The sequence below is a fragment of the Bradyrhizobium hipponense genome, from assembly GCF_008123965.1.
Lineage (GTDB): Bacteria > Pseudomonadota > Alphaproteobacteria > Rhizobiales > Xanthobacteraceae > Bradyrhizobium > Bradyrhizobium hipponense.
On record NZ_VSTH01000049.1, the window covers coordinates 1 to 57,671 of the forward strand.

50 protein-coding genes and 1 pseudogene (1 of these 51 running past the window's edge) are annotated in these 57,671 nt (G+C 64.4%); 29 read left to right on the forward strand and 22 right to left on the reverse strand.

The window, feature by feature from the left end:
- Positions 1 to 49 precede the first annotated feature (49 nt).
- Positions 50 to 1,426 (forward strand): annotated as a pseudogene (locus tag FXV83_RS14830) (ComEC/Rec2 family competence protein); the annotation flags it as partial.
- A 9-nt stretch (positions 1,427 to 1,435) separates the two neighbouring features.
- Here FXV83_RS14830 and FXV83_RS14835 read toward each other — a convergent pair.
- The 6 genes from FXV83_RS14835 to FXV83_RS14870 all read right to left on the reverse strand — a co-directional run bounded on the left by FXV83_RS14835 (position 1,436) and on the right by FXV83_RS14870 (position 8,026).
- The gene (locus tag FXV83_RS14835; protein ID WP_148740131.1) at positions 1,436 to 2,377 is read right to left on the reverse strand and encodes a GAF domain-containing protein; all 942 of its coding nucleotides are present in this window, start codon (positions 2,375 to 2,377) and stop codon (positions 1,436 to 1,438) included.
- Positions 2,378 to 2,597: 220 nt separating this feature from the next.
- Positions 2,598 to 3,032, reverse strand: a complete 435-nt coding sequence (locus tag FXV83_RS42680; RefSeq protein ID WP_187435911.1) for a hypothetical protein — start codon at positions 3,030 to 3,032, stop codon at positions 2,598 to 2,600.
- 576 nt (positions 3,033 to 3,608) lie between these two features.
- Positions 3,609 to 4,310, reverse strand: coding sequence for a transcriptional repressor LexA (gene lexA / locus FXV83_RS14850; protein WP_148740133.1), 702 nt, complete (start codon positions 4,308 to 4,310; stop codon positions 3,609 to 3,611).
- Between the two features lie 175 nt (positions 4,311 to 4,485).
- On the reverse strand, positions 4,486 to 5,697 hold the full coding sequence (locus tag FXV83_RS14855; RefSeq protein WP_148740135.1) for a molybdopterin molybdotransferase MoeA: 1,212 nt from the start codon (positions 5,695 to 5,697) through the stop codon (positions 4,486 to 4,488).
- A 563-nt stretch (positions 5,698 to 6,260) separates the two neighbouring features.
- Positions 6,261 to 6,884, reverse strand: a complete 624-nt coding sequence (locus tag FXV83_RS14865) for an HAD family hydrolase (RefSeq protein ID WP_148740139.1) — start codon at positions 6,882 to 6,884, stop codon at positions 6,261 to 6,263.
- Between the two features lie 14 nt (positions 6,885 to 6,898).
- Positions 6,899 to 8,026 (reverse strand): alpha-hydroxy acid oxidase, encoded by a 1,128-nt coding sequence (locus FXV83_RS14870; protein ID WP_148740141.1) that lies wholly within the window; start codon positions 8,024 to 8,026, stop codon positions 6,899 to 6,901.
- Between the two features lie 298 nt (positions 8,027 to 8,324).
- Between FXV83_RS14870 and FXV83_RS14875 the strand changes: the two genes are divergently transcribed.
- Positions 8,325 to 9,659, forward strand: coding sequence for a S41 family peptidase (locus FXV83_RS14875; protein WP_148740143.1), 1,335 nt, complete (start codon positions 8,325 to 8,327; stop codon positions 9,657 to 9,659).
- Positions 9,660 to 9,719: 60 nt separating this feature from the next.
- Here the strand turns inward: FXV83_RS14875 and FXV83_RS14880 are convergent, their stop codons facing one another.
- From FXV83_RS14880 to FXV83_RS14890, 3 genes are all read right to left on the reverse strand, one after another.
- Positions 9,720 to 12,437, reverse strand: a complete 2,718-nt coding sequence (locus FXV83_RS14880) for a bifunctional diguanylate cyclase/phosphodiesterase (protein ID WP_148740144.1) — start codon at positions 12,435 to 12,437, stop codon at positions 9,720 to 9,722.
- A 241-nt stretch (positions 12,438 to 12,678) separates the two neighbouring features.
- A complete protein-coding gene (locus FXV83_RS14885) occupies positions 12,679 to 13,932 on the reverse strand; it encodes an MFS transporter (RefSeq protein WP_235939581.1) in 1,254 nt (417 codons plus the stop codon).
- A gap of 2 nt (positions 13,933 to 13,934) precedes the next feature.
- Complete coding sequence (locus FXV83_RS14890; RefSeq protein WP_148740148.1) at positions 13,935 to 15,344, reverse strand: amidase; 1,410 nt, start codon at positions 15,342 to 15,344, stop codon at positions 13,935 to 13,937.
- A gap of 134 nt (positions 15,345 to 15,478) precedes the next feature.
- Between FXV83_RS14890 and FXV83_RS14895 the strand changes: the two genes are divergently transcribed.
- Complete coding sequence (locus FXV83_RS14895) at positions 15,479 to 16,072, forward strand: CGNR zinc finger domain-containing protein (protein WP_148740150.1); 594 nt, start codon at positions 15,479 to 15,481, stop codon at positions 16,070 to 16,072.
- Between the two features lie 14 nt (positions 16,073 to 16,086).
- On the opposite strand, the gene moaC is transcribed toward FXV83_RS14895, so the two are convergent.
- Genes moaC through FXV83_RS14915 form a run of 4 tightly spaced genes read right to left on the reverse strand, consistent with a single transcriptional unit; the run spans position 16,087 to position 20,381 of the window.
- Positions 16,087 to 16,620, reverse strand: coding sequence for a cyclic pyranopterin monophosphate synthase MoaC (gene moaC / locus FXV83_RS14900; RefSeq protein WP_148740225.1), 534 nt, complete (start codon positions 16,618 to 16,620; stop codon positions 16,087 to 16,089).
- A 1-nt stretch (position 16,621) separates the two neighbouring features.
- Positions 16,622 to 17,443: an indole-3-glycerol phosphate synthase TrpC gene (trpC, locus tag FXV83_RS14905; RefSeq protein ID WP_148740152.1), complete on the reverse strand. Its 822-nt coding sequence runs from the start codon at positions 17,441 to 17,443 to the stop codon at positions 16,622 to 16,624.
- Positions 17,444 to 17,450: 7 nt separating this feature from the next.
- Complete coding sequence (trpD, locus tag FXV83_RS14910; protein ID WP_148740154.1) at positions 17,451 to 18,464, reverse strand: anthranilate phosphoribosyltransferase; 1,014 nt, start codon at positions 18,462 to 18,464, stop codon at positions 17,451 to 17,453.
- 18 nt (positions 18,465 to 18,482) lie between these two features.
- A complete protein-coding gene (locus FXV83_RS14915; RefSeq protein WP_148740156.1) occupies positions 18,483 to 20,381 on the reverse strand; it encodes a peptidylprolyl isomerase in 1,899 nt (632 codons plus the stop codon).
- A gap of 222 nt (positions 20,382 to 20,603) precedes the next feature.
- Between FXV83_RS14915 and tpiA the strand changes: the two genes are divergently transcribed.
- The 3 genes from tpiA (at position 20,604) to pyrG (ending at position 23,698) form a co-directional block, all read left to right on the forward strand.
- On the forward strand, positions 20,604 to 21,359 hold the full coding sequence (gene tpiA / locus FXV83_RS14920) for a triose-phosphate isomerase (protein WP_148740158.1): 756 nt from the start codon (positions 20,604 to 20,606) through the stop codon (positions 21,357 to 21,359).
- A gap of 154 nt (positions 21,360 to 21,513) precedes the next feature.
- Positions 21,514 to 21,900 (forward strand): preprotein translocase subunit SecG, encoded by a 387-nt coding sequence (secG, locus tag FXV83_RS14925; protein WP_148740160.1) that lies wholly within the window; start codon positions 21,514 to 21,516, stop codon positions 21,898 to 21,900.
- Between the two features lie 166 nt (positions 21,901 to 22,066).
- On the forward strand, positions 22,067 to 23,698 hold the full coding sequence (gene pyrG, locus FXV83_RS14930) for a CTP synthase (protein ID WP_148740162.1): 1,632 nt from the start codon (positions 22,067 to 22,069) through the stop codon (positions 23,696 to 23,698).
- Between the two features lie 4 nt (positions 23,699 to 23,702).
- Here the strand turns inward: pyrG and FXV83_RS14935 are convergent, their stop codons facing one another.
- The 3 genes from FXV83_RS14935 to FXV83_RS14945 all read right to left on the reverse strand — a co-directional run bounded on the left by FXV83_RS14935 (position 23,703) and on the right by FXV83_RS14945 (position 26,513).
- A complete protein-coding gene (locus tag FXV83_RS14935) occupies positions 23,703 to 24,365 on the reverse strand; it encodes a class I SAM-dependent methyltransferase (RefSeq protein ID WP_187435912.1) in 663 nt (220 codons plus the stop codon).
- Positions 24,366 to 24,465: 100 nt separating this feature from the next.
- On the reverse strand, positions 24,466 to 25,842 hold the full coding sequence (locus FXV83_RS14940) for a sensor histidine kinase (protein WP_148740166.1): 1,377 nt from the start codon (positions 25,840 to 25,842) through the stop codon (positions 24,466 to 24,468).
- Positions 25,839 to 26,513, reverse strand: coding sequence for a response regulator transcription factor (locus FXV83_RS14945; RefSeq protein WP_148740168.1), 675 nt, complete (start codon positions 26,511 to 26,513; stop codon positions 25,839 to 25,841). The genes FXV83_RS14940 and FXV83_RS14945 overlap by 4 nt, the downstream gene beginning before the upstream one ends.
- Positions 26,514 to 26,737: 224 nt before the next feature.
- On the opposite strand from FXV83_RS14945, the gene FXV83_RS14950 reads away from it, so the two are divergent.
- The 6 genes from FXV83_RS14950 (at position 26,738) to FXV83_RS14975 (ending at position 33,031) form a co-directional block, all read left to right on the forward strand.
- Positions 26,738 to 27,064, forward strand: a complete 327-nt coding sequence (locus tag FXV83_RS14950; RefSeq protein ID WP_148740169.1) for an NIPSNAP family protein — start codon at positions 26,738 to 26,740, stop codon at positions 27,062 to 27,064.
- Between the two features lie 122 nt (positions 27,065 to 27,186).
- On the forward strand, positions 27,187 to 28,050 hold the full coding sequence (kdsA, locus tag FXV83_RS14955) for a 3-deoxy-8-phosphooctulonate synthase (RefSeq protein WP_148740171.1): 864 nt from the start codon (positions 27,187 to 27,189) through the stop codon (positions 28,048 to 28,050).
- Entirely contained in the window at positions 28,050 to 29,258 is a 1,209-nt protein-coding gene (locus tag FXV83_RS14960; protein ID WP_148740173.1) for an MFS transporter, read from the forward strand. The genes kdsA and FXV83_RS14960 overlap by 1 nt, the downstream gene beginning before the upstream one ends.
- 104 nt (positions 29,259 to 29,362) lie before the next feature.
- Entirely contained in the window at positions 29,363 to 31,237 is a 1,875-nt protein-coding gene (glsA, locus tag FXV83_RS14965; RefSeq protein ID WP_148740175.1) for a glutaminase A, read from the forward strand.
- A 116-nt stretch (positions 31,238 to 31,353) separates the two neighbouring features.
- The gene (locus FXV83_RS14970) at positions 31,354 to 31,806 is read left to right on the forward strand and encodes a hypothetical protein (protein ID WP_148740177.1); all 453 of its coding nucleotides are present in this window, start codon (positions 31,354 to 31,356) and stop codon (positions 31,804 to 31,806) included.
- The gene (locus FXV83_RS14975; protein ID WP_148740178.1) at positions 31,799 to 33,031 is read left to right on the forward strand and encodes an HlyD family secretion protein; all 1,233 of its coding nucleotides are present in this window, start codon (positions 31,799 to 31,801) and stop codon (positions 33,029 to 33,031) included. Before FXV83_RS14970 ends, FXV83_RS14975 begins: the two co-directional genes overlap by 8 nt.
- Positions 33,032 to 33,054: 23 nt before the next feature.
- Here FXV83_RS14975 and queF read toward each other — a convergent pair whose 3' ends face one another.
- Together queF and FXV83_RS14985 are read right to left on the reverse strand one after the other, a co-directional pair.
- Positions 33,055 to 33,516: a preQ(1) synthase gene (gene queF, locus FXV83_RS14980; RefSeq protein WP_148740180.1), complete on the reverse strand. Its 462-nt coding sequence runs from the start codon at positions 33,514 to 33,516 to the stop codon at positions 33,055 to 33,057.
- 124 nt (positions 33,517 to 33,640) lie between these two features.
- On the reverse strand, positions 33,641 to 34,618 hold the full coding sequence (locus tag FXV83_RS14985; RefSeq protein WP_148740182.1) for a Vgb family protein: 978 nt from the start codon (positions 34,616 to 34,618) through the stop codon (positions 33,641 to 33,643).
- A 177-nt stretch (positions 34,619 to 34,795) separates the two neighbouring features.
- On the opposite strand from FXV83_RS14985, the gene eno reads away from it, so the two are divergent.
- The 15 genes from eno to FXV83_RS15060 all read left to right on the forward strand — a co-directional run bounded on the left by eno (position 34,796) and on the right by FXV83_RS15060 (position 50,428).
- Entirely contained in the window at positions 34,796 to 36,079 is a 1,284-nt protein-coding gene (gene eno, locus FXV83_RS14990) for a phosphopyruvate hydratase (protein ID WP_148740184.1), read from the forward strand.
- 33 nt (positions 36,080 to 36,112) lie between these two features.
- The gene (locus FXV83_RS14995; protein WP_148740186.1) at positions 36,113 to 37,246 is read left to right on the forward strand and encodes a zinc-binding dehydrogenase; all 1,134 of its coding nucleotides are present in this window, start codon (positions 36,113 to 36,115) and stop codon (positions 37,244 to 37,246) included.
- A gap of 210 nt (positions 37,247 to 37,456) precedes the next feature.
- Complete coding sequence (locus tag FXV83_RS15000) at positions 37,457 to 38,008, forward strand: NADPH-dependent FMN reductase (RefSeq protein WP_148740187.1); 552 nt, start codon at positions 37,457 to 37,459, stop codon at positions 38,006 to 38,008.
- A gap of 230 nt (positions 38,009 to 38,238) precedes the next feature.
- Positions 38,239 to 38,556: an FtsB family cell division protein gene (locus tag FXV83_RS15005; RefSeq protein ID WP_148740188.1), complete on the forward strand. Its 318-nt coding sequence runs from the start codon at positions 38,239 to 38,241 to the stop codon at positions 38,554 to 38,556.
- A 215-nt stretch (positions 38,557 to 38,771) separates the two neighbouring features.
- A complete protein-coding gene (locus FXV83_RS15010) occupies positions 38,772 to 39,731 on the forward strand; it encodes a helix-turn-helix domain-containing protein (protein WP_187435913.1) in 960 nt (319 codons plus the stop codon).
- Positions 39,732 to 39,916: 185 nt separating this feature from the next.
- Positions 39,917 to 41,434, forward strand: a complete 1,518-nt coding sequence (adh, locus tag FXV83_RS15015; RefSeq protein ID WP_148740190.1) for an aldehyde dehydrogenase — start codon at positions 39,917 to 39,919, stop codon at positions 41,432 to 41,434.
- A 255-nt stretch (positions 41,435 to 41,689) separates the two neighbouring features.
- Positions 41,690 to 42,712, forward strand: coding sequence for a pyruvate dehydrogenase (acetyl-transferring) E1 component subunit alpha (gene pdhA / locus FXV83_RS15020; RefSeq protein WP_148740191.1), 1,023 nt, complete (start codon positions 41,690 to 41,692; stop codon positions 42,710 to 42,712).
- Between the two features lie 29 nt (positions 42,713 to 42,741).
- Positions 42,742 to 44,133, forward strand: coding sequence for a pyruvate dehydrogenase complex E1 component subunit beta (locus FXV83_RS15025; protein ID WP_148740192.1), 1,392 nt, complete (start codon positions 42,742 to 42,744; stop codon positions 44,131 to 44,133).
- A gap of 3 nt (positions 44,134 to 44,136) precedes the next feature.
- Positions 44,137 to 44,439, forward strand: coding sequence for a DUF5076 domain-containing protein (locus tag FXV83_RS15030; protein ID WP_092181243.1), 303 nt, complete (start codon positions 44,137 to 44,139; stop codon positions 44,437 to 44,439).
- 2 nt (positions 44,440 to 44,441) lie between these two features.
- Positions 44,442 to 44,894, forward strand: coding sequence for a nucleoside deaminase (locus FXV83_RS15035; protein WP_148740193.1), 453 nt, complete (start codon positions 44,442 to 44,444; stop codon positions 44,892 to 44,894).
- Positions 44,895 to 44,956: 62 nt separating this feature from the next.
- Positions 44,957 to 46,300 carry a pyruvate dehydrogenase complex dihydrolipoamide acetyltransferase gene (locus FXV83_RS15040; RefSeq protein WP_148740194.1) on the forward strand — a complete coding sequence of 448 codons (1,344 nt, stop codon included), beginning with the start codon at positions 44,957 to 44,959 and terminating at the stop codon, positions 46,298 to 46,300.
- A gap of 21 nt (positions 46,301 to 46,321) precedes the next feature.
- Positions 46,322 to 46,555 (forward strand): hypothetical protein, encoded by a 234-nt coding sequence (locus tag FXV83_RS15045; RefSeq protein ID WP_148740195.1) that lies wholly within the window; start codon positions 46,322 to 46,324, stop codon positions 46,553 to 46,555.
- A 17-nt stretch (positions 46,556 to 46,572) separates the two neighbouring features.
- The gene (gene lpdA, locus FXV83_RS15050) at positions 46,573 to 47,994 is read left to right on the forward strand and encodes a dihydrolipoyl dehydrogenase (RefSeq protein WP_148740196.1); all 1,422 of its coding nucleotides are present in this window, start codon (positions 46,573 to 46,575) and stop codon (positions 47,992 to 47,994) included.
- Positions 47,995 to 48,122: 128 nt separating this feature from the next.
- Positions 48,123 to 49,364, forward strand: coding sequence for a threonine synthase (locus tag FXV83_RS15055; RefSeq protein WP_148740197.1), 1,242 nt, complete (start codon positions 48,123 to 48,125; stop codon positions 49,362 to 49,364).
- Positions 49,365 to 49,456: 92 nt separating this feature from the next.
- Entirely contained in the window at positions 49,457 to 50,428 is a 972-nt protein-coding gene (locus tag FXV83_RS15060; RefSeq protein WP_148740198.1) for a tripartite tricarboxylate transporter substrate binding protein BugD, read from the forward strand.
- Between the two features lie 57 nt (positions 50,429 to 50,485).
- Here FXV83_RS15060 and FXV83_RS15065 read toward each other — a convergent pair whose 3' ends face one another.
- The 3 genes from FXV83_RS15065 to FXV83_RS15075 form a co-directional block, all read right to left on the reverse strand.
- A complete protein-coding gene (locus FXV83_RS15065) occupies positions 50,486 to 50,872 on the reverse strand; it encodes a response regulator transcription factor (RefSeq protein WP_187435914.1) in 387 nt (128 codons plus the stop codon).
- 86 nt (positions 50,873 to 50,958) lie between these two features.
- On the reverse strand, positions 50,959 to 51,624 hold the full coding sequence (locus FXV83_RS15070) for a response regulator transcription factor (protein WP_148740199.1): 666 nt from the start codon (positions 51,622 to 51,624) through the stop codon (positions 50,959 to 50,961).
- Positions 51,621 to 54,101, reverse strand: a complete 2,481-nt coding sequence (locus FXV83_RS15075; protein ID WP_148740200.1) for a PAS domain S-box protein — start codon at positions 54,099 to 54,101, stop codon at positions 51,621 to 51,623. The genes FXV83_RS15070 and FXV83_RS15075 overlap by 4 nt, the downstream gene beginning before the upstream one ends.
- 629 nt (positions 54,102 to 54,730) lie before the next feature.
- Between FXV83_RS15075 and FXV83_RS15085 the strand changes: the two genes are divergently transcribed.
- Positions 54,731 to 55,129 (forward strand): hypothetical protein, encoded by a 399-nt coding sequence (locus FXV83_RS15085; RefSeq protein WP_235939585.1) that lies wholly within the window; start codon positions 54,731 to 54,733, stop codon positions 55,127 to 55,129.
- 236 nt (positions 55,130 to 55,365) lie between these two features.
- Positions 55,366 to 55,689 carry a hypothetical protein gene (locus FXV83_RS15095; protein WP_235939588.1) on the forward strand — a complete coding sequence of 108 codons (324 nt, stop codon included), beginning with the start codon at positions 55,366 to 55,368 and terminating at the stop codon, positions 55,687 to 55,689.
- Positions 55,690 to 55,771: 82 nt separating this feature from the next.
- Here FXV83_RS15095 and FXV83_RS15100 read toward each other — a convergent pair whose 3' ends face one another.
- A protein-coding gene (locus FXV83_RS15100) for a lytic transglycosylase domain-containing protein (RefSeq protein ID WP_187435915.1) crosses the window boundary here: on the reverse strand, positions 55,772 to 57,671 show its 3' portion. Its footprint extends 290 nt past the window's final position; 1,900 of the gene's 2,190 nt are visible here — the last part of the coding sequence; the start codon falls outside the window, past its right edge; it ends in the stop codon at positions 55,772 to 55,774.

The following is a 57,671-nucleotide window of genomic DNA, read 5'->3' on the forward strand; positions in this document are numbered from 1 at the left end:
AGCGTTCTTCACGGACGACTACTTACGTCATAAAATCTTTTCTTGACCGATCTCCGGCTATCACATGGCGGTCGTCGCCGGCGTCGTCTTCTTCGCAGTGCGCGCGCTGCTGGCCTTGATCCCGGGACTGGCTGTCGGCTTCGCCATCAAGAAATGGTCTGCAGCCGCGGCGCTGGTCGCGGCCGCGTTTTATCTGCTGCTGTCGGGTGCGGAGGTTGCCACCCAACGATCGTTCTTCATGACGGCGGTGGTGCTGATCGCGGTGATGGTCGACCGCCGCGCCATTACCTTCCGCACGCTCGCGGTGGCCGCCCTGATCGTGCTCGCGGTGGCGCCAGAGGCACTTGTTCACCCCAGTTTCCAGATGTCGTTTGCGGCAACGCTCGGGCTGGTGGCGCTGGTGCAGGTCGGGATGCCGAACCTGTTCGCTTCGCCCGATCATTCCGCGACCGCGCGGATCGCAATGTGGGGCGGCCGCGAGATCGCGATGCTGTTCCTGGCCTCGCTGATTGCGGGGCTTGCGACCACGCCCTATGCCGCCTTCCACTTCCACCGCGTCACGCCGTTCGGCGTGCTCGCCAATCTCGGCGCAATGCCGGTCGTGTCGGCGCTGGTGATGCCCGCGGGGCTGTTGGGCTTGCTGGCGGCGCCGTTCGGGCTCGACGGCGTGTTCTGGTGGCTGATGGGAATCGGCATCGACTGGATGGTCGCGGTCTCTCGCTGGGTGGCGTCGCTGCCGGGCGCGGTCGGCCGCATCCCGGCTTTCGGCATCGCGCCGCTGGTCGCGGCAAGCCTCGGGATCATCCTGATGGGCCTGTTGCGTACGCCCCTGCGCTGGTCCGGCGCGCTGGTGCTGCTGGCTTCGATCGCCTGGGGACTCTCTGCCCGGCAGCCCGATGTCCTGATTGCCGGTGACGGCCAGAGCATTGCGGTGCGGGGCAGGGACGGGCAGATGCATCTGATCAAGACGAGCAAGGACGCCTTTCTGCTCAAGGAATGGCTCGCGGCCGACGCCGATTCTCGCAACGCCGGCAACGCCGCACTCAGCGATGGCGTGTCGTGCGACGAGTTGGGCTGCGTGACGCCGCTCGCCGACGGGCGCCTGGTTGCGCTAGCGCTGCGCGTCGACGCGCTGGCTGATGATTGCAGCCGCGCCGCGCTGGTGGTCGCCGCTCGGCCTGTGCCGCCGGATTGCGCGGCGATGGTGGTCGATCGGCAACGCCTCACCGCACAGGGCGCGCTGGCGCTGACGCAGCGCGGCGACGGCTTTGCGATTCAAGCGGTGAGGGCGCGAGGCACGAGCCGCCCATGGTCGCCGGCCGTCGCAGGCGAGGGTGATTTTGACACGAGCCTTGCGCCGAAGACGGCTGCGCCCCGCAGCAAGGACGCAACACCATCGGAGGCCGACCTGCAGGCCGAGGATTGAGCGGAACGGCTAAAGATACCAGGCCAACAGGGCTTCGAGTCCAGCATTGCCGATGACCGGCAGCGCCACCATCCGGCTCAGCCCCGATATGCGAGCTTCCGAAGCCGCGATCGAGGTGTCATGCGAGAGATCGTCGTTGAGCGCGGGCATGCCGGTTGCCCAGGCTCCGCCGATGCTGCCTTCGCCTCTGACGATGGATTTCGTCGCATAGAGCGCGGCAAGGTCGGTCTGCGCACTGCAATCGCCGGCCCGAAAGACCAGCGCCGAACGGGCCGCGTCCGGCACCCAGATCTCGAAGCGCCGCGCAATCGGCGTGGCCTGTGCGGAAAGGAATGTCAGGACCCAGGTGTGGTCGGCGCCGGTCCGGTAGGGCACGCCGACGCCCAGGTTGATCCCGACCTTGGCGGCGTCCTCCCAGCGCAGGAAGCTTTTGGCATCGTGCAGGTCCTTGATGATCAGCGGTGCGCCCGCTTTCCAGGTGCGTCCGGGCAGGCCGAAGCCGCGTGGAAATTTGGTGTGGCGCGAGTTGAACTCGAACATGTCCGCGGCGCCATAATAGCCGTCGACGAGCCCCATCTCGTGGGAGACGTCCGGATCGTTGTGCCAGAGCTCGATCGCGCCGACATGCGCCTCGTCGTCGCCGCAGAACAGCACCATGACGGCTTGCAAAAATTCGCCGGCAAACACCGGCACCGCCACGCCGCAGGTCAGCCCCGCCGCGATGGCCTGATCGGTCCGCTTGAAATAGGAGTTGGCGAATTTGGTGAGGATCACGGGGTGGCCGCTGGACCAGGCCTTGCCTGGTAGGCCCTCGTCATATCCGAAGCGCAAGTTTTCGCTTACGGCCCTGAACGCGCACAGGCCTTCGCTGTAGAGGCCGCCGCCGAATTCCAGCCGCATGCGCGTCTGGTCAGGCACCCAGAGTTCAACGACGCGAATGAAGGTCTTCATCGAGCGTGCCCGCCGCCTCAAGCTGCATCAGCATCGGCCATTTGGCCGCGGAGCGGGCGTTCAAAATTCAGGCAGGGCGGCCCAAACTTCGTGCGACGTGTACGGGCGGCAGAGGCCGCCCATCTGAATTCGAGGGCCGCAAAACACTCCCTTTCGCCGGCCTCGGCCGGCGATGGCAATTTCAATCCTGGCCTCGACCTTGCGGCCGGGGATGGCAGTGTCAGCCGATCGGCAAACGGGTGACGGTCGGCTGCCTGTCAGCGATGATCTGCGGCTTGTGCTCGCGTTCGCCGACCGGCTGGCTCACCGGCAGTTGCAGCACGGTTGCGCGCTGGCCTTCGACGAGTTGCGTGACCAACACGTATTTGCCGTCGGGAAATTCGATCGCGTCGTGGTGGCGATCGGGAATGTGCGAGTCGATCTTGCCGAACTTTCCGACGCGCGAGTTGACGGTGCGCGTCCAGATCCAGCGATTGTCGTAGCGGACGTTGTCGGCGAAGGCGAGCTCCGTTCCCGGCAGCAGGCAGACCGCGACGGAGAGATCGGCTTCGGAGGCGAAGCCGCGCGTCGAGGTGCCGCGGAAGGTTGTCGTGACGATCGTCTCGCCGACTTCGGCCGGGCGCGTCGCGACGGCATGCAGGCTGTAGTCACACATCGGGTGCTCCTCATTCGAAGATAGCAACCCGCGCCTCTTCTGAGGCGCAGGCCTCTATCAGAGTAGAAAGTACATAAGCATCTGCTCGGTTGTAGGCAAATCTGCGGCTCGCCGACGCAGGCTGCGATCACATTATCTTTCCCGGTTCAGTAGGAACAAAGCCTGTGTCCGTGAATTTTGCGCGCACTCGCACGTCAGCGGCCCGCCGGTGCAGACCAGCCGGAATACGGCCAATTCGGCTGCGACGTTTGTTGGACCGCGTTGCGGGCATTGCGGAATTGCGCGCTGACCGCGGTCTACTTGCGGGCATGATGACGCGGATGCGCGGCGAAGGCTTATGACGTAGCGCCCGCCATCAACGCGGTCGTGAGCATACTCAGAATGATCTTGGACTGATCTTGCGCATGGTTATCTCCTCGGTCTCACAAGGCCGCGAAGCGATGAGTGCTTCGTGCGGCGTGCCGAGGATGTAGCGCTGCAGGGGTGGCCGGATCATCTGTGCAGAACCAGAAGACCATCCAGCCGGAGCGGACAATCCGTCCGCTCCAATGGGTAGCGCGTGAGCGTCGGGTACGCTCAGTATTTCCGGTACAGCCCGATCAGCTTGCCCTGAATCTTAACCCGGTTCGGCGGCAGGATGCGCACCTCATAGGCCGCGTTGGCGGGCTCGAGCGCGATCGAGGCGCCACGGCGGCGGAAGCGCTTCAGCGTTGCTTCCTCCTCGTCGATCAGCGCCACGACGATGTCGCCGGTATCGGCAGCCTCGTTGCGCTGGATCAGCGCCATGTCGCCGTCGAGGATGCCAGCCTCGACCATCGAATCGCCGCGCACTTCGAGCGCGTAATGTTCGCCCGGACCGAGCATGTCAGGCGGTACGTTGATGGTGTGGCTGCGGGTCTGCAACGCCTCGATCGGCGTACCGGCCGCGATGCGGCCCATCACCGGCACGGCAACGGGGCGCTCACCGTCGTCCGCAGACGCGCTGGAGCTCGCGCGCACCTTGCCGAGATTGCCTTCGATGACGCTCGGCGTGAAACCGCGGCGGGTGCCGGCGGCGGCCTGGAGCTCGGGCAGCTTGATCACCTCGATGGCACGGGCGCGGTTGGGCAGACGCCGGATGAACCCGCGCTCCTCGAGCGCGGTGATCAGGCGATGGATACCTGACTTCGAGCGCAGATCGAGCGCGTCCTTCATCTCGTCGAAAGAGGGCGGCACGCCGCTTTCCTTCAAACGTTCGCTGATGAACCGCAGAAGCTCGTATTGTTTGCGCGTTAACATCTCGACCAAATCCCCCGGTTGATGTCGTTCGATTCCGAGACGGCGAATTCAGCGGCGAGCCGCTAGATGCTCGAAACAAATCATGAACGGACACTATATGTTCGATATGTGTTCCGCAACTGCTTAATTTACCGTGAACGCGACAAAGTTATGGAAACGCGTGCGGTCGGCGCGTTCAAGCCGGCAGCCGCAGCACCTCGCAAGGCGTGCCCGCCTCTGCCTTCGGCGCGAACGGCGCGCGCACGAGAAGTGCCTGCGCCGCAGCCAGATTCGCAAGCAGCGAAGAATCCTGATGGTTGACGGGAAGGGCGACGAGCGCGCCGTCCTCCCGCACCTCCAGACGCGCGCGAAGATAATCCTCGCGCGCATCGTTGGAACCGACATTGCGGCCGAGCACGGCGCGCTCGCGGCGGTGATGAATCACTGAGCCGCCAGATAGCGCGCGAATCAGCGGAACCAGGAACAGGAACGCGCAAACGTAGGATGACACGGGATTGCCGGGCAGGCCGATCACGCGCATCGCGCCGAGCCGTCCGTGCATCATCGGCTTGCCCGGCCGCATCGCGATCTTCCAGAAAGCCATGGAGATGCCCTCGGCCTCCAGCGCCGGCTTGACCAGGTCGTGGTCGCCGACAGATGCGCCGCCGGTCGTGATCAGGATGTCTGCGCCGCTGTCGCGGGCGCGGCGGATGCCGCAGGTGGTGGCGTCCAGGGTATCCGCGGCAATTCCAAGGTCGATGGTTTCAGCGCCTTCGCTGCGCGCCAGCGCGTGCAGGGCGAAGCCGTTGGAATAGACGATCTGTCCGGGGCCGGGTGCGGTTCCCGGCATCACCAGCTCGTCGCCGGTCGCGAGAATCGCAATCTTCGGACGGCGGCGGACCGGAAGGGAGGGGTGATTCATGCCGGCGGCGAGCGCCAGATCTCGTTCGGTGAGGCGGGTGCCCGTCCGCAGAAGCACGTCGCCCTCGCGAAAATCGACGCCGGCGGGGCGGATGTGGCGCCCCACGATTGCGGATTCCTTGATCGTGATGCGCTTGCCGTCCGCGACCGTATCCTCCTGGATCACGACGGCATCAGCGCCATCGGGAACGACGCCGCCGGTGAAGATTCGCACCGCTTCGCCCGCCCCGATAGTTCCCGCAAACGGGCGCCCCGCGGCGACCTCGCCGATCAGGTGGAGTTCTGCCTCGATCTTTGCCGCATCGGCTGCCCGCACGGCGTATCCGTCCATCGCCGACATCGCCTGCGGCGGCTGCGTACGCCGCGCCGCGACGTCGCGCGCGAGCACGCGATGGAAGGCATCGGCGAGAGGGATCACCTCTTCGGCCAGAGGCTCTGTCCCCGCCAGCACCGCTGCGAGCGCGTCAGAAACCGGCATCAAGGCCACGGGGAAAACTCCTGCAGGGCACGGTCGGACGAAGAACGGCGAAGTTCTAGCCGAGCACGAGCGCAGAGGCAAAACGACGGCGAGGCAGGATGAATCATCCTGCCTGACTTTGCTCGGTAAGAGTAGGCGTCAGGTCCGGTGCGGCATGATCCAGATGACGAGAACGACGGGGACCAGCGTGGCCATGGCAAGGACGAGAACGACCAGAGCCACGGCCAGCATCGATCAACTCGCTGTAGGCCCGTTGGAATGGACGTCAGGAGCTTGGAGACCCTGATCCTTGTCGGGCAGCGGATCCGCCTGAGACTTCAGATCGGCGGCCTTACTGATCAGCTTGGCCGAGAGCTCCGAGTCCGAGGTGGTTCTGGCGAATTCAAGAAGGAGAGAGGCCTGCTTGGTAAGGTAGGTCTTGCCCAACACGATGATGCGTCCGTCCGTAGAAGTACTGACGGAGTGAAGAGTCCGGAACCGAGGCTTCCGTTCCCGGAACTCTGTATAAAATTGCGCAAAATGATTTGGTTCCTCGTTTCGGGCAATTTGGTTCCGGGGAACCGGGTTCCCGATCAGATCCCCAAGGCCCTGAGCGCCTCTCCGACGTCGCCGGGCGACATGACGTGGACCGCGGTCAATCCGCATGCCCGCGCTCCCTCGACGTTTTCGGCGAGATCATCGAAGAACACGATGCGCTTTGCCGGCACGCCGATCGCAGCCACGACATGGTCGAAGGCTTCGGCATCCGGTTTGCGCAGGCCGATGCTGGACGACAGGTAGACCTCGCGGAAATGGCCGAGCAGATCGGCATATTCCTTCGAGAAATAGTCGACATGCGGACGGTTGGTGTTGGAGAAGGCGTAGAGCGGCATCTGCCTGGCCGCGCGCGGCAACAGCTCCGCGATATCGGGCATCTCTCCTGCGAAGATCGCGTTCCAGCCCTCTAGGAACTGTGCGTCCGAAATGCCGATTCCGAGCGAAGCGCGCAGCGAGGCGAAATACTCCGCATCGCTGATCCTGCCGACCTCGTGCAACCGGTAGGCCTCGTCACGCACATAGCGCGCGACGATGGTCTCCGGCTGGCAGCCGGCATGTCCAGCCCAGCAGGCGATCGCCTTGGAGAAATCGATGTCGAGCACGACGCGCCCGAGATCGAACAGAAGCGCATCCGCGCTGCCGGGAGAGAGTGGGGTCATTGCATCCTTTCAGGTCAGTAGCGATACGGCTCGACGTCGAACAGCGGGAACGCGCTGAACACGCTCGGTGCATTGGTGGCGGCCGCCGGGTGCAGGCAGGACTTGTTGATCTCGGCGAACGAGGTGGCCCCCAACAGGCCGAGGCAGCGTAGCACCTCATCCTCCAGCAGCTCCAGCATCCGCGTCACGCCGGCTTCACCGGCTGCGGCAAGTGCCCAGCATTGCAGCCGGCCGATGCCGACGAGGTCGGCGCCCGCCGCGACCGCCTTGACAATGTCGGTGCCACGACAGAAGCCGCCGTCGACCATGATCCTGGCGCGGCCCTTCACGGCCTCGACGATCTCGGGCAGCACATGCATGGCGCCGCGGCCGTGATCGAGCTGGCGGCCGCCATGGTTGGAGACATAAATCCACTCGCCGCCATGATCGACCGCGATCTGCGCGTCCTCGGCGGTCGCGATGCCCTTGAGGATCAGCGGAATCTTGAACTTGTCCTTGATCATCTTCACGGTCCGCCACTCCAGCCCCTTCTGGAAGTCGCCGCCGGTGGCACGCAGCCGGCTCTCGCGAACGTAACGCTTGGCGATGTCGCGTTCACGACGGCTGTAATGGGCGGTGTCGACGGTCAGGCAGAAGCCGGCGTAGCTGTGCTTCACGGCGCGGCTGACGACATCCGCGACGAAGTCGTCGTCGCCGCGGACATAGAGCTGGAACAAGCGCAGCGCATCGGGCGCGGCTTCGGCGGTGTTCTCGAGGCCGGGCTCGGAGACCGAACTCAGCATGTGCGCTGCCCCGAAGGCGCCGGCGCCGCGCGCCACGCTGGCAGCGCCTTGGGGATCGAAGATTTCGAGCGCGCCGACAGGGGCCAGCACCACCGGAAGGCGCAGCTTGCGGCCGAACTGCTCGACGGAGCCGTCGACCTTGCGGACGTCGCGCAGCACGCGCGGCCGGAAGGCGATCTCGTCCAGCGCCATGCGGTTGCGGCGCATCGTGGTTTCGGTCTCGGCGGCCCCGACGATATAGTCCCAGGCGTTCTGGTTGAGGTTGGAGCGCGCCTTCCGAATGAGTTCGTGCAGGTTCTGGAACGGCTCGTTGCTGGAGCCGAGTTCGACGTTCCGTTGCGGCCGGAGCGCTTCGTTCATTGTTGTCCTCCCGAGAATTTGAAGCCTTATGCCATCGCCTATCCCGTCCGGCGCTCCAAAACTATCCTAAAATCGCATGGCTGCGAGGCGTGGGCCGGCCAGCCAATTACGGCGTGCGCGAGGCGGTCCTCGAACGTTGCCAAAAGTTTAGGTCGGGGCGAAGGGATTTTTGCGGCGTACCCGCCGGGCGGGCCGCCCGGCCTTGAAGAAACCGGAATGGTATTGTGAGAAACGGGCTGGATCGCCATTTGGCTCCCAAGCTCCAAGAGAACCGCTAAGCAAAAAGGCCAGCCCACCCATGCGGAAAAACCTGCTGTTCCCACTGGGCGCGCTCACCGGAGCGTGTCTGACCCTCCTCGTATCCGGTCCGCATGGCGGGCTCTGGGCGGCACGGGCGGCGGTGAGCGCGAACGACGCCTATTCACAGCTCAATTTGTTCGGTGAAGTGTTCGAGCGCGTGAAAGCGACCTATGTCGAGAAACCCGACAATTCCAAGCTGATCGAAGGCGCGATTACGGGCATGGTGACCTCGCTCGATCCGCATTCGCGCTACATGAACGACAAGGCCTGGACCGAGATGCAGGAGACCACCTCCGGCGAATTCGGCGGGCTCGGCATCGAAGTCACCATGGAGGAGGGCCTGGTCAAGGTCGTTTCGCCGATCGACGACACGCCGGCGTCCAAGGCCGGCATCCTGTCGGGCGACTTGATCAGCAAGATCGACGGTGACGCCGTACAGGGCATGACGCTCGAACAGGCCGTCAACAAGATGAAGGGGCCGGTCGATACCAAGACCAAGCTCACCATCGTGCGCAAGGGCGCCGATGCCCCGCTCGACATCGCCATCACGCGCGAGATCATCCACGTGCGCCCGGTGCGCTTTCACGTCGAGAACGGCGACATCGGCTATATCCGCGTCACCTCGTTCAACGAGCAGACCACCGACGGTCTGAAGAAGGCGATCGCGGCGATCTCCAAGGAGGTCCCGCCGGAGAAGCTCGCGGGCTACGTGATGGATCTGCGGAACAATCCGGGCGGTCTGCTCGACCAGGCGGTGTCGGTGTCGAGTGCGTTCCTGCAGCGTGGCGAGGTCGTGTCGACGCGCGGCCGCAATCCGGAAGAGACCCAGCGCTTCACCGCGCATGGCGGCGATCTCATCAAGGGCAAGCCGCTGATCGTGCTGGTCAACGGCGGTTCGGCCTCGGCCTCCGAAATCGTGGCCGGCGCGCTGCACGACCACAAGCGTGCGACGCTGATCGGCACGCGTTCGTTCGGCAAGGGCTCGGTGCAGACCATCATTCCGCTCGGTGCGGGCAGTGGCGCGCTGGCGCTGACCACGGCGCGATACTACACGCCATCGGGCCGCTCGATCCAGGCCCAGGGCATCGCGCCCGACATCGAGATCCTCCAGGACGTGCCGGCCGAACTCAAGGGCCGCGTCGACACCATGGGCGAAGCCTCGATGCGCGGTCATCTTTCGGCTGCCGACGGCAGCGAGCAGACAGGCTCGCAGTCCTACGTCCCGCCGGAAGAAAAGGACGACAAGGCCCTGCATGCAGCCTACGACTTCCTGCACGGCGTCACCGTGAATGCCGCGGCCGCAAAGCCGGCGCCGAAGGCACTGCCGAACTGACGACCCCGGAAACGTCGCCCGTGGAAGGCCACCCTCGGGCGCAAGGCTCGGCCGAAGAACCTAGCCTGCCTCGCGGCGGAGCTCGGTGTCGCCGCGCTGGGCAAGTTGGCTGCGATGGGTCGCGAACAGCTCCAGCACCTTGTCGGCTGGCTTGGCCGCGCTGAACAGATAGCCCTGCATCTCCGAGCAGCCGAGCGCGCGCAACAGGCGCTGCTGCTCCTCGGTCTCGACGCCTTCGGCCGTGGTGGTCATGCGGCGGGCGCTGGCGAGGTTGACCACTGCCTGCACGATGCTGGCGGAGCCGTCGGGGCCGGCGATGTCGTTGACGAAGCAGCGGTCGATCTTGATCTTGTCGAACGGGAAGCGGTGCAGATAGCTCAGCGACGAGTAGCCGGTACCGAAATCGTCGAGCGCGATGCGCACGCCGATCGCGCGGAGCTGATGCAGGATCGCCAGCGCGGTATCGTCGTCGCGGATCAGGACCGCCTCGGTGATCTCGAGCTCGAGCCGGCTTGCCGGAAAATTGGAGGCGGCGAGCGCCGCCACGATCTTCAGCGCCAGCGTGCCGCTCTTGAACTGCACCGGCGAGATGTTGACGGCGAGGCGGATGTCGTCGGGCCAGTTCGCGGCGTCCCGGCAGGCGGTGGCCAGTACCCATTCGCCGATCTCGTTGATCAGGCCCGTGTCTTCCGCGATCGGGATGAACTCGGCCGGCGAAACCGTGCCGCGCTCGGGATGGCGCCAGCGTACCAGTGCCTCGCAGCCGGTGATGCGATCGTCCTTCAGGCTGAGGCAGGGCTGATAGTAGACTTCGAGGCCGCCATGGGCGATGGCGTAGCGCAGGTCGGTCTCAAGCTGCCGCCGCTCGCGGACCTTGGCGTCCATCTCCGGTTCGAAGAAGCGATAGGTGCGCCGTCCGGCGGCCTTGGCGGCATACATCGCCATGTCAGCGTTCTTCAGGATCTGGTCCAGCGCTGGCCCGTGTCGCGGCGCCAGCGCGATGCCGATGCTGGCGTCGGTGGTGAGATGATGGCCCATGCAGTCGAACGGGGTGCGGATGGCTTCGAAGACCCGCGCGACCAGGTCGGTGACCTGATCGGCAGACGTCACCGGGCTCTGCACGATGGCGAACTCGTCGCCGCCGAGCCGCGCCACGAAATCCGTCGGGCCGGCACAGCGGTTGAGGCTCGACGCAATTGACTTCAGGAGCTCGTCGCCGACGAGATGCCCCAAGGCGTCATTGACGCCCTTGAATTCGTCGATGTCGATGTAGTGCACCGCGAGCTCCTCGCCGTGGACGGTGCCCGCCAGCGCCCCGCGCAGATGCTCGTGGAACATGGTGCGGTTGGGCAGGTCGGTGAGCGCGTCGTAATGGGCGAGGTGGGTGATGCGCTCCTCGGTGCGCCGCCGCTCGGTGATGTCCTCGTGCGTCGCCACCCAGCCGCCGTCGGCGAGCGGTTCGTTGGCGATCTGGATGGAGCGGCCGTCGGCGGTATCGACCACCATGGAATTGCGCACATGGACGTCGCGCAGCACGCGCGCGACATACTGGTCGACGTTGCCGGTGAACGAGCCGGTCGCCTTGCGATGCGCGATGATGTCGTGGAAGCTGCAACCAGGCTTCACGATTTCGGCCGACAGGCTGTACATCTCGACGTAGCGCTGGTTGCATACGACGAGCCGCCGCGAGGCGTCGAACAGCAGCAGGCCCTGCGTCATATTGTTGACGGCGCGGTCGAGGCGCTGCTTCTCCAGCGTCAGCCGTTTCCGGGAGGCGCGGTGTTGCTCGAGCAGCTTGCGCACGATCGCGATCAGCACGCCAGCGATGGCGAGCGCGGATGCGCCGGCGACCGAGATCAAAATGCCGATCTGCTCGCGCCAGTCGGTTAGCGCGGCCGCGCGCGTCGTGGTGGCCATCATCAGGATCGGGAAGTGGGGCAGGGCCCGCGCAGAAATCAGTCGGTCGTCGCCGTCGACTGGACTGATGAAGCGCCCGGCGAAGTGATCGAGCCCGAAGACCCTCTGCTGCTCGAACCCTCCGGTCTTGAAGTTCCGCCCCATCAATTCATCCGTGTGGGGATAGCGGGCGAGAAGCGTGCCGTCCCGATGCAACATCGAGATCGTGGCGCCTTCGGCGAGCACGGCGGACTCGAAGAACTTCTCGAAATTGGCCGGCTCGATGCCGCGCCCGACGACGCCCAGGAACTCGCCGTTCGGTCCGACGATCTTGCGGACGATGAGGATGGTCCAGGCGCCGGAGATGCGGCTGTACAGCGGCTCGATCAGGACATCGGGTGAATGGGGATCGTATCGGAAGGTACGGAAATAAGCGCGATCGGCAACGTTGACCTTGGGTGCCGGCCATGCCGTCGACGAATTGATCAAATTGCCGTCGGCATCGATGATGTTGACGCCGCCAATGTAGGGCAACGCCTCGATCTTCGAGCGCAGCATCCCGTGAACGTCCTGGCCGGAGAGACCCTTGCGATAGTCCTCCGCGCTCGCAATGCCGGTCGCGCGCACGTAGTCGAAGAAGTCCCTTTGGATGACGGCGAAATCCTGCAATTGCTGATCGAAATGATGGGCGAGCAGCAACACGGTGTTATCGAGCTCGCGGCCCGAATTGCGTAGCGCACGCTCGCGGAAATTCTGCGCCATCAGCGTCGCGCCGACGGCGATCGCGGCGATCAGGAATATCCCGCCCACGACCAGCCAGCGGATTGGTCCGCTGCGCACGAGCGCGGCCTGGTCGAAGAGGCGACTGCAGAATTTCGTCATTGGTTTCGATCGCTGTCGTGCACACGCCAGGGTCAATCCTTGAGCCCGGAAACATCCGTTGGTTTAGGGGAACGGTATGGAGGCGAAGTTAGGAAGAGCGGTTAATTCAGCATGAATCGACCCGCGCAAATGCGAGTAATGCACGAGACGGAGACGTGCAGAAACTGCCGCAAATGGTCGCTACCGCCTAACCTGCCGGCGATGCTCCACGCCGGCACGCAAGGCACCAAGTTCCGATCGATCAGCGTCTCGCTGCGCCAACCGTCGCCCGGCCGCCCGGCGCCAGGACCGCCGCCACGATCAGCGCCGCGACGACGTTCGCGGTGGCGCTGATCAGGATCGGTACCGTGTAGCTGTGCATGAGGTCGTACGCGAAGCCGGCGGCGCTGGGGCCGATCAGCGTGCCGAACGCGACACTGGTATAGAGGATACCAATGATCCCGCTGACGTTGCGTCCACCAAAATAGTCCATGACGACGGCAGGGAGGACCGCGACCCAGCCGCCGTAGAACGCGCCGTAAACGAAGGCGAAGGCGGCGAGGGCCCATACATTGATCGATATCGCCCAGATCGCAAGCGTCACCGCCATGCCCGCAAACATCAGCAGCAGGGCCGAGGTCCGGCCCATGCGATCGGCAAGCCCGCCGAGCAGGAACCGGCCGGCGGTGCTGCCGATGCCGATCACGCCGAGCAGCAGCACTGCGGTTGTCGGTGTCACGCCGTGGTCGCTGGCATAAGGGACGAGATGCACGAACGGCACGAACACGCCGAATGCGCAGATCAAGCAGGCGACGTAGAGCGCGATGAAATTACGCGAGCGCACCGCCTCGGCAATAGATGCGCCGGCCGCGCGGCTCGAGCCCGTCGCCAGCGCCTGATCGCCGTCGGGGCCGAGACCGCGATCGCGTGGATCGTTTTCGATGAGCAGCGCCAGGACGCCGCCAATGGCCGCCGCCAGCAGCCCCAGCGCCAGATAGGCGCCGCGCCAGCCCAGCATCTCGATGAGGAGTGTCGCGAGCGGCGGCATCGCCAACGTGCCGACGCCGATCCCGCTGACCGCAAGGCCGGAGGCAAAGCCGCGCCGGCGCACGAACCAGCGCTGCACCGCGCCGATCGCCGGCACGTAGGCGCAGCCGACCCCGACCCCGACCCCAAGCCCGTAGGCGAGATAGACCTCGGCGAGACTGCGCGCGAAGCCAGCCGCGAAGAGACCAAGACCGGTGAGCAGCATGCCGATCACAGCAAGCACGCGCGAACCGAAGCGGTCGGCAAGCGGTCCGCTGATGATGCCGAGGCCAAAATAGAGAAAGCCGGCGAGAGAGAACACCAGCGAGACTGAGCCGCGCGAGGCGCCGAATTCGAGCTGCAGCGGCTTGAGGAATGCACTGAAGGTGTAGGCGCAACCGAAGCCGACAAGCGTGACCGCGAACGCACCGGCGACAACGAACCAGCCGCGAAAAATGCTCCGATGAGCCAATGTGGATTGAATGGTCAATGTTACCTCCGCCAAGGGAGGGCAGGATGGCGGCAATGCCATGACGTGACGCGATGGAACGCCGCGCCGGCGCGCACGAGCATGGCCTCGTCGAGATGAGCGGCGACGAGTTGGAACGCGATCGGCAATCCGTCCGCCGATGCTCCGCCCGGCAGTGTGATCGTGGGATGACCGGTCATGTCGAACGTGCAGGTGTAGCGCTGCATTTTCGCGATCAGGTCCGGCTGCTCGCCGAGCGTTCGGATCATCGCGAGCGTCACAGGCGGAAATGGGTGCACCGGGATCAGCAGCAGGTCGATGGTTTCGAACAGCGCAGTCACCTGCCCGCGCAGCGCCAGCCGCCGCAGCAGGATCTTTTGATAATCGAGAGCAGAGAGCGCGCGACCGGCCTCGATGACCGAGGCGAGGATTGGGCCATACTCATCCTTGCGGGCGGGATAGGTCGCCTCGTGCGCGACGGCAGCTTCCACCGCACAATTCGGCGCCCAATCGGCGATCGCCTGCATCACGTCGGGAAATTGGACATCGACGATGTCAGCGCCAAGTGCGCGGAAAGCATCGACGGCGTCAGTCAATACACGCTGCGTCGCAACGTCCACGTCGTCGCTGTTCCAGGCTGCGTCGACGCCGATCCGCAAGCCCCGCACGTCCTGTTTGGCCTCGGCCAAATAGTCGGGCACGGGATCGACCAGCGAGGTCGGATCGTTCGGGTCGTGTCCAGCGATGACGCCGAGCAGGGCGGCGACGTCGGCAGCGCTGCGGCCGATCGGTCCGGCATGGTCGAGGCTCGCCGCCAGCTCGAACATGCCGTGGCGGCTGACGCGGCCCCAGCTTGGCTTCAGCCCGGTCAGTCCGTTGGCGGCGCAGGGCCAGCGGATCGAGCCGCCAGTGTCGGAGCCGAGCGAACCGAAGCAAAGTCCGGCGGCCGTTGCGACCGCAGGGCCGCTGGATGAAATGCCCGGCCAATAATCCGCATTCCACGGATTCTTCGGCGGAGTTACGAACGGATGGTGATCGGAATATGCGCCTTCCGTAAGCTGCAGCTTGCCGAGCACAACGGCGCCTGCGTCCTTGAGCCGTCGCACGACGGTTGCGTCCTCGCTGGGACGAAAATCGCGATGCAGCGTGGTGCCGGCCGCCGTCGGAATGCCCTTGGTCCAGAACAGATCCTTCAGTGCAATCGGCACGCCATGCAGTGGCCCCCGATACCGGCCATGGGCTATTTCGGCGTCCGCGGTCTTCGCGTCGGCGATGGCCGTTTCCGCCGTCACGTGAACATAGGCGTCGAGTTCAGGGTCGTGGGTACCGATACGGTCGAGTTGCGCACGCGTCACGTCCAGCGCGGAAACTGCGCGCGCTTTGAGGCGTGCAGCGAGCTCTGTAAGTTCGAGATAGTGCAGGGCATCAGCCACGGCTCGCGATCTCCGTCTTGTTATTGCGATGACCACTCGATAAGAGTCTCAACACCGGTATAATTGATATACTGGTGTCTAACCTTGTCAACCAGTAAACATGTCTTACTGGTGTTCCAATCTTTGGTGTTCCGATGTCGAAAGAGTCGCGCAAATTCAAAGTTCCCGATGAGCTGGCGAACGTCTACGACTTCGCCAACACGCTCGATCTTCGCCGTTTCATGCAATACGGCGTGGAGCACCCGCAGGGCGACGAGCTCGCCGGGCCGAAGCAGCTTGCGGACTGGATGCAGGAACGCGGGCTCGATACTGGGGGCGGTCGTGTCACACTCCCGATGTTCGAGACCGCGCTGCGGCTGCGCGAGGCGCTACGCGCCTATCTGCAGTGCGAGCCGGCCGAGCGGCGTCGGAACGAGGATGTGCTCGGCGCGCTCGATGACGCGCTGGCGCCGTTTCCGTTACGGGTGGAGGCGCGTGCCGGGCGGGGTGCGATATTGTCGGCGGCGCGCGAGGATGCGCTCGCAGGCCTGTCGGCCATCGCGATCGAGCTGCACGATGCAACGCTTATGGGGACGTTGGACCGGCTGAAGATGTGCGCATCTGAGGAATGCCGCCGGGTGTTCTTCGACCGGTCGAAACCATCGACGCGGCGATGGTGCATGTCAACGCTGTGCGGCAATCGGATGAAGACGCGCGCTTACCGCGAACGTCAGCGCCAGGCGAGATAGATCGGGGCCCACGCTCAGGCGCGGTAGTGGCCCGACTTGCCGCCGAGCTTCTCGACGAGATGGATGCCTTCGATGCGCACGCCGCGCTCGACCGCCTTGATCATGTCGTAGATGGTGAGGCAGGCAACCGACACCGCGGTGAGCGCCTCCATCTCGACGCCGGTGGGACCCGTCACCTTCACGCTGGCACGGACGAGGCAGCCCGGCAACTTTGCGTCAGGTTCGATGTCGACCGTGACCTTCGACAGCGCCAGCGGATGGCAGAGCGGAATGAGTTCGGAGGTGCGCTTGGCCGCCATGATGCCGGCGATCCGTGCGGTGCCGAGCACGTCGCCCTTCTTGGCATTGCCGGAGACGATCAGATCGAGCGTCGCCTTGCTCATGACGACGCGCCCCTCCGCGACCGCGAGCCGTTCGCTCGCGGGCTTGTCCGACACGTCCACCATCCGCGCCTCGCCGGAGGCGCCGATATGGGTGAGGGCAGGGCTGGCCTTGGTCTTGGAAGACTTCGTCCTGGCGGGCTTCGTCTCGGACGGCTTGCGCGCCATGTCAGCGCGTACCTGTCGCACGTGACGCGTTCTCGCGCGCGAGCAGCGTGCGGGTCGCCGCGGTCACGTCGTCTTGCCGCATCAGGCTTTCGCCGACCAGGAAAGTCGACATGCCTACGCGTTCGAGCCGGGTGAGGTCTGCCGGCGTGAAGATGCCGCTCTCGCCGACCATCAGCCGCTCTTGCGGGATCAGCGGCGCCAGTACCTCGCTGGTCGCAAGCGTGGTCTCGAAGGTGCGCAGGTTGCGGTTGTTGACGCCGATCATCGGCGAACGCAGCTTCAGCGCGCGGTCGAGCTCGGCGCGGTCGTGGATCTCGATCAGCACGTCCATGCCGTAGGCGAGGGCGGCGTCTTCGAGATCCTTGGCTGTGGCATCGTCGAGCGCGGCCATAATAATGAGGATGCAATCGGCGCCATGCGCGCGCGCCTCGACCACTTGGTAGGTGTCGAACATGAAATCCTTGCGCAGCACCGGCAGTGATGTCGCCGCGCGCGCCGCCACCATGAAATCCAGATGGCCCTGGAACGAAGGCGTATCGGTCAGTATCGACAGACAGGCGGCGCCGCCGGCCTCATAGGCCTTGGCGAGCAGCGGTGGATCGAAATCGGCACGGATCAGCCCCTTGGACGGCGAGGCCTTCTTGACCTCGGCGATGAGCGCGTAATCGCCGTTGGCGTGCTTGGCCTTGATCGCGCGCACGAAGCCGCGCGGTGCACCCTGCGCCTGGGCCTTCGCCTCGACAGACAACAGCGGCTGCGCGCGCTTGGCGGCTGCGATCTCCTCGCGCTTGTACGCTTCGATCCTGGTCAGGATATCCGACATGTGAAACTCAGCCGTTGGAGACCGCGATCAGATGCTTCAGCCGCGCGCTCGCGGCGCCGCTGTCGAGCGACTTGGCGCCAATCGCAACGCCTTCCTTGAGGTCCGTGGCACGTCCGGCCACGACCAGCGCGGCGGCGGCGTTGATCAGCGCGACGTCGCGGTAGGGGCTCGGCATGCCGTCGAGCACGCTTTGCAACGCGATCGCATTGGCATCGGCGTCGCCGCCCTTGAGCGCCCCCGCATCGCAGCGCGACAAGCCAGCATCCTCCGGCGTCACCTCGAAATTCCTGACCTCGCCATTGTGGAGCGCAGAGACGAAGGTCGGGCCGGTGAGGGTGATCTCGTCGAGGCCGTCGGAGCCATGCACGACCCAGGCGGATTCCGAGCCGAGGTTCTTCAGCACCTGCGCCAGCGGTTGCACCCATTGCCGCGAAAACACGCCGACCATCTGCCGCTTGACGCCGGCAGGGTTGGAAAGCGGTCCGAGCAGATTGAAGATTGTGCGGGTGGCAAGCTCGACCCGGGTCGGGCCGACGTTCTTCATGGCAGGATGATGCGCAGGGGCGAACATGAAGCCGATGCCGCATTCGCGCACGCACAGCCCGACCTGCTCGGGTCTCAGGTCAATCTTCACACCGAGCGAGGCCAGTACGTCGGCCGCGCCAGAGCGCGACGACAGTGCGCGGTTGCCGTGCTTGGCGACCGGCAAGCCGGCCCCCGCGACGATGAAAGAGGCGCAGGTCGAGACGTTGACAGAGCCGGAGCCGTCGCCGCCGGTGCCGACGATGTCGACGGCCTCAGGCGGTGCCGTCACGGTCAGCATCTTGGAGCGCATCGCGGAGACCGCGCCAGTGATCTCGTCCACGGTCTCGCCGCGCACGCGCAGCGCCATCAGCAGCCCGCCCATTTGCGAGGGCGTGGCCTCGCCGGACATCATGGCATCGAAAGCGGAAGCCGCCTCGTCACGCGACAGGCTGGCGCCGGTCGCCACTTTTCCAATGATCGATTTCAGGTCGTCCATCGCGTGCTTTCAACTGCTTTACTGGTTCGCGCCCGTCACCTGCGCGAAGGCGGCCTGATTAATGGTGGTCCCGATGTCGGTTTCAAGCTTGTTGACGTAGGAAGCGACCTGCTCCTCGGTCAGCGCGCGATCGAGGCTGTCCTTCAGCTTCTTGACGGCGTCGGAGGCGGCGTCGGCCGCGGGATCGATGATGTCGGTGACGCGGAAGACGATCACCTCGCTGCCGCCGCTCACGGGCGTCTGTCCGACGCCGCCCTTGGCGGTGCGGAAGGCGGCCGCAACGACGGCTGAGGGCACGCCGGCGGGCGAGTCGTCGCGCTTGAAGCCGGTCGCGGTCTCGATCTTGACGCCGATTGCGGCCGCTTCATCAGCGAGCTTGCCGCCCGGTTCGAGCTTCTGCACCATCTCGGTCGCCTTGGCCTTGAGCTTGGCGGCGATCTGATCCTGGCGCCAGCGCGCCTCGACCTGATCGCGCACCTCGTCGAGATTGCGGTCGCGCGGGGGCGTGATGGCGAGCACATCGTACCAGACATAGCCGCCGCGGAACGAGATCGGATCATTGTCGACGCCGACGTCGCTGTTGAAGGCCTGCGAAACCACGTCGAGGCCCTGCGGGACGCTGGCGACGGGCTGGCCGTTCGGCGAGCGGCCGGAGCGATCGACCGCATCCACGGTCACGGCTGTGAGCCCGAGCTTCTGCGAGGCGTCGATCACGCTGGCGCCGCCGCCGCGCTCGTCCTCCATCTTGTCGCGGAGGTCGGCGACCTTGATGCGCGCGCGCTCGGTGGCGATCTCGCGCTTGATGTCGCCGGCGAGGCTGGCGTAATTGGCTTCGACACCCGGCTCGATCTTGTCGACCTTGACGATTGCAGTGCCGAGACGGCCCTGGATCGGCTGGCTGATCTCATCCGCTGGAAGTGCGAAGGCGGCATCTCCGACAGCGGGGTCGAGCGAAGACTTGGTCACCAGCCCGAGGTCGACGTCGGACGCACTGAGCCCACGCTCCTTGGCGAGATCCTCGAACGACAGCCCGCCGGCGAGGCGCTCGCGTGCGGCCTGCGCGTCAGCGGCGTTGGGAAATACGATCTGGTGGATTTGGCGCTTCTCCGGCGTGCCGAGCCGGTCCTTGCGCTGGTCGAACAGCTTTTTCGCGTCGTCATCGGACACCTCGGTCCATTTGCCGATCTCCTCCGGCGAGATCACGACGAAGGCGATCTTGCGAAATTCGGGCGCGCGGAATTGGACCTTGTGGTCCTCGAAATAGGCGGCGAGCGCTTCGGGCGAAGGCGCGTCGATCTGGCCGGCCTGGGCGGCGTCGAGCCTGACGAACTCGATCGCACGCTGCTCGTTCTGGAAGCGCGTCAGCACGTCGATCATCGCCTTCGGCGGCTCGAGGCCTGCGCCGATCGTGCCGGTGATCTGCCGGCGCAGCGACACCTTGCGCTGGTCGGCAACGTAGCGCTGCTCGGTGTAGCCGAAATTGCGGATCACCGCCTGGAAGCGATTCGCATCGAAATTGCCGCCGACGCCCTTGAAGTTGGGGTCGTTCATGATGAACTGGCGGATCTGGTCGTCGGACTGGCCCAGCCTCAGTCGGCGCGCCTCTTCGTCGAGGGCGGCTTCCGCGATCGTCTGCTGCAGCACCTGGCGGTCGAGCCCGAATGCGCGGGCCTGGTCAGGAGTGAGGGGCCGGCCGAACTGGCGGCTGATCTGCTGAAGGCGGTCGGTATAGGTCTGCCGGAACTCGTTCAGCGAAATCTCGGTGCTGCCGACCTTGGCCACAGTGGACTGCCCGAAGCCCTTGAAGATGTCGGCGATGCCCCAAACGCCGAAACTGACGATCAACACGCCCATCACTACGGCCATAATGGTCTTGCCGAGCCAGTTTGATGAGGCCTTGCGCATTCCTCGAAGCATTTGGTCCAACTTGTTTGGCAGGAGGGGAACGGGAGCGCGTCTTAATGCAGATTCCGCAAAAGCGCGTCACCAAATTGATAGATCATCATAAAGTGGCGGCTTTCCCCCCGCAACCTCAGGTCAGGCGGCTCTCGAGCCCTGCGGTTAAAAGCCCCTGGTCTCTGGAACTGCCACGGCAGCTCTGCTAGCGCATGCACAAACCCAATTTCGCTGGAATTCGACATGACCGATGCCATCCGACCTCTGATCGCCGGCAACTGGAAAATGAATGGCCTGAAGGCCTCGACTGCCGAATTCGACGCCATGCTCAATGGTGCGGCAGGTGTGGCCGGCAGAGCCGATCTGCTGGTCTGCCCGCCGGTAACCCTGATCGCGGCCTTCGCCGACAGGGCCCGCGGCAAGGCGGTCGTGGTCGGGGCTCAGGATTGCCACCCCAAGGCTTCGGGGGCTCACACCGGCGATATCGCAGCCGAAATGCTGGTGGACGCGGGCGCGAGTGCCATCATTGTCGGCCATTCCGAACGCCGCGCCGACCATGGTGAGGGCGATGCCCTGGTGAAGCAGAAGGCCGAGGCGGCCAGGCGGGCGGGGGCGACCGCAATCGTCTGCATCGGGGAGACCCAGACCCAGCGCGATGCCGGTCAGACCCTGGACATCCTGCGCGGCCAACTCGACGGCTCACTGCCGGACGGCTCGACCGCCGCCAATCTGGTCGTGGCCTATGAGCCGGTTTGGGCGATCGGCACCGGCCTGACCCCCACCGCCAAGGATGTCGAGCAGATTCATGGCTTTATCCGGGAATTCTTGACCGCCAGCTTCGAGGCAGACGGGGCCAGGATGCGCATCCTGTACGGCGGCTCGGTCAAGCCCTCGAACGCGGCCGAGCTGATGGCGGTGAAAAACGTCAACGGTGCGCTGGTCGGCGGCGCCAGCTTGAAAGCGGCCGATTTCCTTGCGATCGCCAGGGGCTGCCCCTAGCTAACGCTGGAGCGGGATGGGTCCAAATACGGTCCCGCGGATCGGGGGTGGCAATGCCGTTTCCGATCGTGTAACACCGCGCAACTTCAGGAAAACCCGCGAAGCGCGATCGGCTGCCGGTACCGGCGCTATCGGCTTGTGACGGAAGGATACTATGCAGACCGTTGTCATCGTCATCCACCTCATGATCGTCGCCGTCATGATCGGTGCCGTCCTACTTCAAAAGTCGGAGGGCGGTGGCCTCGGCATGGGCGGAGGCGCGGGCTTCATGTCGAGCCGGGGCACCGCGAATCTTTTGTCCCGGACAACGGCGGTCCTGGCCGCCGGCTTCTTCCTCACCAGCCTGTTCTTGTCCTGGTATGCCGGCTACGACCGCAAACCTTCCTCGATCATTGGCCAGCCGGCGTCGCAGACCCAGCCGGCCGGAGGTGCGCCGGTCGCGCCGCCGACATCGGGCGGCATTCTGGATTCGCTGAAGAAAGCCGACGAGCAGCAGCAGAACCAGGCGCCCGCCGGGCCGCAGGTACCGCGTTCGCAATAAAGCAGGGGGGCCATGCAGGACGACAGCTAGCGTTCTGCATCAACAATCCCCATCAAGGCTCTGTCACCACACTTTGTTTCGGCTCACCCACAGGCCCGCAGATTCTTTGGGGCGGAATGCGAATCGCTTTGGCGAATCGGATTCGAGGGATTAGAGGTTAAGTCCCATGGCGCGGTACATATTCATCACCGGCGGCGTGGTTTCTTCGCTCGGCAAGGGTCTGGCTTCGGCGGCACTCGGTGCTCTGTTGCAGGCCCGGGGCTACAAGGTCCGCCTCCGCAAGCTCGATCCCTATCTCAACCTCGATCCCGGGACGATGTCGCCGTACCAGCACGGCGAAGTGTTCGTGACCGATGACGGCGCGGAGACTGATCTCGATCTCGGTCACTACGAGCGCTTCACGGGACGGCCCGCGACCAAGGCCGACAACATCACCACCGGGCGCATCTACCAGGACATCATCTCCAAGGAGCGCCGTGGCGACTATCTCGGCGCGACCATCCAGGTGGTTCCGCACGTCACCAACGCCATCAAGGAATTCGTTCTCTCCGGTAACGACGATTTCGATTTCGTTTTGGTCGAGATCGGCGGCACCGTCGGCGACATCGAGGGCCTGCCGTTCTTCGAGGCGATCCGCCAGCTCAAGAACGAGCTGCCGCGCGATCACGCCGTCTACATCCATCTCACGCTGCTGCCGTACATCCCGAGCGCCGGCGAGCTCAAGACCAAGCCGACGCAGCACTCTGTGAAGGAGCTGCGCTCGATCGGCATCCAGCCGGATATCCTTCTGTGCCGCACCGATCGCGAGATCCCGAAGGAGGAGCGGCGCAAGCTCGGGCTGTTCTGCAACGTGCGCGAAAGCGCCGTGATCGAGGCGCGCGACGTCGACAACATCTACGCCGTGCCTGAGGCCTATCATAATGCGGGCCTCGACGATGAAGTGCTCGCCGCCTTCGGCATCGGCTCGCGGATTCCACCGGCGCTTCAAAGCTGGCAACGCATCAACGAGCGCGTCCGCAATCCCGAAGGCAACGTCACCATCGCCATCGTCGGCAAATACACCGGCATGAAGGATGCGTATAAGTCGCTGATCGAGGCGCTCTCGCATGGCGGCATCGCCAACAAGGTGAAGGTCAATCTGGACTGGATCGAGAGCGAGATTTTCGAGAAGGAAGACCCGGCGCCGTTCCTCGAACACGTCAACGGCATCCTCGTGCCCGGCGGCTTCGGTCAGCGCGGCGCCGAAGGCAAGATCCGCGCGGCGCAGTTCGCGCGCGAGCGCGACGTGCCGTATTTCGGCATCTGCTTCGGCATGCAGATGGCGGTGATCGAGGCTGCCCGAAATCTCGTCGGCATCGAGGAAGCCAACTCGACCGAGTTCGGCCCGACCAAGGAGCCCCTGGTCGGTCTGATGACGGAATGGCTGCGCGGCAACGAGCTCGAGAAGCGCTCCAAGGCCGGCGATCTCGGCGGCACGATGCGGTTAGGGGCTTATCCAGCAGCACTCAATCGTGGCAGCCGCGTCTCGCAGGTCTATGGCGGCGCGACGGAGATTTCCGAGCGCCACCGCCACCGCTACGAGGTCAACACCGCCTACAAGGACCGCCTCGAGCAGCACGGCCTGAAGTTCTCAGGCCTGTCGCCCGACGGCGTGCTGCCTGAGATCGTCGAGTACGAGGATCATCCCTGGTTCATCGGCGTGCAGTTCCACCCCGAGCTGAAGTCGCGCCCGTTCGAACCGCACCCGCTGTTCGCCTCGTTCATTCAGGCAGCGATGGTGCAGAGCCGCCTGGTGTGATGCCTCAGGGCGCGGCGATGTAGCCACGCTCGGGATGCATTGACTCCGGCGTGACTGGCGTTGAAGCCTGAGGCGCCAGCGATCCCGTGACGATCTTCATCTGCGGCCGTCGCGTCAGCTTGTAGACGGCGGCTGGCGGCACATTCAGCAAGGCGCGATCCACCAGCTTTGCGCGCAGGCCCAGCCGGTCGAGCACCGGCCGCGGCACCGGGCAGCTCATGCCGTAGGTGAACTGATAGAACGCGCCGCCCGGGCGGACGTAACGGAACGCCCCGCCGACGATCGAGATGACCTTGCGCGTCGACATGTTGAGGAGCGGCAGGCCGCTGACGACGGCGCCGACGGGCGCGCCGTCATAGAGGTGCTCCGTCGTGAGCCGTCCCGCATCCATCCACAAGACGCGCGCGCCGGGAAAGCGCATTTGCAGCAGCTTCATGAAGTCCGAGCCGTATTCGATCAGCGTGAGGTCCTGCTGGCGCACGCCGCGTTTGATGAGCTTGTAGGTGAATGCGCCGGTGCCGGGGCCGAGCTCGAGGACCGGACCGGTCGTTGCGGTGATCTCGCGGGTGATGAGATCGGCGAGCGCGGCGCCCGACGGCGCGATCGCGCCGACCCGACGCGGGGCCGACATCCAGGACAGAAAGAATGAGAGGAAATCATTGGGCATGCGCACTCCAGCATTTTGATCGCGCCTCGCAAATCGGAAGGCGAGGCAGCTCGCAATGTCGCGGAAGTGCATTGCGACAACATTGCGTGTGTTGATTGAATCAGCTTTGCCGGATCGGCGGCAGCGTGATCCGGAAACAGGAGCCACCGCTCGCTATGTCCAACACGGAGACGTGGCCGCCATGCAGGAGCACGATCTCGCGCACCATGTTGAGGCCGAGCCCGGCACCGCGATCGAGCGGCGTGAGCCGATAGAACGGCTCGAAGATCTGTTCGCGCTGATCGGCCGGGATGCCGGCCCCTTCGTCGGTGACTTCGATGGTCGCGGGCTTGCTGACGCGAATGCCGATGGTGCCGCGGCGAGGGCCGTGCTGGATCGCGTTCTGCACGAGGTTGGTCAGCGCGCGCTCCAGCGCTGCGGCGTCGCCGAGCGCCTCGATCGGCGTCGCCGGCGAATCGAGGGCCAGTTCGTAGCCGGCGGCAATCGCCAGCGGGGCAAGGTCGGCGGCAACGCCTTGCGCGACGCAGACCAGGTCGACAGGCGCGAATGGATGCCCGCAGCGGTCCAGCCGCTGGATGTCCAGCAATTGCTCGGCAAGCGTTGCCAGCCGCGCGGCGTCCTCGATCAGGCGGGTCTTGTCCGGTCCCGATGGAAGCGACTCCAACCGCGTATTCAGGATCGCGATCGGCGTGCGCAGCTCGTGCGCGGCGTCGGCGACGAAGCGCTTGTGGCGGGCGTAACCCTGATCGAAGCGCGCCAGCGCGTCGTTGACCGCGGCCACGAGCGGCACGACCTCAAGCGGAATCTGCTCCACCGACAATCGCGCGCCGCGCTGATGGATGTCGATCCGCCGCGCCTGGTCCGCCGTCGTATCCAGGCCTCTGAAGGCGCGCCGCATGATCATCGGCGTTGCGATCAACGTGGCGGTCCCCATCAAGAGCAAGCCGGGGAGCGTGATGCCGAGCAACACGAGCGAGGTCGTGAAGACCGCCTTGGCGCCGGTGAGCTTTCCCTGTGTCGCCGTGATGACCTGGACGTTGCCGGCGTCGGTGTTGATGCGCTTCAACCGTGCTGGCGGCTTGCGTGGATCGTCCTCGAACAGCTGCCAGCCGAGGCGGGCCTGACTGATCTGGTCGAGGGCGCCGCCGATTCCGGCGAATTCGGCCGGCACGGAGCCTTCGCTGAGCGAATGCCCCTGCCTGTCGCGGACCAGCAACCAGAGGTCGGGCGTCTCCTCACGCAATTGCTTCAGCTCGGCCGTCGGCCGCAGCGTCAGGCCGCCCTGTGCGTCGCGCGCGAGCGCGCGTTGCACGATTTCGATCGCGCGATCTTCGTCCCGTTGGACCAGCACGAAGCCAGACGCACATAGCGCGCCGATGATGACGACGACCAAAGCGACCAGCAGCGCGGCCTGGAGCGAAAGCAGCCGCCAGCTCAGCCGGGAGCGCAGGTAATATGGGTCGGCGTGCCTGCTCACGGCAGTTTCTTCAGGAGATAGCCGACGCCGCGGATGCCGTGGATCTCCACGCGCGCGTCGGCTTCGGCAAGCTTGCGGCGCAGCCGCGATACATGCGTATCGAGCGCGTTCGATTGAATCTCGTCGTCGAAATTGTAGACGGCCTCTTCCAGCGCCGAGCGCAGCACGGTGCGGCCCATGCGGCGGACCAGGGCTTCCAGCACGAGGAGCTCGCGCCGCGGCAGTTCGAGCGGAACCCCCTCGACGCTGGCCTCGCGATGGCCGAAGTCGAAGGCGAGGCGGCCGGCGCGCATGATGTCGGGCTGCAGCCCGGCGGGCCGGCGCAACACCGCGCGCAGGCGGGCTAGCAATTCCTCCACCGCGAATGGTTTTGCCAGATAATCGTCCGCGCCGCGGTCGAGCCCGGCGATGCGGTCGGCGAGTTCGCCGCATGCCGTCAGCACGATGATCGGCACGCCGTCGGCGCGCGCTCTCAGTTTCGGGATCAGGGCGAGACCGTCGCCGTCGGGCAGCTGGCGATCGAGCAGGACGGCGGCGTGGACGTCGGCGGATATGGCCTCTTCCGCCTCGGCCAGCGTGGGCACGTGATCGACGATCATGTCATAGCGCTTGAGCGCAGACGTTAGCGCTCCGGCCATTTCGGCCTCATCCTCGACGAGCAAAATCCGCATGATCGGTACCTGAGCCTCGACCGAGTCGTTCTAGCGGCAGTATCATTGCGGCAGCATTACGGGAACCAGGCGCGACGTGATGGCCGTGGAAGAGCTGGCAGTCATTTGCCGGCGGCCATGCGCCGGCAGCCATGCGCCAGGCGCCACGGGCTGCGTCGGCAGGGCCGAAGACACCGTCACGGCCAGCCGTTATAACCCCCCTAGATCATCAGGGAGGAACAAGAATGATCTATGAAATGCGCCAGTATCGCTGCGTGCCGGGCCGTTTGCCGGCGCTGTTGAAGCGGTTCGAGACGGCCACACTGAAGCTGTGGGAGAAGCACGGCATCCGCCAGGCCGGGTTCTTCACCACGCTGATCGGCGAGTCCAACCAGGAGCTGACCTATTTCCTGGCCTGGGAGTCGCTTGCCGAGCGCGAGAAGAAATGGGGCGCGTTCATGACCGATCCGGACTGGATGGATGCGCGAGCCAAGTCTGAAGCCGACGGCCAGATCGTCGGCAACATCGTCAGCCAGCTCCTGACGCCGACCGCTTTCTCATCGGTGAAGTAGCGAGCTCGGGGGAGCCTTGCTGCGAGCTTTGGCGCAACCCTGATATTCGAATGGCCGGGCCGAATGGGGTTGATCCGACCCGTTCGGCCGCTATGGTCGCGGCGAAACGAGGGAAATTGGCTTTGAGCTCTTCGAATTCAGCGGCGCCGGTGGTCACCATTGGTTCGGTCAAATTCGGCAATGATCTGCCGATCTCGATCATTGCAGGTCCGTGCCAGCTCGAAAGCCGCCAGCATGCACTGGAGGTGGCCTCTGCACTGAAGGAGATCGCGGCGCGGCTGAAGGTCGGCCTCGTCTACAAGACCTCGTTCGACAAGGCCAACCGCACCAGCGCGTCGGCCGCGCGCGGGCTCGGGCTTGCGCAGTCGCTGCCGATCTTCGCGGAGATCCGTTCGTCGCTCGGCCTGCCGGTGCTGACCGACGTGCACGACGCCGCGCAGTGCGCCGAGGTGGCGCAGGCGGTGGACGTGTTGCAGATTCCGGCGTTCCTGTGCCGGCAGACCGATCTGCTGCTGGCGGCGGCCGCAACCGGCAAGGTCGTCAACGTCAAGAAGGGCCAGTTCCTGGCGCCGTGGGACATGGCGAACGTCGTCGCCAAGGTCACAAGCGCCAACAATCCCAACGTGCTCGTCACCGAGCGCGGCGCCTCCTTCGGCTACAACACGCTGGTCTCGGACATGCGCGCGCTGCCGATCCTGGCGCGCACCACCGGCGCGCCCGTGATCTTCGACGCCACCCATTCGGTGCAGCAGCCGGGCGGGAAGGGGACGTCCTCGGGCGGCGAGCGCGAATTCGTGCCGGTGCTGGCGCGCGCGGCCGTTGCGGTCGGCGTTGCCGGCGTCTTCATCGAGACCCATCCCGATCCCGATCGTGCACCTTCCGACGGTCCCAACATGGTGCCGCTCCGCGAATTCGAAGGCTTGATCCGCACGCTGATGGCGTTCGACGCGCTGGCCAAGCATTCGTGTCAGGCCGGCGCGCATTGATGCAGCAAGGCGAGGCGCGGCCGCACGAGCACAGTTTGCCGGCCGCGCTCTACGTCATCTCCGGCGCGAGCTTCGCTGCGGCGCTGTCGGCGCGGGCGCTCGATCCGGTGCTGCCGCATGTCGCCGAGGATTTTGGCGTCACCATCGCGACTGCCGCCGGCTTTGCCGCTGTGTTCGCCTTCACCTTTTCCATCATCCAGCCGCTGGTCGGCGCCGCCGCCGATCTGTTCGGCAAGACCCGGTTGATGATCGGCTGTCTCGCGCTGCTCGGTCTTGCCAACATTCTCGGTGCGCTCTCGACCTCGTTCTCGCTGCTCTTCGCCAGTCGCATCCTCGCCGGCATCGGTTCGGGCGGCGTGTTTCCGGTCGCGCTAAGCCTGACCAGTGATCTTGTAGGGCCAGAGAAGCGGCAGGTCGCGATCAGCCGCACGCTCGCCGGCGCAATGACCGGAAACCTGCTCGGCGCCTCGGCCTCCGGCCTGATCGGCGATTTTCTCGGTTGGCGCGGCGTGCTGGCGGTGCTCGGCGTACTGGTGATCGTCGCATCGATCGCGGTGGGGGCCGGCTTTCATGGTGCGAAGGTCAAGCATCCGCCGAAGACGAGCCTGTCGGCGTTGAAGGCGGGCTATCGCACCATCTTCACCAATCCGAACGCCTATGTCTGCTATTCGGCGGTGTTCGTCGAAGGCTGCTGTGTGCTCGGCCTGTTTCCCTACATCGCCTCGTTCCTGTTCGAGCTCGGCCAGACCTCGCTCTCGATTGCCGGCATCGTGATCGCAGGCTTTGCGGTCGGCGGCTTGTTCTACACGATGACCGTGTCACGCCTGCTGCCGTGGCTGGGCATGAAGGGAATGATGATCGCGGGCATGACGCTGGTGGCCTCGCAGCTCGTCGCTGTCGCCTTTGGTCCGCGCTGGGAAGTGCAGGCGCTGAACCTCGTGGTGATGGGCTGGGGCTTCTACATCGCCCATGGCTGTCTTCAGGTCTTTGCCAGCGAGCTCTCGGTCGAGGCGCGCGCCACCGCGCTGTCGCTGCATTCGTTCTTCTTCTTTATGGGACAAACGGTCGGACCGCTCGCCTATGGCTTCGGACTCCAGCATGGCGGCAAGGTGCCGACGCTGTTCGCGAGCGCCGCGATCATGGTGGTCCTCGGTGTCGTCTGCGCCCGGTTGCTCAAGCCGCGTGCACCATCCGACGCGCGGGCTTGAAGGAAGTATCAAACTACCGCTCATCGTGTTTGAGTGTCACGGCCGCTTCCCGCATGCATGGCACGAGGATTGCTTCGATTTTGAGCAAATCGAGGTGAGAGACCGTGGACGCCCAGCCCAGCCGTTCGCCCAGCGCAGCCGGCGCGACCCGACCAACCGGATATCCTACCAGGCCACCGCTACGGCGCTTCCTGACCGATTGCCACGCGGAATTCAGGCTCGACGGTTCGGGCGAACTTGCCGATTACATTCCGGAGCTGAAGCGCGCCAATCCCGACCATTTCGGGATCGCGCTCGTCACCATTGACGGCCACATCTACGAAGTCGGTGATAGCGAGGTGCCGTTCACCATCCAGTCGGTTTCGAAGGCCTTCGTGTTCGCGCTGGCGCTGGAGATGGTCGGCGAGGAGCGCGTCGCCGCCACCATCGGCGTCGAGCCGAGCGGCGAGGCTTTCAATTCGATCCGGCTCACCAACGACAACCGCCCCTTCAACCCCATGGTCAATGCCGGCGCAATCGCCTGCTCCGGCCTGATCTACGAGGTGGACGGGAAGGGCGCCTTCGAGCGCGTCCGCTCCAAGCTCAGCCAGTTCGCCGGGCGCGAGCTTGGCGTCGACGAGGCCGTGCATGCCTCGGAGACCGCGACCGGCAACCGCAACCGCGCCATCGCGTGGCTATTGCGCAATTACGCGGTGCTTCCGGATGACGTCGATGCGGTGCTTGACGTATATTTCCGGCAATGCGCGATCCTGGTGACCGCACGCGATCTGGCGGTGATGGCGGCCACGCTCGCCAATCGCGGCATCAATCCGGTGACGGGTGCGCAGGTGATTACGCCGCATATCGTCGCCCGCACGTTGTCGGTGATGACCAGCTCGGGCATGTACGACTATGCCGGCGAGTGGACCTATCGCGTCGGCATCCCCGCCAAGAGTGGCGTCGGCGGCGGCATCGTCGCGGCGCTGCCGTCGCAATTGGGGCTCGGCACCTTCTCGCCGCTGCTCGACAATCACTTCAACAGCGTGCGCGGCCTGAAAGTCTGCGAGGCGCTGTCGGCGCGGTTCGACCTGCACATGCTCAACCGCAATGCCGACGTCCGCACCTGCATCATGGCGGATTACGACGCCTACGGCATCTCCTCGCGCCGCAGCCGCCCGCCGCACGAGCAGCAGATCCTCGATGATCGCCACAGCGACGTCCGCATCCTCGAGCTGGTCGGCGCGCTCAGTTTCGGCACCATCGATTACATCACGCGAAGGCTCGCCAGCGAGCCGCCGAACGCGCCGCTGTTGATCATCGATTTCCGCCGCGTTCCCGACATCACCGCGGCTGGCGCCGAGTTGCTCGGGGAAACTCTGACCGCGCTTCGCAATATCGGTATCACCACGATTCTGTCCGGCTTCGAGGAGACGTCCGCCGTGTGGACGGCGGTCTCGGCGCGCACCGCGGAGCCGCGCCGGCTGCGCCGCTTTGCGCTGCTCGACGACGCTATCGAATGGGCCGAGGACCAGCTGATCTATCGCTTCGGCGGCTTCACCGACGTGAAGGAGAGCGCGCATCTCGTTGAGCAGGCCTTGCTGGCCGAGCTCGACACTGATGAGATCGCCGCCATCGTCAAGCTCTCGACCATGCGGCACTACGCGGCCGGCCAGCGGATCATCGCGGCCGGCGCGGCTGCCAATTCGCTGTTCTTCCTCCAGAGCGGCATGGTCAGTGTTAAATTGCGAAGTGGCGTGCGGCTGGCTTCGCTCGGACCCGGCATGGCGTTCGGCGAGATGGCGATGCTCGAGAAAAGCCGCAGCGCCGACGTCTTCGCCGATGCGCCCGTCACCTGCCTCGAACTGCCGCTCGACAGCTTTGCCGACTACCGCCGCGTGCACCTGGAGACCTCGCTGAAGATCATGCGCAACCTCGCCGCCATCCTGGCGCGGCGGCTGGTGCTCGCCAATGCGAAGGTCGACCTGCTTAGCGCTTATTAGGATTGGCAAGCAAGCCTGCCCTTAACCGGCACCGGCTTTGTGCTTGCCAAGTTCCCGCATTGTGAAACAATGAATTCGGAGCGGTGAGTCCCCAATACAATTTCAGGGAGTGACGCGTGAGTGAACCGCTGCATCCCGCCGCCCCCCATCACCTGCCTTCCTTCATCACCGCGCCTGGCGACACTGATGTTCTGATGCTTGTCATCGGCATCTTTCTGGTCGGCGCCGTTCTCGCGGTCGGCAACTTCTATCTGCATCTGCACACTCTGCCGGAGCGGATGGCGCACAAATCGCAGAAGCTGCAGTTTGAAATCGTGGCCGTGCTGGGGCTGCTGGCGCTGTTCACTCACAACCACCTGTTCTGGGTGATCGGCCTGTTCCTCGCCATGATCGATCTGCCGGACTTCAGCACGCCGCTGCGCAAGATTGCCGGATCGGTGGAGAAGATGGCTGGTGTTGCGCCGGAGCAAGACTCGACCGAGCCGCCACATGAAGCCGCTGCAGTGCACACTTCTGCAGCCGCCGATGCCAAGGGCAGCGCCAAGAGCGAGGTGCACGGCCATGCTTGAGCTGCTCCTCTGTTCGCTCCTCACCATATTTCCGGACTACCTCTACCGTCGCTATCGGCAGGGTAAGCGCATCGGGCACGAAATCACGCTCTATTCGGTCTGGTTTGAACTGCGATTTGGCATCGTCGCCTGCCTGATGTTGACGGTGTCGCTGATCACGATGATCTTCTATTTCCATCCGTCGACCTCGTCGGCGACGTTGTTCTATCGGACCGTTCCGATCATCTCGGAAGTCACAGGTCGGGTCGCGGAAGTTCATGTCGATGTCAGCGCGTCCGTCAAAAAAGGAGATGTGCTTTTCCGGCTCGACAGCGCCAAGCAGGAAGCCTCGCTTTTGACAGCCAAGCGCAAGATCGCCGAAGTCGATGCCGCGATGCTGGCGGCGCAAGCCGACGTCTTGAAGGCCGACGGGCAGCTTCAGGAGGCAAAGGGTTCGTTGCAGCAGGCGACGGACGAGCTCGACACCAAACGCGAATTGCAGAAGCGCAACCCCGGCATCGTTCCGCAACGCGACATCGAAAAACTCGAAGTGGTTGCCGCGGGGCGCCAGGGAGCCCTCGACGCAGCGACTGCTTCCAGGCAATCCGTAATGACGCGACTGAGCGCTCTATTGCCGGCGGAGAAGGCCAGCGCCGAGGCGGCGCTGGCCGAAGCGCAGGTCGATCTGGACAAGACCTTTATTCGCGCCGGCGTCGACGGGCGGGTCGAACAGTTCGGGCTACGGCCGGGCGATATCGTCAATCCGATGATACGGTCAGCCGGTGTTCTGATCCCGGAAGGAGCGGGACGGCGCGCGCTCATGGCGGGGTTTGGGCAGATCGAGGCTCAGGTCATGAAGGTCGGAATGGTGGCCGAAGCCACCTGCATCTCCAAGCCGTGGACGATCATTCCGATGGTCGTGACCAACGTGCAGGACTACATCGCGGCGGGGCAGTTCAGGGGCGGCGAACAATTGATCGAGGCGCAGCAGGTCGTGCGTCCCGGCACCATCCTGGTTTTCATGGAGCCGATCTACAAGGGCGGGCTGGAGGGCGTGACGCCCGGCAGCAGTTGTGTCGCCAACGCCTATACCAGCAATCACGAACTGATCTCGTCGGGGAAGCTCAGCGCGTTCAAGAGCTTCGGTTTGCATGTCGTCGATGCGACCGGACTTGTGCACGCCATGTTGTTGCGGATTCAGGCCCTGCTGCTGCCGATCCAGACGCTGGTGCTGAGCGGGCATTGATCGGCCAGCAAGCACACCGCAGATCAGCCCCGCCCGCGGTACGGCGCGACGCCTTGCTCCGGCACCCATAACCCCTTCGGCACGCGGCCGGTCTGCCAGAACACGTCGATCGGGATGCCGCCGCGCGGATACCAATAGCCGCCGATGCGCAGCCATTTCGGCTTGATCTCGGCGGCGATGCGCTTGCCGATCATCACGGTGCAGTCTTCGTGGAAGGCGCCGTGATTGCGGAAGCTCGCGATGTAGAGCTTGAGCGACTTCGATTCCAGCAGCCACGGACCCGGTGCGTAGTCGATCATCAGATGCGCGAAATCCGGCTGTCCCGTGACCGGGCAGAGCGAGGTGAACTCCGGCACGGTGAACCGCACCAGAAAGTCGGTGCCCTTTTGCGGATTAGGCACGCGGTCGAGCTGCGCTTCCTCCGGTGTGTGCGGCCATTCGACCGCGCGGCCGAGCTGGAGAGATTTCTTCGCCATCGTTTGCATCCTTTCGAGCATGATCCGGAAAAGTGGATGCCTGTTTTTCCGAAAAGATCATGCTCAATCAAAACTGGAGCGCGATGGGATCGCGCTCCAGAGGACGCCGGGATGGACGCAATTGTGGCGGTCGTCAACCGGTTGCGGTCGTCTGGATCATGACCACGCGGTCGTTGCCGGACTCGCAGCCCCAGAGTTCGCCCGGCCGGCCGTCGAGCTGGCGGACGTTGGCGTTGGCGCGGTCGCTGGGAAAGCTGGTGAATTTTTCGGTTATGGGATCGAAGCGCACGATCGCATTGGCGGAAAAGTCGCTCAGCCAGACCTTGTCCTTGTCGTCGACATAGACCGCGTAGGCGCGCGGACGCTCGCCCGGCAACTTCCAGGTTTTCCAGGAGCCATCGGCGGGATCGTGCACCGAGACATGGCCGCTGTTCCACTCGCTCACCCAGATCCGGCTCCTCGAATCCGACCAGACCCGCCGCGAGCCCTGGTTCGGCGTCGGCGGCTCGACCACGGTCGCATGGCCGCTCGCCAGGTCGATCTTCGCGATATGGCTGCCGGCGAGTGAGGCATACCAGACGTCGCCCTTGGGTGTGACGGTGATGCCGTAGGGCCCGACGCCCTTCGGCGCCTTGAACACCGTCATGTCGCCGGATTTTGGCGCAAGCCGGCCATAATAGCCGGACTGTCCGGTGAACCAGTAGGTGCCGGCCTTATCGAACACGCCGGTGTTGAGATTGGCGGAGGCGAATTTCTCCGGCAAGCGGAACAACGTGACCTTCAAATCCGCCGGATCGACCCGCGCGATCGCGTTCTGGCCGCCTTCGGTAATCCAGGGCGCCCCATCAGGGCCGATCGTCACGCCATGGGGGGCGGCGCCCTGGCCAAGGCTGACGGTCTTGAAACTGCCGTCCTTCGGATCGAGCCTGCCAAGCATGCCTTGGCCCTGCGCAGTGAACCAGACCGTGCCGTCGGGCGCGGGCGCGACGTCATGCAGGCCGATGCCGGGGCTGAGCGGGAAATATTTTGTCCGGAACGGTCCCTCCTGCGCAAAACTTGGGCGGATCGCGAACAGGGCGGCGCTCGAGGCAAGAAACTGGCGGCGATTCATGGCGTTACCCCGACTGTTTGAGATGGAGGTTGGACGCGCAGATCAGGCAGGGTCAAGTTTAGTCCGAGCCGCTTCACGCGTCAGTCGAAGGGCGCCGCCTAAGCGTTCACATTTGCTTGCGCTCCGTGTAAGACCCGCGACGAACCGATCAAACCTAACGAACGGAAGTGCACCATCATGACCGCCATCATCGACATCATCGGCCGCGAAATCCTGGATAGCCGTGGCAATCCTACCGTCGAGGTCGATGTCGTGCTGGAAGACGGTGCGCTTGGCCGTGCCGCGGTGCCGTCAGGTGCCTCCACCGGCGCCCATGAAGCCGTGGAACTGCGCGATGGCGACAAGGCCCGCTATCTCGGCAAGGGCGTGACCAAGGCGGTCGGCGCCGTCAATGGCGAGATCTTCGAGGCGCTGAGCGGCATTGATGCCGAGCAGCAGGTCCAGATCGACCAGATCATGATCGACCTCGACGGCACGCCGAACAAGAGCCGGCTCGGTGCCAACGCCATCCTTGGCGTCTCGCTGGCCTGCGCCAAGGCGGCCGCGAACTCGCTCGACATGCCGCTCTACCGTTACGTCGGCGGCACCTCGGCGCGGCTCTTGCCGGTACCGATGATGAACATCATCAATGGCGGCGTGCATGCCGACAACCCGATCGACTTCCAGGAGTTCATGATCCTGCCGGTGGGTGCGTCCTCATTCGCCGAGGGCCTTCGCTACGGCGCCGAGGTCTTCCACACCTTGAAGTCGGAGCTGAAGAAGGCCGGCCACAACACCAATGTCGGCGACGAGGGCGGCTTTGCCCCGAACCTGCCGTCGGCCGACGCCGCGCTCGAGTTCGTCATGAACGCTATCGGCAAGGCCGGCTACAAGGCCGGCACCGATATCGTGATCGGGCTGGATTGCGCCTCGACCGAGTTCTTCAAGGACGGTAAGTATGTCTACGAAGGCGAGGGCAAGACCCGCTCGGTGTCCGAGCAGGCCAAATATCTTGGCGATCTGGTCTCGCGCTATCCGATCGTCACCATCGAGGACGGCATGTCGGAAGACGACATGGACGGCTGGAAGGAGCTTACCGACCTCATCGGCAAGAAGTGCCAGCTGGTCGGCGACGACCTCTTCGTCACCAACGTCAAGCGCCTCGCCGAAGGCATCAAGGCCGGCCGGGCCAATTCGATCCTGATCAAGGTCAACCAGATCGGCACGCTGACCGAGACGCTCGCCGCCGTCGAGATGGCGCACAAAGCCGGTTACACCTCGGTGATGTCGCATCGATCCGGCGAGACCGAGGATTCCACCATCGCCGATCTCGCGGTCGCCACCAATTGCGGACAGATCAAGACCGGTTCGCTGGCGCGTTCCGACCGCACCGCCAAATACAACCAGCTCCTGCGCATCGAGCAGCAGCTCGGCAAGCAGGCGCTCTACGGCGGCAAGATGGCACTGAAGGCGCTGGCATAAGCCGGCGCTTTGACAACACAGGGGAGGATCGACATGAGCGACGGCAACAACGGCCTGCAACTGCGTTCGCTGATCAAGAAGAGCGGTGAGCTCGAGATCTCGCTGGTCGACGTGCCGACCCCCGAACCCGGCCCGGACGAGGTCGTCGTCCATGTCGAGGCGGCGCCGATCAACCCGTCCGATCTCGGGCTTTTGGTTGGCGCGGCCGACATGAGCACGGCGAAGGTGTCGGGCACGAAGGAGTCTCCAGTCATCACCGCGAAGGTGCCGGAGGGCGCGATGCGGGCGATGGCGGGTCGGCTCGACGAGTCCATGCCGGTCGGCAATGAGGGCGCAGGCGTTGTCATCAAGACCGGCTCGTCCGACGCTGCGAAGGCGCTGATGGGCAAGACCGTCGCGATGATCGGCGGTGCCATGTACACGCAGTACCGAACCCTGAAGGCGAGGGACTGCCAGCCGCTACCCGCAGGCACCACCGCAGCGGAGGGCGCGTCCTGGTTTGTCAATCCGCTCACCGCGCTCGGCATGACCGAGACCATGCGTCGCGAGGGCCACAAGGCGCTGGTGCACACCGCGGCCGCCTCCAATCTCGGGCAGATGCTGAACAAGATCTGCATCAAGGACGGCATCCCGCTGGTCAATATCGTGCGCAGCAAGGAACAGGCCGACATCCTGCACAAGCTCGGCGCCAAATATGTCGTCGACTCCACCGCGCCGAGCTTCCTTGACGATCTCACCAATGCGCTGGTCGAGACCGGCGCCACCATCGCCTTCGACGCGATCGGCGGCGGCAAGCTCGCCGGCGACATCCTCAATTGCATGGAAGCCGCGATCAACAAGACCGCCAAGGAGTACAGCCGCTACGGCTCCAACGTGCACAAGCAGGTCTACGTCTACGGCGCGCTCGACACTCGGCCGATTGAGCTGCCGCGCGGCTTCGGCATGGCCTGGGGCGTCGGCGGCTGGCTGCTGTTTCCGTTCCTGATGAAGATCGGGCAGGCGGATGTCGCGAAGCTTCGCCAGCGCGTGGTCGATGAGTTGAAGACGACCTTTGCCAGCCACTACACCAAAGTGGTGTCGCTTCAGGAGGCGCTCGATCCGGTCAATATCGCGGTGTACGCCAAACGGGCGACCGGCGAGAAATTCCTCATCAATCCGAATAAATGATTCTGTTGGCCCAGAATCCGACGATCTGATCAGTCCGACATCGCATTCGACGATCAGGCCGCCTTGTGGCGGCCTGATTGTTTTGGGGCGACGGTCTCCTTTCGCGAAACTCAGTGTTTCCAAATCGGATCGGTTCATGCACTTGCATGCATCGGCCGGGATCGCTTAAGTGCCGGCGCTACACTCCCGCTGAAGATTTCGAGGACAACCATGGCCTACAACATCGTCACCATCGCCGGCAGCCTGCGCAAGGACAGCTTCTCGCTGAAGATCGCCAATGCGCTGGCCAAGCTCGCGCCGGCATCTCTCAAACTCGAGGTCGTCACGCCGGCGGGGATCTCGTTCTTCAACCAGGACCTCGAGGGCGCGCCGCCGGCGGACTGGCTGGCCTTCCGCGAAGAACTCCAGAAGTCGCACGGCGTCCTGTTCGTCACGCCGGAATACAATCGCGCGATCCCGGGCGTGTTGAAGAATGCCATCGACGTTGCCTCGCGGCCCTATGGCAAGAGCTCGTTCAACGGCAAGCCGGTCGGCATCATCTCCAACTCGCCGGGCCCGCTCGGCGGCGTCAGCGCCGCAAAGACCCTCCAGAACATCCTGCCCGGCATCGCCGGTCCGATCATGCAGCAGCCTGAGATGTACCTGAACGCCGTCGGCGATGCCTTCGACGCGGACGGCAACCTGATCAAGGACTCGCTGAAGCCCGTGCTCCAGGCCTATGTCGACGCCTTCGCCGCGCACGTGGCGAAGCATCACGGCTGAAGCCCACACCCAAGTCTCCGTCATGGCCGGGCAGAAGCGCGAAGCGCGCCTTCGCGCTAGGTGTCCCGGCCATCCACGTCTTTCCTTGTGGTGACGAAGAACGTGGATGCCCGGCACAAGCCCGGGCATGACGGCTAGTGAGAAAGAGCCCCGTCTATCGCGCTTCTATGCAACCGACCGGGCAGGGGAAATTAGCACTCCCTTAACCAACCTGTCCCATCATTGCCAAAATGGTCTCCCGCGCGCGCCTGAAATCGATCCTGACCGGTCTCGCCCTCTACGCGATGGCGGCTGCGATCGTCGGCTATTTCGGCGTCAACGCCTATACCGGCAAATACGGCCTGAATGCGCGCCAGGAACTCGACCAGGAGATCATCGCCCTGACGAGCGAACTTGCGCAGCTCAAGCGCGAGCGCGCCAGGAGCGAGCAGCGCGTATCGCTGCTGCGCTCGGAGAAGATCGATCCCGACATGCTGGACGAGCGGGCCCGCTTTCAGCTCGACTATGCCAATCCGCATGATCTCATTCGGATGACCCCGGCGAACTAGCCCTTTCTCCGCAGCGTTCGAAACGCATTGAAAGTCGCTGCCGAAAACCGACGGGCGGTCTCAGTTCTACCGAAAGTCGTAGGCTTGGGCCGGACTGCAGCCTTGACGGCGACGACGTCCCCGGTTCATGCCTTCTCCACGCTGCACACCAGGTTTGACGCAGATCAATCAGGCAGCGTCGGCACGTTCTAGATTGCCACCCGGAGGAAACAGTGATGAATGGGCAAGCCCCCCGGCATCACGCGGCCCGCGTCGAGGCTGCCATCGCGTCAGGCCAGGCGGCTCGCTCCGCGCTCGTGGCCTCGTGGCGCCGCTCGTCCCGGCTGCATCATCTCGATCCCGGCGGCCGTCACTCGCCGATGCGGCTGAGCGAAGCCGAGTTGCGAGCGGCGCGCGAGCGCATCGCGCCGCTGCTGGCCGCCGCGCGGGGTGCAATGGACCGGCTGTACCAGGCGGTCGGCGCCGCCGGCTGCTGCGTGCTGCTTGCCGATAGCGACGGCGTGCCGGTCGATCGTCGCGGCAGTCCGGCCGACGATGCCACCTTTCAGTCTTGGGGCCTGTGGACCGGTGCGCTGTGGAGTGAGGAGCACGAGGGTACCAACGGCATCGGCACTTGCCTCGTCGAGCAGCGTCCGCTGACGATCGACCGCGATCAGCACTTCTTCACCCGCAACACGCTACTGAGCTGCACCGCCGTTCCGATCTACGACCACGACGGGAGTCTCGCCGGCGTGCTCGACGTCTCCTCCTGCCGCGCTGACCGCACCGACGCATTTGCCAATCTGATCGCGCTCGCGGCGGGTGAAGCGGCCAGGCGGATCGAGGCCGATTTGTTTCGCAAGGCGTTCGCCCATGCCCGCATCGTGCTGACGCAAGCCACGGATGGCCAGTACGGCGGTCTGGTCGCGGTCGATGCGGATGATCTCGTGATCGGCGCGACAAGGTCCGCCCGGGTGGGGCTTGGGCTTGCACCCGGCCGCCCGTTGCAGCCGGTGCCCGCGGCCGATCTCCTCGGCGGCGATACCGCGCACGACCACCTTGCCGGCGGTCAGCGCGCGGTCTTGCAGCGGGCGCTGCTCCGCGCGGGTGGCAATGTTTCGGCGGCCGCCAAGGCCCTCGGCGTCAGCCGCGCCACGCTACACCGAAAGCTCAACCGGTTCGGGCTGAACCACTGAATTTACGATTTCGCCGGATCATGATCCATCCTTCATGCAGCCGCAGCGACTGTCGCAGAACTGCGACAGGTCGGCTCCAGCATCGTTTCCGCCCGGGCTGACAGAACATCACTCCCGCGACATCGTCGGCGCAAGTCGCGACCACGCGACGAATTTGCGCAAACAGCAAACATCGGGAGTGATCAATGAACAAGGTGGAATTCCTCAGCGTCACCAAGCATCCCTTCGCCGCACGCTACGACAACTTCATCGGCGGCAAGTTCGTCGCGCCGGTCTCGGGACGGTATTTCGACAATGCCTCGCCGGTGAACGGCCAGATCGTCTGCAAGATCGCGCGCTCCGACCAACAGGACGTCGAGGCTGCGCTCGACGCCGCGCATGCCGCCAAGGCTGCCTGGGGACGCACCAGCGCCGCCGAGCGCGCCGCGATCCTGAATACGATCGCCGACCGCATGGAAGAAAATCTCGAGCGCCTCGCCATCGCCGAGACCTGGGACAACGGCAAGCCGATTCGCGAGACCCGCGCCGCCGACCTGCCGCTTGCGATCGATCACTTCCGCTATTTTGCGGGCGCCATCCGGGCCCAGGAAGGCTCGCTCGGCGAGATCGACCAGGACACCATCGCCTATCATTTCCACGAGCCGCTCGGCGTGGTCGGCCAGATCATTCCCTGGAACTTTCCGCTGCTGATGGCCTGCTGGAAGCTCGCGCCCGCGCTGGCCGCCGGCAATTGTGTGGTGCTCAAGCCCGCCGAGCAGACGCCGGCCTCGATCATGGTCTGGGCCGAGATCGTCGGCGATCTCTTGCCGCCCGGCGTCCTCAACATCGTCAACGGCTTTGGCCTCGAAGCCGGCAAGCCGCTGGCCTCGAGCCCACGGATTGCCAAGATCGCCTTCACCGGCGAGACCACGACGGGCCGGCTGATCATGCAGTATGCCAGCCAGAACCTCATTCCCGTCACGCTGGAGCTCGGGGGGAAGTCGCCGAACATCTTCTTCAAGGACGTCACCGCAGAAGACGACGACTTCTACGACAAGGCGATTGAAGGTTTCGTCATGTTCGCGCTGAACCAGGGCGAGGTCTGCACCTGTCCGAGCCGGGCACTCGTCCATGCAGACATCTATGACCGCTTCATGGAGCGGGCCCTCAAGCGGGTTGCCGCAATCAAGCAAGGCGATCCGCGCGAGGCCGACACCATGATCGGTGCGCAGGCCTCCAGCGAGCAGCTGGAGAAGATTCTCTCCTACATCGACATCGGCAAGCAGGAGGGCGCGAAGGTGCTGGCCGGCGGCGGACGTGCCAACCTGACCGGCGACCTTGCTGACGGTTTCTACGTTCAGCCGACGGTATTCGAGGGCCACAACAAGATGCGAATCTTCCAGGAAGAGATCTTCGGCCCCGTCGTCTCGGTCACGACCTTCAAGACCGAGGACGAGGCGCTCGCGATCGCCAACGACACGCTCTACGGCTTGGGGGCCGGCGTCTGGAGCCGTGATGCCAACCGCTGCTACCGCTTCGGCCGGGCGATCCAGGCCGGCCGGGTCTGGACCAACTGCTACCACGCGTATCCCGCGCATGCGGCATTCGGCGGTTACAAGCAGTCGGGCGTCGGGCGCGAGAACCACAAGATGATGCTCGATCACTACCAGCAGACCAAGAACCTGCTGGTCAGCTACACCCCGAAGAAGCTCGGCTTCTTCTGATCGGGCAGGAGCGGGCGGCGTCATTCTGGCGCCGCTCGCTGCGGCAAACGGATGCTGACGGGCGCCGCGCTTCCAGGCGCGGCCCCGCGAATCGCTTGTGATTAAATTTGTTGCCGCATCGGCGCCAAAGATTTTCCAATATTTCGATCACGTTGCAGTGCGGCATAATGAAAGTCATATCATTCCGCCCCGGTGCTTTCGCGCGCGTTTGAACTGGGTTAGAGAGGGCTTAGTTTTCTCTGACCCGGAATTCCTATGGCCGCACCTAAGAAAGCCGCCGCGAGCACCCCACAGGATAAGACCAACGGCGGTTCGCCCCCGGAATTCACGCGGGAGCAGGAGCTCAAGGCGCTCCGCGACATGCTTCTGATCCGGCGGTTCGAGGAAAAGGCCGGCCAGCTTTACGGCATGGGCGCGATCGGCGGCTTCTGCCATCTCTATATCGGCCAGGAGGCCGTGGTGGTCGGCATGCAGATGGCCCTGAAGCTGGGCGATCAGGTCATCACCGGCTATCGCGATCACGGCCACATGCTTGCCACCGGCATGGAGGCCAAAGGCGTCATGGCCGAGCTCACCGGCCGGCGCGGCGGTTATTCCAAGGGCAAGGGCGGCTCCATGCACATGTTCAGCAAGGAGAAGCACTTTTACGGCGGCCATGGCATCGTCGGCGCTCAGGTCTCGCTCGGCACCGGCCTTGCGTTCGCCAACCACTATCGTGGTAACGACAATGTCAGCGTCACCTATTTCGGCGACGGCGCGGCCAACCAGGGCCAGGTCTATGAGAGCTTCAACATGGCGGAGCTGTGGAAGCTGCCGGTGATCTACGTGATCGAGAACAACCGCTATGCAATGGGCACTTCGGTCTCGCGCGCTTCGGCCCAGCAGGATTTCTCCAAGCGCGGCGCCTCCTTCAACATTCCTGGCAAGCAGGTCGACGGCATGGACGTCCGCGCCGTGAAGGCCGCTGGCGACGAGGCGGCGGCCTGGTGCCGGGCCGGCAAGGGTCCCTATATCCTGGAGATGCAGACCTACCGCTATCGCGGCCACTCGATGTCCGACCCCGCAAAATACAGAACGCGTGAGGAGGTCGAAAAAGTCCGCCACGATCAGGACCCGATCGAGCAGGTGCGCAACCGCCTCTTGGCCGCCAAGGTCAGCGAGCAGGATCTGAAGGCGATCGACGCCGAGGTGCGCGACATCGTCAACGCGTCCGCCGACTTTGCCCAGCATGATCCCGAGCCGGACGCCGCCGAGCTCTGGACCGACATTTATCGCTGAACGCGCGCAAGCTTTCTTTTGGAGTCGATATGCCAATTCAAGTGCTGATGCCCGCGTTGTCACCCACGATGGAAAAGGGCAACCTCGCCAAGTGGCTGAAAAAAGAGGGTGAGACCATCAAGTCAGGCGACGTCATCGCCGAGATCGAGACTGATAAGGCCACCATGGAGGTCGAGGCGACCGATGAAGGCACGCTCGGCAGGATCCTGATCCCCGAGGGCACCGCCGACGTCGCCGTGAACACGCCGATCGCGACGATCCTGGCCGATGGCGAGACAGCCGCGGATCTCGCCAAGGCGCCCGCGCCGGCGAAGCAGGAGAAGGCCGCCGAGTCTGCTCCGCCTGCCGCTGCAAAGGCCGAAGCGCCACAGCCCAAAGCCGCGCCGTCCGCACCGCAGACGGTCACTGAACCCGATCCGGAAGTGCCCGAAGGCACCGAGATGGTGACGCAGACCATCCGCGAAGCCTTGCGCGATGCCATGGCCGAAGAGATGCGCCGCGACGCCGACGTTTTCGTCATGGGCGAGGAAGTCGCGGAATATCAGGGCGCCTACAAGGTGACCCAGGGTCTCTTGCAGGAATTCGGCGCCAAGCGTGTCATCGACACCCCGATCACCGAGCATGGCTTTGCCGGCATCGGCGTCGGCGCCGCGATGACCGGGCTGAAGCCGGTCGTCGAGTTCATGACCTTCAACTTCGCCATGCAGGCGATCGACCAGATCATCAACTCCGCGGCCAAGACGCTCTACATGTCCGGCGGACAGATGGGCTGCTCGATCGTGTTCCGTGGGCCGAACGGCGCCGCCGCGCGTGTCGCCGCCCAGCACAGCCAGGACTATTCGTCCTGGTATTCGAACGTCCCGGGTCTCAAGGTGGTCGCGCCGTTTTCGGCCGCGGACTACAAGGGCCTGCTCAAGGCCGCGATCCGCGATCCCAATCCGGTGATCTTCCTCGAGAACGAGGTGCTCTATGGCCACACCGGCGCAGTGCCGAAGCTCGACGATTTCGTAATCCCGATCGGCAAGGCGCGCATCGTGCGCTCCGGCAGCCACGTCACCATCATCTCCTGGTCGAACGGCATGACCTATGCGCTGAAGGCCGCCGACGAACTCGCCAAGGACGGCATCGAGGCCGAGGTGATCGACCTGCGCACGCTGCGTCCGATGGACACCGAGACCATTGTCAACTCCGTCAAGAAAACGGGTCGCGCGGTCACTGTGGAGGAGGGCTGGGCGCAGAGCGGCGTCGGCGCCGAGATCGCTGCGCGAATCATGGAAAACGCCTTCGACTATCTGGACGCGCCGGTCGCGCGCGTCTCCGGCAAGGACGTGCCGATGCCCTATGCGGCGAACCTGGAGAAGCTCGCGCTGCCCTCGGCGGCCGAAGTCGTCGAGGCCGCCAAAGCCGTCTGCTACAGGTAGACCATGGCGGGCCCGAAGGAGCAGCCATTGCCGCCCGACGTCATGACCCGCGAGGACGCGGTTGAGATCCTGCGCGTGTTCGTGCTGGACGGCGGGCTGTCGATGGCGTTCCAACGCGCCTTCGAAGAGCCCGACATGTGGGGCCTGTTGCTGGTCGATCTCGCCCGTCACGCCGCGCGCGCCTATGCGCGCGAGAGCGAATATACCGAGGAGGATGCCCTGAACCGGATCCTCGAGATGTTTCAGGCGGAGATCGAGCGGCCGACCGATACCGGCACGACGACACCGCGCGGGAAGGGGCACTGACCGTGGCGATCGAGCCCTATCATTTCGATTTCATGCTGGAGGCGATCCGCGAGGCGGAGGCGTCTATCGCGCAGGGCGGCCTGCCGATCGGCGCGGTGCTGACGCGCGAGAACAAGGTCATCGCCCGCGGCCACAACAACCGCGTGCAGGAGAACAACGTGATCCTGCACGGCGAGATGAGCTGCCTGCGCGAGGCCGGCGTGATCTCGTTCCATGACACCGTCATGTACACCACGCTGTCGCCATGCTCGATGTGTGCCGGCGCGCTCGCTTTGTTCAAGGTCTCGCTGGTGGTGATCGGGGAATCCGTCACCTTCCCGGGCTCCAAGGACATCCTCGACAAGTTCGGCATCCCCTGGATCGATCTTGCCGACGACCGCTCCATCGCCATGATGAAGAATTGGCGTTCCATCCCGGCCAATGAGCGCCTCTGGCAGGGCGACATCGGCAACTAACCCTGGTCTGTTCGTCCTCGCTTCCGGGGACGACGTTTTTAGAAGTTCTTCGTGAGGTCAGCATGCCCATCAACATCCTGATGCCCGCTCTTTCGCCGACGATGGAGAAGGGCAACCTCGCCAAGTGGCTGAAGAAGGAGGGCGACAAGGTCAAATCCGGCGACGTCATTGCTGAGATCGAGACCGACAAGGCGACCATGGAGGTCGAGGCGATCGACGAAGGCACGATCGCCAAGATCCTGGTGCCCGAGGGCACGCAGGACGTCCCGGTCAACGACGTGATCGCAGTATTGGCCGGCGAGGGCGAGGATGTGAAGGCCGCGAGCGCCGGGGCTGCCAAGCCAAGCGCCTCGGCTGCGCCGCCCAAAGCCGCTGAAGCTCCTGCTGCCGCACCGGCACCGGCTGCTCCGAAATCGTCGCCTGCCGCGGCACCCGCGCCGCAGGCCGCGGCTTCCGCTGCGCATGGCAACGGCCATGGCGGCCGGGTATTTTCGTCACCGCTGGCGCGCCGTCTCGCCAAGGATGCCGGCATCGATGTTGCGATGGTGGCCGGCAGCGGCCCGCATGGCCGCGTGGTGGCACGCGACGTCGAGCAGGCCAAGTCCGGCAAGGGTCTCAAGGCGCCCGCCGCAGCCCCGTCCGGTGCGCCCGTGATCGCGCCGACCATGTCGGACAAGCAGATCCTTTCGCTGTTCGAGCCCGGCTCCTACGAGGTCGTCCCGCATGACGGCATGCGCCGCACCATCGCACAGCGCCTGACCGCCTCGATCCAGAACGTCCCGCACTTCTACCTCACCATCGACTGCGACATCGGCAAGCTGCTCGCCGCCCGCGAGGAGATCAACGCCGCCGCGCCGAAGGACAAGGAGAAGAAGCCGCTCTACAAGATCTCGGTCAACGACTTCGTCATCAAGGCGATGGCGGTCGCGCTGCAGAAGATCCCGAACTGCAATGTGAGCTGGACCGAATCCGGCATGGTCAAGCACCACCATTCCGATGTCGGCGTGGCCGTCGCGATGCCCGGAGGCCTAATCACGCCGATCATCCGCAAAGCCGAGACCAAGACGCTGTCGACCATCTCTAACGAGATGAAGGATTTTGCCGCGCGGGCGCGCTCGCGCAAACTGAAGCCGGAAGAATACCAGGGCGGCACCACCGCGGTCTCCAACCTCGGCATGTTCGGCATCAGCCACTTCACCGCCGTGATCAACCCGCCGCATGCGACCATCCTTGCGGTAGGCACCAGCGAGGAGCGTCCCGTCGTGCGCGGCGGCAAGATCGAGATCGCGCACATGATGAGCGTGACCCTGTCCTGCGATCACCGCGCCATCGACGGCGCGCTCGGCGCCGAGCTGATCGGCGCCTTCAAGCAGCTGATCGAAAATCCAGTCATGATGATGGTCTGACGCGCGGCAAAGGGGGCAACGTTGCATGTCCGTACCCGCTGGCCATGGATATCGCTGCTGCTTGGAGCTGTCGTTGCGTTCAACCCGATTGGGCTCGATTTTCTTTACTCCGCGTTCTTTGCCGGTGAACAGCTGGCACGGAACATCGCCCAGCCTATCGTTCTGATTGCCTTGGCCGTGGTGGCTTTGGCGACGATGCTCGAATGGCTGGTGAGGTCTTTTCTGATCAGGCGCCGCGCCCGCGGCGCCTCTTGAGTTGAACGGGAGCCCGCATGGCCGATACATCCTTCGACGTCATCATCATCGGATCCGGCCCCGGCGGCTATGTCACGGCGATCCGCGCCGCGCAGCTCGGTCTCAAGACTGCGATTGTCGAGAAGTCCTATCTCGGCGGCATCTGCCTGAACTGGGGCTGCATCCCGACCAAGGCGCTGCTGCGTTCGGCCGAGATCTATCACTACATGCAGCACGCCAAGGACTATGGCCTGTCGGCGGAGAAGGTGTCGTTCGATCCGAAGGCCGTGGTGCAGCGCTCGCGCGGCGTCTCCGAGCGGCTGAATGACGGCGTCGGCTTCCTGATGAAGAAGAACAAGGTCAGCGTGATCTGGGGTGCCGCCTCGATCGACGCGCCCGGCAAGGTCACCGTGAAGAAGTCCGATGTCGAGGGGCCGAAGGGCGCGCTGGGCGAGGGCAGCTACCAGGCCAAGCACATCATCGTCGCGACCGGCGCACGGCCGCGCGTGCTGCCCGGGCTCGAGCCCGACGAGAAGTTGATCTGGACCTATTTCGAGGCGATGGTCCCGGAGCGGATGCCGAAGTCGCTGCTGGTCGTGGGCTCCGGCGCAATCGGCATCGAATTCGCGTCGTTCTTTCACACAATGGGCTCCGACGTCACCGTGGTCGAGGTGCTGCCACAGATCCTGCCCGTCGAAGACGCGGAGATCGCAGCCCTGGCGCGCAAGCGTCTGGAGAAGCAGGGCATCAAGATGATGACCTCGACCAAGGTGACGAAGCTGGAGAAGAAGGCCGACAGCGTCGTCGCTACCATCGACGACGGCAAGGGCAAGCCGGCCACGACCGAGTTCGAGCGCGTTATCTCCGCCGTCGGCGTCGTCGGCAACATCGAGAATCTCGGCCTGGAAAAGCTCGGCGTCAAAACCGACCGCGGCTGCATCGTGATCGACGGCTACGGCAAGACCAACGTGCCCGGCATCTACGCGATCGGCGACGTCGCAGGTCCCCCGATGCTCGCGCACAAGGCCGAACATGAGGGCGTGATCTGCGTCGAGGCGATCAAGGGCCTGCATCCGCATCCCATGGACAAGAACCTGATCCCGGGCTGCACCTATTGCCAGCCGCAGGTCGCCTCGGTCGGTCTCACCGAAGCCAGGGCCAAGGAGAACGGCCGCGAAATCCGCGTCGGCCGCTTCCCATTCGTCGGCAACGGCAAGGCCATTGCGCTCGGCGAGGACCAAGGCCTGGTCAAGGTGATCTTCGACAAGAAGACCGGGCAGCTGCTCGGCGCGCACATGGTCGGCGCAGAGGTGACCGAGCTGATCCAGGGCTACGTCGTCGCAATGAATCTTGAGACCACGGAAGAAGAGCTGATGCACACGGTGTTCCCGCATCCGACGCTGTCGGAGATGATGAAGGAAGCGGTGCTCGATGCCTATGGAAGGGTGTTGAATATTTGACAATCGCCGTCATTGCGAGCGAAGCAAAGCAATCCAGAGTCTTTGCGCGGAGGCAGTCTGGATTGCTTTGCTTCGCTCGCAATGACGAGCAGAGAGAGCCGTTTGCAAAATAAGAAGGAAACCACCCCATGCACGACAACGACAACCTCACCATCGAACGCCCGACCTTCGTCACCCATCTCGAATGCGCTATGGAAGGCGACCGCTACGCCGCCGACGAGGTCCACAATCTCTCCAACGCTGGTAAGCCGCTGCTGGTCCGCTACGACCTCGCGGGCGTGAAGAAGGCGCTGACCAAGGATGCGCTTAGCCAGCGTCCCGCCGACATGTGGCGCTACCGCGAGCTTTTACCGGTGCGCAAATGCAAGGACATCGTCTCACTCGGCGAGGTCACTACGCCGCTGATCCGGCTGCCCAAGCTCGGCGCCAAGCTGGGCGGCGGTGAGATCATCGTCAAGGATGAAGGCCGGCTGCCGACCGGCTCGTTCAAGGCACGCGGCCTGGTGATGGCGGTGTCGATGGGCAAGGCGCTCGGCATCAAGCACATGGCGATGCCGACCAACGGCAATGCCGGCGCGGCGCTGGCGGCCTACGCGACCTCCTGCGGCATCAAGACCACAATCTTCTGCCCGGCCGATACGCCGGAAGTGAATGTCAGCGAGATCGAACTGCAGGGCGCGACCGTCTACCGCGTCAATGGCTATATCGACGATTGCGGCAAGATCGTCGGCGAGGGCAAGGCGAAAGTCGGCTGGTTCGATACCTCGACCTTGAAGGAGCCGTACCGGATCGAAGGCAAGAAGACCATGGGGCTGGAGCTCGCTGAGCAGCTCGGCTGGGACGTGCCCGATGTGATTTTCTATCCGACCGGCGGCGGCACCGGCCTGATCGGAATGTGGAAGGCCTTCGATGAGCTCGAGAAGATCGGCTTCATCGGCTCGAAGCGCCCGCGCATGGTCGCGGTGCAGGCCTCCGGCTGCGCGCCGATGGTGCGCGCCTATGAGGCCGGCACCGAGCATGCGACACGCTGGGAGGACGCCCACACCATTGCCTCCGGCATCCGCGTGCCGCAGGCGATCGGCGATTTCCTGATCCTGCGCGCGGTGCGGCAGAGCGAGGGATTTGCCATTGCGGTTGACGACGACAAGATCTCGTCTGCGTTGAACGAGGTCGCGCGCGAGGAGGGGCTGCTGCTGTGCCCCGAAGGCGCCGCGACTTATGCAGCCTACAAGGACAGCCTCGCCGACGGCCGTGTCAGCAAGACCGACCGCGTCATGCTGTTCAACTGCGCTTCCGGCCTGAAGTACCCGCTGCCGCCGGTCACGCGCACGCTCGACCGCCACAAGCCGATCGATTACACGCAGTTTTAGCGCGGCAATTCGTTACGAACGATCCCTCTTCCCTATGCGGGGAGAGGGCAAACATAAGCAAAAATAAGAATGACATCGCTGGGGAGAAGACAATGAAGAAGGCCGTCTGGGCAGCGCTGATCGGTGTTCTTGCTGTCACAAGCGCCGTGCGCGCCGATGATTATCCTTCACATCCCATCACTATTATCGTGCCTTTCGCCGCCGGTGGACCGTCGGACGCGATGGCGCGCGTGCTTGCCGAGCGGATGCGGACGGCGCTCGGCCAGCCCTTGGTGATCGAGAATGTCACCGGCGCTGGCGGCTCGATCGGCGTCGGCCGCGCCGTGCATTCGCCGCCCGACGGCTACACGATCAGCTTCGGCCATCTCGGCACCCACGTCGCCAACGGTGCCGTCTACAAGCTCAACTTCGATCTCGTTGCCGATCTCGAGCCGGTGGTGCTGTTGCCGAGCAATCCGATGATCGTGGTCAGCAAGAACGCCGTGCCGGCGACCTCGCTCAAGGAGCTGATTGCCTGGCTCAAGACACGGCCGTCGCCCGCGACCGCCGGCACCGCCGGTGCCGGTTCCGGCAGCCACATCGCCGGCGTCTATTTCGAGAGCGTCACCGGCATCAGGCTGCAATACGTGCCGTATCGCGGCACCGCGCCCGCCCTGAACGATCTCATCGCAGGCCAAATCGACGTCATTGTCGACCAGACCTCCAACTCCATCGGCCAGGTCCGCGCCGGCACCATCCGCGCCTACGCCATCAGCGACGACAAGCGCCTTGCATCCGCGCCGGAGATTCCGACCGCGGAGGAGGCCGGGCTGAAAGGCTTCAACATGGTGCTGTGGTCAGGCCTGTGGGTGCCCAAGGGCACACCGAAGGAGATTGTGACCAGGCTCAATGCCGCCGCGGTGGAAGCGCTGAACGATCCCGCGGTGAAGAAGCAGCTCGAGAGCCAGGGCCTGAAGATGACGCCGCAAGATCAGCTCACGCCCGAAGCCCTCGGCACCCGCCAAAAGGCCGAGATCGCAAAATGGTGGCCGATCATCAAGGCGGCAAACATCAAGGTGGATTGAAGCGGAAGACGCCTTGGTTTGCGGCTAGACCGACTTCTTTCCTCGGGCGCAGGCGTATCACGTCCTGGCTTCATCGGGCCTCGACAGGGCCGTCTCCAGACATTGAATCAGAGTCGGCGTGGCAAACGGTTTCGCGAGAAAGCAGACGGCACCAGCCTCGAGGGCGCGCTCGCGCACGGCATCGTCGGGAAATGCCGTCACGAAGATGAACGGCGTGTGACGTCCGAGGCCGCGCATATGCATCATCAGATCAACACCGCTCATGGCCGACATCTGCACGTCAGCGATGACACAGGACGTCGTATCCAGTTCGGCCGATTGGAGAAATTCGTGAGCAGAGCCAAAGATGCAGACCGTGTATCCCCGCGACGTCAGGAGATTGTTCGTCGCAAGGCGGACGGAGAGATCGTCGTCAATGACGGAAATGACCGAAGGGATTGACAAGATCATCGCTCCTGATCGGGGGCTGCCGTCCGCAGCTCAGCCGCCCATTGCAAAGTGGGGCCTCGGAGCGAGATTGGAAAGCATACTTAGGTTTGTAGTTTTCCCCTTGTACGCGGGATCCCGAGCAACTCGGTCATTCTGACGAGATCGGCCAACGACTTCGCGCCCATTTTCCGCATGATCTGCCCGCGATAGATCTTGACGGTAATCTCAGCCAATCCAAGCTCGGCGGCGACCTGCTTGTTCATCAGGCCGGATGTGACGAGGACGAGGATGTCGCGCTGACGCTCCGTCAGGGCTTCGAACCGGGACCGCACGCCTGACATCGACTTCTCGGCATCGCGCCGCTTGCGATCCCGTTCGATGGCAGCCTGGACCGCATCCAGTATGTCCTGGTCACGCACCGGCTTGGTCAGAAAATCGATGGCCCCGCTCTTCATCGCCCTGACGGTCATGGGAATATCGCCATGACCGGTGATGAAGATGATAGGGGTGTGAATGCTGGCCTTCGCGAGGTCCGCCTGGAGGTCGAAGCCACTCGAGCCCGGCAGGCGGATGTCGAGCACCATGCAGCTGGGGACCGCCGGCGGCTTGGCATCCATGATCTCGGCCGCCGAACCGAAGGCCTCGACTCTGAGCCCGACTGATTGAAAGAGGTTGGTGAGCGCACGGCGCATGGACGGATCGTCATCGACGATCAGGACGATCGGATCATCAGCGTGCGCCTGCGTCGGGCTGGCGTGGTCGGTCACGACATATCCTCGTGCGGCAAGGGCAGGGTGATCTGGAAGGTTGCGCCGCTCCCCTCATTTGGAAATGCCGAAAGACGACCCGCGTGAGCCTCGATGATCGATCGGCAGATCGACAGCCCCATTCCCAGGCCGCCCGATTTTGTAGTGAAGAAAGGTGTGAAGATGCGCTCCGTCGCGTCGTTGCCAAGGCCGACTCCGCAATCCGTCACGGTAAGGAGCAGGCGGCCGTGGCCATCATCGCCCACCTGACTGGAGCGGATCGACAGCTCGCGCGGGCGGTCGATGTTGGCCTGCATGGCCTCGATCCCGTTCATGGCGAGATTGATCAGCACCTGCTGCAGCTGGATCCGATCGCCGCAGACTCTGGGCAGACTGGACGCCAGCTCCATTCGCACCGAGACGGCATGCGTGGCAAGCTCGCGCCGAACGAGGGTCACCGTCTCCCTCACGACCTGGTTGATGTCGAGTGGAACCATCTCGATCTCGGTCTTCTTCGCTAGCGCCCTGATCCGGCGGATCACCTCGCTGGCCCGATTGGCGTCCTCGACGATCCATTCCACGGAACGGCGCGCGGCACCCAGTTCGGCCGGTTCGCGGTCGAGCCATCCGATGCAGGCGTCTGCATTGGAGATCACGGCGGCAAGCGGCTGATTGATCTCGTGGGCTATCGAGGCGGTGAGTTCGCCAAGCATCGTGACGCGCGTGACATGGGCGAGTTCGGCTTGCGCCTTGCGCAGCGCTTCTTCGGTCTGCTCGGCGCGGACCGCCGCCGTGACGTCGGTACTGACGCCACGATAGCCGAGAAAATTGCCGTTCGCATCATGGAAGGGCTTGCCGCTGGTGCGCACGTAAATCGGAGATCCGTTGCGATCCCTGCTGCGGTAAACCAGGTCGCGAAACGGAAGATGAGCCTCGATCGCCGCGCGATGCTGCTCCCACTTCTCGGGCTCGAGTTCGGCATCGGGGGGAATGTCCCAACGGGTCAGGCCGATCAAGCCCGTCGGTACGGCAGTGGCGGTATCGGCGTGCTCCGATATATGCGTGATGCGGTGGTCCGGCCCGGTCTCCCAAAACCAGTCCGATGCGGTTTCGGCATAATCGCGGAATCGCTGCTCGGATTGCTTGAGCTCGTCAAAGGCCTTTTGCAGCGCTTCTTTTGCGGCGAACTGCTCGGTGACATCCACGTGCGTGCCGATAATTTCCATCACATCGCCGTCGCCGCCTATGACGGGATGTCCCTCCGTATGGACGCGTCTTATCGAACCGTCCGGACGCACAATCCGAAAATCAATTTCGAAGGGCTGTTTTTGCTGGATTGCCCGACGTTCCACGTCGACAACCCGTCCAAAGTCTTCGGAGGGGATCCGCTGTTGGAAAGCCCGTGCTGATAAATCGACCTGGTCCGGGTCAAATCCGAACAAGCGGTAGAGTTCAGCCGATCGGTAAGCAAACTCCTGGCGACGCACATCCCAGGCCCAGCTGCTCGTATGGCTGAGGCGTTGGGCTTCGGCCAGATAGGCTTCACTGCGACGCAGCCTCTGTTCCGCCTCCTTTGCGATCGTGACGTCGGTGACAGCCCCGACGAACTCGATGCGCCCGGATGCATGTCTCACCGCGCGCGCCACGGAATGGAGATATTTAAGCGATCCATCAGGCATCAACAGGCGATACTGGTGGTCGAAATCCTCCGCCTCGCGGGAGGCCCGTTCGAGGGTCTTGCCGACCGCATCGCGGTCTTCCGGATGGATGCGCTGGAAAACGAAGCCCAGCGTCGGCTTCACGGCAGGATCGCATTGGAAGATGCGAAAGGTTTCCCTCGACCAGACGATCTCGCCGGTCGCCGGGCTCAAGCCGAAGCTGCCGGTGCGGCTGAGTTCCTGCGCCTGCGCGAGGTAAGCCTCGCTCTGCCGCAGCCCATCCTCCGCCTCCCTGCGCTGGGTGATGTTTTCGCAAGCGACCAGCACGACCGGCGTGCCGTCGCCACGTAGCATGGCCTTGGCGTTTTCACGAACCCAGAGAACCGAGCCGTCCTTCCGGATCTTGCGGATCTCCCAGGTATGCGACTGATCCACGGTTTCCAGGCACAACGCTACGCATCGACGGACGAGGTCATGGTCTTCTTCGAAAAAGACGTTCAGCACGGATTGACCGGTCAGTTCGGCCGCCGTGTAGCCCAGTTGTGCGGCGCCAAATGTATTCACGTTGAGCACGGTCCCGGCCGGATCAACCATGAAGTACATGACCGGATTGTGTTCGAACACCTCGCGCCATTGCTTCACGGCGTCGCGCAGGTCGATGCCGTCTTTATTGATGCTGTCTCGATTGGTGCTGTTTTGGTCGGTGTTGTCTTGCCGCCAGGCATCGCCGATCGCGGGCTTATGCTTCGCTCCGCTGCCGAAGGTCCGAAGCGCCGCAAGGCCGCCCAGCAGGAACTGCGCGGCCGAATTCCCAAATTTTGCGATCTGGCCAGGCATCATCGCAGGCGTCCCGGCCCGCTTGGGGGGCAGGGCAAGTAGAGCACTTTGCGACAGGAGGGGCAATTCCCTCCGACCAAAGTAGGATTCCGCCTCGCAAATTCGCGGGCTCCGTGCAGCTTGCCAGCCTTGCGCCGTCTCGTTGCGCTCGGGCGAAACTCCGGAAAAGTACCGGACAAACCTATGTATAGCTCGCGCATCCCTAGTCATACGGCGCATTTACCTCCGTACAATTGAGAGGTCCGTCGCGTGGGGACTAGTCTCACTGGCAATCCAGTGGAGTCGATTTCGAAGCAAGAGCCGCAGAGTAGCCCCGTGTCGTGACGAACGCGATGACCGTGCATCAGCGCCCGTGGGGAGCCTGGACCATCAGAGGCCAAGAGGAGAGGATCATGTGCGATAAGCCCGAACACTCCGAGCGCCGTCCTGCCGCAGAAAACTGCGCTGTCTGCAGCGGGAAGTTTGGCCTGATCCGATATTATTCCTGGCGAACGCCGCTCTGCTCCCGGAAATGCCTCGATCGCTTCAGGGCGCGCCGCGAACGAGACCGCCGATGGCTGTTCAAATTTCAGGCGGCGTGAGGATCGGCCGCCGGATCCGCCCCGTTCGGCATTTCTGAATCAGGAGGCTGCGTGTTGAATCGTGTTTGCATGCTCCTCTTGGCGATCGCGCTCCCGCTTCCGTTGATGACGGGGGTGGAGGCCGACGAGGTTGGACAGGATACCGCACATCGTCACCATCCGCTCCAGGATCAGCTCCTGCACGAGGAGTTCTATTCCAGCTGGCACATGCCGGATAATCCGGCGCTGAGTTGCTGCAACAGCGCGGATTGCTACCCGACCGAGATACGCTACGTCGACGGCAGGGTCTACGCGCGGCGCCGGGAAGACGGGAAATACATCCTCATCCCGTCCCAGAAGGTCGAGCGAAATAGAGACAATCCCGACGGCCGCAACCATCTTTGCGCGCCACCGCCGTCCGCCTCTCTGGTCGATACAGTCTACTGCTTCGCTCTGGGAGGTGCCACGTGAGGTTCATACTGGTGAACGGCAGAACCCCTTTCCGCAAAACACACTGTCTATGGTGCTGCGAGGAGATCAGCGGCAGCTACTTGCGCGACGTCAGGACACGGCTGCCCTACTGCGACCACGAGTGCTACGCGATTCATCGCGAAGCTGCGCCGCTGATCGAAAGGCGCACGCGAGCGGCGTCTTGAACGAGCGGGCTGGCGAAAGCTTCGGTGGATTTGCGGTCCGCCTGAGAGGACATGACGATGAGATTCATGCTCGTCAATCAGGAAAAGCCTCACCACGGCAGTACCTGCAGCGCGTGTGCCCAGCCGCTGGGCTCGAGTTACGTCCGGCATGTGCCCACGCAACGGCGATATTGCGACTATGATTGCTACCGTCGGCATCAACAGACGACCATAGGAACGTTCTGGCCCTACAGCAATTCGCTCGAGGCGATCACGATGTTCATGGCTGTTTCGAGTTGGAGCTGGATGATGCAGATGGGCGCGCTCTCGCGCTCGCTGACCGAGGCATATTTGCGCGCGCACAACCTTCTGACAACGGAAGGAGATGACGGCTAGCCGAGCAATGATGCCGCGCAGAGAAGTCGGCCGCGGTCACTGCATCCAGCTTCGCGCCGCGTCCAGCCCCGGCGTTGCGAGGCTAGGGCGCGGAGGCTGCGGCCGATGCCGTCGGCGCCGCGCTCACTTCCTGCGGTGTGATGCGCTGATCGCTCTTTCCAGCCGCCATGCCGCTGCCCTCGAACCGCGCGCGGTAGACCAGCACGTTCTCGATCACGCGCTGGACGTAGTTGCGGGTCTCCGACAGCGGGATGCGTTCGACCCAGTCGACCGGATCGACCTTGGGATCCCGGGGATCGCCGCGCGCCTGCACCCATTCGCGCACCCGGCCGCGGCCGGCATTGTAGCCGGCGAAGGTCATAATCTGGTTGCCGCCATATTCCGACAAGAGCGCACTGAGCTCGGCTGCGCCCATCTGCGTGTTGTAGACGGGATCGGAGACCATCTTGTCCCAGTCATAGGTCAGGCCGAAGCGTTTTGCGGTGTCGCGCCCGGCTTCCGGCGTCACCTGCATCAGGCCGACCGCATTGGCCGGTGACTTGTCGCGCTGGTCGAACGAGCTTTCGGTGCGCGCCACCGAGTAGATCACGCTGGTCTCGATCGCGGGCGCGACCTGCTTATGCTCGGGAATGCCGATGGTCGGGAAGGCGTAATGGTCGAGCGCGAGCCCGCGCGCCAGCGCCGACTTGCCGACCTCCAGCATCGTGCGGGCATCGTTGCGCCGGCCGGCAAGTTCGCCGAGCCCTTCGAGCGCCGCGATATCGGTGCTCTCCTTGGCAAAATCCTCGGCATAATAGAACACCACGTCACGTTCGCCGATGCCATAGAGCATGTCGGCGGCGCGCACGCGCTCGTCCGCCGGCGGCGTGTCGGCCGCGGCCAGCGCCGGCGAGGGCGGCCGGAGCTCGATCCGGTCGAGACCGAGTTTTGCCCGGGCGAGCTGGCCGTAATAGGCGGTCGGATAGCGCGCGGCCGCCTGATAGCTCAGGCGTGCGTCGGCGGTTGCGCCCATGGCTTCTTCGGCGCGACCGCGCCAGTAATGCGCCCGCGACAGCGCAAGCGGATTGGTTGAGCCCTCGTCGATCGCGGCGAAGTGCATCAAGGCGGTTTTGGGATCGTCGAGAGAGCGCAGCGCGATCCAGCCGCACATGAAGTGGTAGTCGACGCGGTAGACCTCCATCGCCGGCACCGCAGCGGTCCGCACCACGTCATAGGCGGTCCTGGACTTGCCCTGGTCGAGCAGCTTGCGCGCGAGCAGGCGCCGCTCGCGCCACCACGCGTCGGTGTCCTGCACCGCCATCGTGTCGGGCGCGGCGGCCAAAACTGCTTCGGCCGCGTCATCGATGCGGTCCTTCTGAAGGAGCCACTGCGCACGGCACAGCACATAGCCGAGATCGCGGCGCGCCTCGGTCGAAACGTCATCGAGATAGTCCTTGGCCTTGTCCGCCTTGCCGGTGACCGCAGCGCAGGCCTTGACGATCGCGAGCGCATCCTCGCCGAGACGCTTGGCCGCGCGCCGCGCGCCCGCGTAGTCCTTGGCGCCGAGACGCTTGTCCATGCGAGCGCGATGGTCGTCCGCCGTTAGGAGATCGCGGAACGCCGCGTAGGAATCCTCCTCGCTGCGCTCGGACAGTTCATCGCTGCGCCAGGCCTCGCGCACCAGACGCGCGGCCCGGTCGCTGTCGCCCTCGGTGAGCAGCACCCGGGCGAGGGCGAATTTGCCCTTGGCGCTGGTCGGCCGGTCCATGGTGAATTTGTGCACAGTGGCCGCGTCGCTGTTTTCCTGCCACAGCCGCGCCTCTGCGCGCCGACGCAGCAGCGCGCTGCTCGGCCAGTCCGGATTGGCGGCGAGGAAGGCGGCGTAGCGCTTGAAATTCGCCGTGCTCTCGGAATGGCGCAGCATGAACCATTCGGCGAGCTTTTGCCCGGCGGGATCGGCAATGCGGCCGCGCGCCGCGCCAGCGTCATCGTTCTTGCCCTTG

Excerpts from the sequence above, each read along its gene's own strand:
- FXV83_RS15000 (WP_148740187.1), top strand. The coding sequence starts at position 37,457 with ATGGCCTACAACATCGTCACCATCGCCGGCAGCCTGCGCAAGGACAGC.
- FXV83_RS42680 (WP_187435911.1), bottom strand. The coding sequence starts at position 3,032 with ATGTGTGACTACAGCCTGCATGCCGTCGCGACGCGCCCGGCCGAAGTC.
- FXV83_RS14865 (WP_148740139.1), bottom strand. The coding sequence starts at position 6,884 with ATGACCCCACTCTCTCCCGGCAGCGCGGATGCGCTTCTGTTCGATCTC.
- FXV83_RS14950 (WP_148740169.1), top strand. The coding sequence starts at position 26,738 with ATGATCTATGAAATGCGCCAGTATCGCTGCGTGCCGGGCCGTTTGCCG.
- FXV83_RS14835 (WP_148740131.1), bottom strand. The coding sequence starts at position 2,377 with ATGAAGACCTTCATTCGCGTCGTTGAACTCTGGGTGCCTGACCAGACG.
- FXV83_RS14895 (WP_148740150.1), top strand. The coding sequence starts at position 15,479 with ATGTCGAAAGAGTCGCGCAAATTCAAAGTTCCCGATGAGCTGGCGAAC.
- queF (WP_148740180.1), bottom strand. The coding sequence starts at position 33,516 with ATGCAAACGATGGCGAAGAAATCTCTCCAGCTCGGCCGCGCGGTCGAA.
- FXV83_RS14945 (WP_148740168.1), bottom strand. The coding sequence starts at position 26,513 with ATGCGGATTTTGCTCGTCGAGGATGAGGCCGAAATGGCCGGAGCGCTA.
- FXV83_RS14985 (WP_148740182.1), bottom strand. The coding sequence starts at position 34,618 with ATGAATCGCCGCCAGTTTCTTGCCTCGAGCGCCGCCCTGTTCGCGATC.
- FXV83_RS14875 (WP_148740143.1), top strand. The coding sequence starts at position 8,325 with ATGCGGAAAAACCTGCTGTTCCCACTGGGCGCGCTCACCGGAGCGTGT.
- trpD (WP_148740154.1), bottom strand. The coding sequence starts at position 18,464 with ATGGACGACCTGAAATCGATCATTGGAAAAGTGGCGACCGGCGCCAGC.
- FXV83_RS15010 (WP_187435913.1), top strand. The coding sequence starts at position 38,772 with ATGAATGGGCAAGCCCCCCGGCATCACGCGGCCCGCGTCGAGGCTGCC.
- lpdA (WP_148740196.1), top strand. The coding sequence starts at position 46,573 with ATGGCCGATACATCCTTCGACGTCATCATCATCGGATCCGGCCCCGGC.
- pdhA (WP_148740191.1), top strand. The coding sequence starts at position 41,690 with ATGGCCGCACCTAAGAAAGCCGCCGCGAGCACCCCACAGGATAAGACC.
- FXV83_RS15095 (WP_235939588.1), top strand. The coding sequence starts at position 55,366 with ATGACGATGAGATTCATGCTCGTCAATCAGGAAAAGCCTCACCACGGC.
- trpC (WP_148740152.1), bottom strand. The coding sequence starts at position 17,443 with ATGTCGGATATCCTGACCAGGATCGAAGCGTACAAGCGCGAGGAGATC.
- FXV83_RS14975 (WP_148740178.1), top strand. The coding sequence starts at position 31,799 with ATGCTTGAGCTGCTCCTCTGTTCGCTCCTCACCATATTTCCGGACTAC.
- FXV83_RS14915 (WP_148740156.1), bottom strand. The coding sequence starts at position 20,381 with ATGCTTCGAGGAATGCGCAAGGCCTCATCAAACTGGCTCGGCAAGACC.
- FXV83_RS15040 (WP_148740194.1), top strand. The coding sequence starts at position 44,957 with ATGCCCATCAACATCCTGATGCCCGCTCTTTCGCCGACGATGGAGAAG.
- FXV83_RS15055 (WP_148740197.1), top strand. The coding sequence starts at position 48,123 with ATGCACGACAACGACAACCTCACCATCGAACGCCCGACCTTCGTCACC.
- FXV83_RS15025 (WP_148740192.1), top strand. The coding sequence starts at position 42,742 with ATGCCAATTCAAGTGCTGATGCCCGCGTTGTCACCCACGATGGAAAAG.
- FXV83_RS15060 (WP_148740198.1), top strand. The coding sequence starts at position 49,457 with ATGAAGAAGGCCGTCTGGGCAGCGCTGATCGGTGTTCTTGCTGTCACA.
- FXV83_RS15030 (WP_092181243.1), top strand. The coding sequence starts at position 44,137 with ATGGCGGGCCCGAAGGAGCAGCCATTGCCGCCCGACGTCATGACCCGC.
- secG (WP_148740160.1), top strand. The coding sequence starts at position 21,514 with ATGCAGACCGTTGTCATCGTCATCCACCTCATGATCGTCGCCGTCATG.
- moaC (WP_148740225.1), bottom strand. The coding sequence starts at position 16,620 with ATGGCGCGCAAGCCGTCCGAGACGAAGCCCGCCAGGACGAAGTCTTCC.
- eno (WP_148740184.1), top strand. The coding sequence starts at position 34,796 with ATGACCGCCATCATCGACATCATCGGCCGCGAAATCCTGGATAGCCGT.
- tpiA (WP_148740158.1), top strand. The coding sequence starts at position 20,604 with ATGACCGATGCCATCCGACCTCTGATCGCCGGCAACTGGAAAATGAAT.
- FXV83_RS15005 (WP_148740188.1), top strand. The coding sequence starts at position 38,239 with ATGGTCTCCCGCGCGCGCCTGAAATCGATCCTGACCGGTCTCGCCCTC.
- FXV83_RS14960 (WP_148740173.1), top strand. The coding sequence starts at position 28,050 with ATGCAGCAAGGCGAGGCGCGGCCGCACGAGCACAGTTTGCCGGCCGCG.
- FXV83_RS14995 (WP_148740186.1), top strand. The coding sequence starts at position 36,113 with ATGAGCGACGGCAACAACGGCCTGCAACTGCGTTCGCTGATCAAGAAG.
- lexA (WP_148740133.1), bottom strand. The coding sequence starts at position 4,310 with ATGTTAACGCGCAAACAATACGAGCTTCTGCGGTTCATCAGCGAACGT.
- pyrG (WP_148740162.1), top strand. The coding sequence starts at position 22,067 with ATGGCGCGGTACATATTCATCACCGGCGGCGTGGTTTCTTCGCTCGGC.
- adh (WP_148740190.1), top strand. The coding sequence starts at position 39,917 with ATGAACAAGGTGGAATTCCTCAGCGTCACCAAGCATCCCTTCGCCGCA.
- FXV83_RS14880 (WP_148740144.1), bottom strand. The coding sequence starts at position 12,437 with ATGACGAAATTCTGCAGTCGCCTCTTCGACCAGGCCGCGCTCGTGCGC.
- FXV83_RS14935 (WP_187435912.1), bottom strand. The coding sequence starts at position 24,365 with ATGCCCAATGATTTCCTCTCATTCTTTCTGTCCTGGATGTCGGCCCCG.
- FXV83_RS15075 (WP_148740200.1), bottom strand. The coding sequence starts at position 54,101 with ATGATGCCTGGCCAGATCGCAAAATTTGGGAATTCGGCCGCGCAGTTC.
- FXV83_RS14870 (WP_148740141.1), bottom strand. The coding sequence starts at position 8,026 with ATGAACGAAGCGCTCCGGCCGCAACGGAACGTCGAACTCGGCTCCAGC.